The organism is Psychrobacillus faecigallinarum (genome assembly GCF_014836595.1).
Taxonomy (GTDB): Bacteria; Bacillota; Bacilli; order Bacillales_A; family Planococcaceae; genus Psychrobacillus; species Psychrobacillus faecigallinarum.
In genome coordinates, this window is the sequence record NZ_JACSQO010000002.1 from 519,043 (window position 1) to 576,713 (window position 57,671).

General features: G+C 34.7%; 63 protein-coding genes, 1 pseudogene and 1 other annotated feature (2 of these 65 only partly in view). Of the genes and pseudogenes, 49 read left to right on the forward strand and 15 right to left on the reverse strand.

Translation table 11 applies throughout. From position 1 onward, the window contains the following. The 9 genes from H9650_RS07280 to H9650_RS07320 form a co-directional block, all read left to right on the forward strand. Nucleotides 1-866, forward strand: the 3' portion of a protein-coding gene (locus H9650_RS07280) for a polyprenyl synthetase family protein (RefSeq protein ID WP_191696883.1). Its footprint begins 16 nt before the window's first position; 866 of the gene's 882 nt are visible here — the last part of the coding sequence; its start codon lies off the left edge, out of view; it ends in the stop codon at nucleotides 864-866. An 89-nt stretch (nucleotides 867-955) separates the two neighbouring features. Beyond that, nucleotides 956-2,851: a 1-deoxy-D-xylulose-5-phosphate synthase gene (dxs, locus tag H9650_RS07285; protein WP_191696933.1), complete on the forward strand. Its 1,896-nt coding sequence runs from the start codon at nucleotides 956-958 to the stop codon at nucleotides 2,849-2,851. Further along, nucleotides 2,848-3,666 carry a TlyA family RNA methyltransferase gene (locus H9650_RS07290; RefSeq protein WP_144536040.1) on the forward strand — a complete coding sequence of 273 codons (819 nt, stop codon included), beginning with the start codon at nucleotides 2,848-2,850 and terminating at the stop codon, nucleotides 3,664-3,666. The genes dxs and H9650_RS07290 overlap by 4 nt, the downstream gene beginning before the upstream one ends. A 98-nt stretch (nucleotides 3,667-3,764) precedes the next feature. Next, a complete protein-coding gene (gene ahrC / locus H9650_RS07295) occupies nucleotides 3,765-4,214 on the forward strand; it encodes a transcriptional regulator AhrC/ArgR (RefSeq protein WP_144536042.1) in 450 nt (149 codons plus the stop codon). An 80-nt stretch (nucleotides 4,215-4,294) separates the two neighbouring features. Then, nucleotides 4,295-5,998 (forward strand): DNA repair protein RecN, encoded by a 1,704-nt coding sequence (gene recN, locus H9650_RS07300; RefSeq protein ID WP_191696884.1) that lies wholly within the window; start codon nucleotides 4,295-4,297, stop codon nucleotides 5,996-5,998. A gap of 95 nt (nucleotides 5,999-6,093) precedes the next feature. After that, nucleotides 6,094-7,050 carry a SpoIVB peptidase S55 domain-containing protein gene (locus H9650_RS07305; RefSeq protein ID WP_144536044.1) on the forward strand — a complete coding sequence of 319 codons (957 nt, stop codon included), beginning with the start codon at nucleotides 6,094-6,096 and terminating at the stop codon, nucleotides 7,048-7,050. A 263-nt stretch (nucleotides 7,051-7,313) separates the two neighbouring features. Continuing rightward, complete coding sequence (gene spo0A / locus H9650_RS07310) at nucleotides 7,314-8,105, forward strand: sporulation transcription factor Spo0A (protein WP_144536046.1); 792 nt, start codon at nucleotides 7,314-7,316, stop codon at nucleotides 8,103-8,105. Between the two features lie 520 nt (nucleotides 8,106-8,625). Continuing rightward, nucleotides 8,626-10,197, forward strand: a complete 1,572-nt coding sequence (locus H9650_RS07315; RefSeq protein ID WP_191696885.1) for a DUF342 domain-containing protein — start codon at nucleotides 8,626-8,628, stop codon at nucleotides 10,195-10,197. Continuing rightward, nucleotides 10,190-10,909, forward strand: coding sequence for a glycerophosphodiester phosphodiesterase (locus H9650_RS07320; RefSeq protein ID WP_191696886.1), 720 nt, complete (start codon nucleotides 10,190-10,192; stop codon nucleotides 10,907-10,909). Before H9650_RS07315 ends, H9650_RS07320 begins: the two co-directional genes overlap by 8 nt. Nucleotides 10,910-11,041: 132 nt before the next feature. Here the strand turns inward: H9650_RS07320 and H9650_RS07325 are convergent, their stop codons facing one another. Beyond that, nucleotides 11,042-11,290 carry a DUF2627 domain-containing protein gene (locus tag H9650_RS07325; RefSeq protein WP_144536052.1) on the reverse strand — a complete coding sequence of 83 codons (249 nt, stop codon included), beginning with the start codon at nucleotides 11,288-11,290 and terminating at the stop codon, nucleotides 11,042-11,044. 128 nt (nucleotides 11,291-11,418) lie between these two features. On the opposite strand from H9650_RS07325, the gene H9650_RS07330 reads away from it, so the two are divergent. The 9 genes from H9650_RS07330 to H9650_RS07370 all read left to right on the forward strand — a co-directional run bounded on the left by H9650_RS07330 (nucleotide 11,419) and on the right by H9650_RS07370 (nucleotide 22,216). After that, nucleotides 11,419-13,437: a sigma 54-interacting transcriptional regulator gene (locus tag H9650_RS07330; RefSeq protein WP_191696887.1), complete on the forward strand. Its 2,019-nt coding sequence runs from the start codon at nucleotides 11,419-11,421 to the stop codon at nucleotides 13,435-13,437. An 85-nt stretch (nucleotides 13,438-13,522) separates the two neighbouring features. Continuing rightward, nucleotides 13,523-14,617, forward strand: a complete 1,095-nt coding sequence (gene bcd, locus H9650_RS07335; RefSeq protein ID WP_144536056.1) for a branched-chain amino acid dehydrogenase — start codon at nucleotides 13,523-13,525, stop codon at nucleotides 14,615-14,617. An 85-nt stretch (nucleotides 14,618-14,702) separates the two neighbouring features. Beyond that, entirely contained in the window at nucleotides 14,703-16,133 is a 1,431-nt protein-coding gene (gene lpdA / locus H9650_RS07340) for a dihydrolipoyl dehydrogenase (protein ID WP_191696888.1), read from the forward strand. A gap of 18 nt (nucleotides 16,134-16,151) precedes the next feature. Beyond that, a complete protein-coding gene (locus tag H9650_RS07345) occupies nucleotides 16,152-17,162 on the forward strand; it encodes a thiamine pyrophosphate-dependent dehydrogenase E1 component subunit alpha (protein WP_144536060.1) in 1,011 nt (336 codons plus the stop codon). Next, nucleotides 17,162-18,145, forward strand: coding sequence for an alpha-ketoacid dehydrogenase subunit beta (locus tag H9650_RS07350; protein ID WP_144536062.1), 984 nt, complete (start codon nucleotides 17,162-17,164; stop codon nucleotides 18,143-18,145). The genes H9650_RS07345 and H9650_RS07350 overlap by 1 nt, the downstream gene beginning before the upstream one ends. A 51-nt stretch (nucleotides 18,146-18,196) precedes the next feature. Then, on the forward strand, nucleotides 18,197-19,516 hold the full coding sequence (locus tag H9650_RS07355; protein ID WP_191696889.1) for a dihydrolipoamide acetyltransferase family protein: 1,320 nt from the start codon (nucleotides 18,197-18,199) through the stop codon (nucleotides 19,514-19,516). 153 nt (nucleotides 19,517-19,669) lie between these two features. Next, entirely contained in the window at nucleotides 19,670-20,662 is a 993-nt protein-coding gene (locus H9650_RS07360; RefSeq protein WP_154310675.1) for an LLM class flavin-dependent oxidoreductase, read from the forward strand. Nucleotides 20,663-20,944: 282 nt separating this feature from the next. Beyond that, nucleotides 20,945-21,316: a YolD-like family protein gene (locus H9650_RS07365; protein WP_186318055.1), complete on the forward strand. Its 372-nt coding sequence runs from the start codon at nucleotides 20,945-20,947 to the stop codon at nucleotides 21,314-21,316. Nucleotides 21,317-21,532: 216 nt separating this feature from the next. Continuing rightward, the gene (locus H9650_RS07370) at nucleotides 21,533-22,216 is read left to right on the forward strand and encodes a VC0807 family protein (RefSeq protein WP_225215955.1); all 684 of its coding nucleotides are present in this window, start codon (nucleotides 21,533-21,535) and stop codon (nucleotides 22,214-22,216) included. Nucleotides 22,217-22,262: 46 nt separating this feature from the next. On the opposite strand, the gene H9650_RS07375 is transcribed toward H9650_RS07370, so the two are convergent. Further along, nucleotides 22,263-23,144 (reverse strand): LysR family transcriptional regulator, encoded by an 882-nt coding sequence (locus tag H9650_RS07375; RefSeq protein WP_191696890.1) that lies wholly within the window; start codon nucleotides 23,142-23,144, stop codon nucleotides 22,263-22,265. A gap of 104 nt (nucleotides 23,145-23,248) precedes the next feature. Between H9650_RS07375 and H9650_RS07380 the strand changes: the two genes are divergently transcribed. Continuing rightward, entirely contained in the window at nucleotides 23,249-24,319 is a 1,071-nt protein-coding gene (locus tag H9650_RS07380; RefSeq protein ID WP_191696891.1) for a citrate/2-methylcitrate synthase, read from the forward strand. Between the two features lie 303 nt (nucleotides 24,320-24,622). On the opposite strand, the gene H9650_RS07385 is transcribed toward H9650_RS07380, so the two are convergent. After that, nucleotides 24,623-24,952, reverse strand: a complete 330-nt coding sequence (locus H9650_RS07385) for a hypothetical protein (RefSeq protein WP_151109526.1) — start codon at nucleotides 24,950-24,952, stop codon at nucleotides 24,623-24,625. 530 nt (nucleotides 24,953-25,482) lie between these two features. On the opposite strand from H9650_RS07385, the gene H9650_RS07390 reads away from it, so the two are divergent. The 7 genes from H9650_RS07390 (at nucleotide 25,483) to H9650_RS07420 (ending at nucleotide 33,950) form a co-directional block, all read left to right on the forward strand. Continuing rightward, entirely contained in the window at nucleotides 25,483-26,223 is a 741-nt protein-coding gene (locus H9650_RS07390) for an SDR family oxidoreductase (protein WP_191696892.1), read from the forward strand. Nucleotides 26,224-26,678: 455 nt separating this feature from the next. Beyond that, nucleotides 26,679-27,617 carry a DUF2268 domain-containing protein gene (locus H9650_RS07395; RefSeq protein WP_191696893.1) on the forward strand — a complete coding sequence of 313 codons (939 nt, stop codon included), beginning with the start codon at nucleotides 26,679-26,681 and terminating at the stop codon, nucleotides 27,615-27,617. A gap of 180 nt (nucleotides 27,618-27,797) precedes the next feature. Beyond that, a complete protein-coding gene (locus H9650_RS07400; RefSeq protein ID WP_191696894.1) occupies nucleotides 27,798-28,658 on the forward strand; it encodes a serine/threonine protein kinase in 861 nt (286 codons plus the stop codon). Between the two features lie 420 nt (nucleotides 28,659-29,078). After that, a complete protein-coding gene (locus tag H9650_RS07405) occupies nucleotides 29,079-30,431 on the forward strand; it encodes an amidohydrolase family protein (protein ID WP_144536078.1) in 1,353 nt (450 codons plus the stop codon). A gap of 145 nt (nucleotides 30,432-30,576) precedes the next feature. Further along, nucleotides 30,577-30,839 (forward strand) — a binding site (T-box leader). Nucleotides 30,840-30,927: 88 nt separating this feature from the next. Further along, nucleotides 30,928-32,568, forward strand: a complete 1,641-nt coding sequence (gene metG / locus H9650_RS07410; RefSeq protein ID WP_151109530.1) for a methionine--tRNA ligase — start codon at nucleotides 30,928-30,930, stop codon at nucleotides 32,566-32,568. A gap of 91 nt (nucleotides 32,569-32,659) precedes the next feature. Further along, complete coding sequence (locus tag H9650_RS07415; RefSeq protein WP_151109532.1) at nucleotides 32,660-33,133, forward strand: DinB family protein; 474 nt, start codon at nucleotides 32,660-32,662, stop codon at nucleotides 33,131-33,133. A 370-nt stretch (nucleotides 33,134-33,503) separates the two neighbouring features. Next, nucleotides 33,504-33,950 carry a GNAT family N-acetyltransferase gene (locus H9650_RS07420; protein WP_151109534.1) on the forward strand — a complete coding sequence of 149 codons (447 nt, stop codon included), beginning with the start codon at nucleotides 33,504-33,506 and terminating at the stop codon, nucleotides 33,948-33,950. Between the two features lie 65 nt (nucleotides 33,951-34,015). On the opposite strand, the gene H9650_RS07425 is transcribed toward H9650_RS07420, so the two are convergent. Together H9650_RS07425 and H9650_RS07430 are read right to left on the reverse strand one after the other, a co-directional pair. After that, on the reverse strand, nucleotides 34,016-35,218 hold the full coding sequence (locus H9650_RS07425) for a hypothetical protein (protein WP_151109536.1): 1,203 nt from the start codon (nucleotides 35,216-35,218) through the stop codon (nucleotides 34,016-34,018). 69 nt (nucleotides 35,219-35,287) lie between these two features. Further along, nucleotides 35,288-36,010: a YiiX/YebB-like N1pC/P60 family cysteine hydrolase gene (locus H9650_RS07430; protein ID WP_151109538.1), complete on the reverse strand. Its 723-nt coding sequence runs from the start codon at nucleotides 36,008-36,010 to the stop codon at nucleotides 35,288-35,290. A 253-nt stretch (nucleotides 36,011-36,263) separates the two neighbouring features. On the opposite strand from H9650_RS07430, the gene H9650_RS07435 reads away from it, so the two are divergent. Both H9650_RS07435 and H9650_RS07440 read left to right on the forward strand, forming a co-directional pair. Beyond that, nucleotides 36,264-37,097: a DUF2785 domain-containing protein gene (locus H9650_RS07435; protein ID WP_191696895.1), complete on the forward strand. Its 834-nt coding sequence runs from the start codon at nucleotides 36,264-36,266 to the stop codon at nucleotides 37,095-37,097. A gap of 163 nt (nucleotides 37,098-37,260) precedes the next feature. After that, nucleotides 37,261-37,755: an NUDIX domain-containing protein gene (locus H9650_RS07440; RefSeq protein WP_191696896.1), complete on the forward strand. Its 495-nt coding sequence runs from the start codon at nucleotides 37,261-37,263 to the stop codon at nucleotides 37,753-37,755. A 105-nt stretch (nucleotides 37,756-37,860) separates the two neighbouring features. On the opposite strand, the gene H9650_RS07445 is transcribed toward H9650_RS07440, so the two are convergent. Further along, nucleotides 37,861-38,160, reverse strand: coding sequence for a hypothetical protein (locus tag H9650_RS07445; protein ID WP_144536092.1), 300 nt, complete (start codon nucleotides 38,158-38,160; stop codon nucleotides 37,861-37,863). 198 nt (nucleotides 38,161-38,358) lie between these two features. Here H9650_RS07445 and H9650_RS07450 point away from each other — a divergent pair, with 198 nt between their 5' ends. Then, entirely contained in the window at nucleotides 38,359-39,594 is a 1,236-nt protein-coding gene (locus tag H9650_RS07450; protein ID WP_151109543.1) for a sensor histidine kinase, read from the forward strand. A gap of 274 nt (nucleotides 39,595-39,868) precedes the next feature. Here the strand turns inward: H9650_RS07450 and H9650_RS07455 are convergent, their stop codons facing one another. From H9650_RS07455 to H9650_RS07465, 3 genes are all read right to left on the reverse strand, one after another. Continuing rightward, a complete protein-coding gene (locus H9650_RS07455) occupies nucleotides 39,869-40,249 on the reverse strand; it encodes a VOC family protein (RefSeq protein WP_191696897.1) in 381 nt (126 codons plus the stop codon). Nucleotides 40,250-40,582: 333 nt separating this feature from the next. Next, nucleotides 40,583-40,978, reverse strand: a complete 396-nt coding sequence (locus H9650_RS07460; RefSeq protein ID WP_225215956.1) for a hypothetical protein — start codon at nucleotides 40,976-40,978, stop codon at nucleotides 40,583-40,585. Nucleotides 40,979-40,986: 8 nt separating this feature from the next. After that, nucleotides 40,987-41,790, reverse strand: a complete 804-nt coding sequence (locus H9650_RS07465) for a HipA domain-containing protein (protein ID WP_191696898.1) — start codon at nucleotides 41,788-41,790, stop codon at nucleotides 40,987-40,989. 248 nt (nucleotides 41,791-42,038) lie between these two features. On the opposite strand from H9650_RS07465, the gene H9650_RS07470 reads away from it, so the two are divergent. The 3 genes from H9650_RS07470 (at nucleotide 42,039) to H9650_RS07480 (ending at nucleotide 44,363) form a co-directional block, all read left to right on the forward strand. Continuing rightward, the gene (locus tag H9650_RS07470) at nucleotides 42,039-42,908 is read left to right on the forward strand and encodes a GNAT family N-acetyltransferase (RefSeq protein WP_191696899.1); all 870 of its coding nucleotides are present in this window, start codon (nucleotides 42,039-42,041) and stop codon (nucleotides 42,906-42,908) included. A 206-nt stretch (nucleotides 42,909-43,114) separates the two neighbouring features. Then, nucleotides 43,115-43,534, forward strand: coding sequence for a hypothetical protein (locus tag H9650_RS07475; RefSeq protein ID WP_191696900.1), 420 nt, complete (start codon nucleotides 43,115-43,117; stop codon nucleotides 43,532-43,534). Between the two features lie 235 nt (nucleotides 43,535-43,769). Beyond that, nucleotides 43,770-44,363, forward strand: a complete 594-nt coding sequence (locus H9650_RS07480; RefSeq protein ID WP_191696901.1) for a hypothetical protein — start codon at nucleotides 43,770-43,772, stop codon at nucleotides 44,361-44,363. 210 nt (nucleotides 44,364-44,573) lie between these two features. Here H9650_RS07480 and H9650_RS07485 read toward each other — a convergent pair. Next, nucleotides 44,574-44,969: pseudogene (locus tag H9650_RS07485) on the reverse strand (tyrosine-type recombinase/integrase); the annotation flags it as partial. Between the two features lie 541 nt (nucleotides 44,970-45,510). On the opposite strand from H9650_RS07485, the gene H9650_RS07490 reads away from it, so the two are divergent. The 5 genes from H9650_RS07490 (at nucleotide 45,511) to H9650_RS07510 (ending at nucleotide 48,271) form a co-directional block, all read left to right on the forward strand. Next, nucleotides 45,511-46,005: a hypothetical protein gene (locus tag H9650_RS07490; protein ID WP_191696902.1), complete on the forward strand. Its 495-nt coding sequence runs from the start codon at nucleotides 45,511-45,513 to the stop codon at nucleotides 46,003-46,005. A gap of 486 nt (nucleotides 46,006-46,491) precedes the next feature. Then, nucleotides 46,492-46,962, forward strand: coding sequence for a hypothetical protein (locus tag H9650_RS07495; RefSeq protein WP_225215957.1), 471 nt, complete (start codon nucleotides 46,492-46,494; stop codon nucleotides 46,960-46,962). A 133-nt stretch (nucleotides 46,963-47,095) separates the two neighbouring features. Further along, nucleotides 47,096-47,341 carry a cold-shock protein gene (locus tag H9650_RS07500; RefSeq protein WP_151109561.1) on the forward strand — a complete coding sequence of 82 codons (246 nt, stop codon included), beginning with the start codon at nucleotides 47,096-47,098 and terminating at the stop codon, nucleotides 47,339-47,341. 61 nt (nucleotides 47,342-47,402) lie between these two features. Continuing rightward, nucleotides 47,403-47,903 (forward strand): hypothetical protein, encoded by a 501-nt coding sequence (locus tag H9650_RS07505; protein WP_191696903.1) that lies wholly within the window; start codon nucleotides 47,403-47,405, stop codon nucleotides 47,901-47,903. A gap of 92 nt (nucleotides 47,904-47,995) precedes the next feature. Then, on the forward strand, nucleotides 47,996-48,271 hold the full coding sequence (locus H9650_RS07510; protein WP_151109569.1) for a hypothetical protein: 276 nt from the start codon (nucleotides 47,996-47,998) through the stop codon (nucleotides 48,269-48,271). 76 nt (nucleotides 48,272-48,347) lie between these two features. Here the strand turns inward: H9650_RS07510 and xerA are convergent, their stop codons facing one another. Next, entirely contained in the window at nucleotides 48,348-49,187 is an 840-nt protein-coding gene (gene xerA / locus H9650_RS07515) for a site-specific tyrosine recombinase/integron integrase (protein WP_191696904.1), read from the reverse strand. A gap of 165 nt (nucleotides 49,188-49,352) precedes the next feature. Between xerA and H9650_RS07520 the strand changes: the two genes are divergently transcribed. From H9650_RS07520 to H9650_RS07545, 7 genes are all read left to right on the forward strand, one after another. Then, on the forward strand, nucleotides 49,353-49,925 hold the full coding sequence (locus H9650_RS07520) for a hypothetical protein (RefSeq protein WP_191696905.1): 573 nt from the start codon (nucleotides 49,353-49,355) through the stop codon (nucleotides 49,923-49,925). A gap of 137 nt (nucleotides 49,926-50,062) precedes the next feature. Then, entirely contained in the window at nucleotides 50,063-50,623 is a 561-nt protein-coding gene (locus tag H9650_RS07525) for an alpha/beta fold hydrolase (protein WP_225215958.1), read from the forward strand. Continuing rightward, nucleotides 50,587-50,919, forward strand: coding sequence for an alpha/beta fold hydrolase (locus H9650_RS20420; protein ID WP_225215959.1), 333 nt, complete (start codon nucleotides 50,587-50,589; stop codon nucleotides 50,917-50,919). The genes H9650_RS07525 and H9650_RS20420 overlap by 37 nt, the downstream gene beginning before the upstream one ends. 118 nt (nucleotides 50,920-51,037) lie before the next feature. After that, nucleotides 51,038-51,352, forward strand: coding sequence for a hypothetical protein (locus tag H9650_RS07530; RefSeq protein ID WP_191696906.1), 315 nt, complete (start codon nucleotides 51,038-51,040; stop codon nucleotides 51,350-51,352). A 178-nt stretch (nucleotides 51,353-51,530) separates the two neighbouring features. Beyond that, nucleotides 51,531-51,713, forward strand: coding sequence for a hypothetical protein (locus H9650_RS07535; RefSeq protein ID WP_191696907.1), 183 nt, complete (start codon nucleotides 51,531-51,533; stop codon nucleotides 51,711-51,713). Nucleotides 51,714-51,809: 96 nt separating this feature from the next. Then, complete coding sequence (locus tag H9650_RS07540; RefSeq protein ID WP_191696908.1) at nucleotides 51,810-52,121, forward strand: hypothetical protein; 312 nt, start codon at nucleotides 51,810-51,812, stop codon at nucleotides 52,119-52,121. 119 nt (nucleotides 52,122-52,240) lie between these two features. Then, entirely contained in the window at nucleotides 52,241-52,555 is a 315-nt protein-coding gene (locus tag H9650_RS07545) for a hypothetical protein (RefSeq protein WP_191696909.1), read from the forward strand. Between the two features lie 100 nt (nucleotides 52,556-52,655). Here the strand turns inward: H9650_RS07545 and H9650_RS07550 are convergent, their stop codons facing one another. Further along, nucleotides 52,656-52,892 (reverse strand): hypothetical protein, encoded by a 237-nt coding sequence (locus H9650_RS07550; RefSeq protein ID WP_191696910.1) that lies wholly within the window; start codon nucleotides 52,890-52,892, stop codon nucleotides 52,656-52,658. 172 nt (nucleotides 52,893-53,064) lie between these two features. Between H9650_RS07550 and H9650_RS07555 the strand changes: the two genes are divergently transcribed. Further along, entirely contained in the window at nucleotides 53,065-53,949 is an 885-nt protein-coding gene (locus tag H9650_RS07555; protein ID WP_191696911.1) for an alpha/beta fold hydrolase, read from the forward strand. Between the two features lie 467 nt (nucleotides 53,950-54,416). Here H9650_RS07555 and H9650_RS07560 read toward each other — a convergent pair whose 3' ends face one another. Both H9650_RS07560 and H9650_RS07565 read right to left on the reverse strand, forming a co-directional pair. Further along, on the reverse strand, nucleotides 54,417-54,743 hold the full coding sequence (locus tag H9650_RS07560) for a hypothetical protein (protein WP_191696912.1): 327 nt from the start codon (nucleotides 54,741-54,743) through the stop codon (nucleotides 54,417-54,419). A gap of 494 nt (nucleotides 54,744-55,237) precedes the next feature. After that, nucleotides 55,238-55,393: a hypothetical protein gene (locus H9650_RS07565; protein ID WP_191696913.1), complete on the reverse strand. Its 156-nt coding sequence runs from the start codon at nucleotides 55,391-55,393 to the stop codon at nucleotides 55,238-55,240. Nucleotides 55,394-55,421: 28 nt separating this feature from the next. Here H9650_RS07565 and H9650_RS07570 point away from each other — a divergent pair, with 28 nt between their 5' ends. Both H9650_RS07570 and H9650_RS07575 read left to right on the forward strand, forming a co-directional pair. Next, nucleotides 55,422-55,589 carry a histidine phosphatase family protein gene (locus tag H9650_RS07570; protein WP_255475377.1) on the forward strand — a complete coding sequence of 56 codons (168 nt, stop codon included), beginning with the start codon at nucleotides 55,422-55,424 and terminating at the stop codon, nucleotides 55,587-55,589. A gap of 13 nt (nucleotides 55,590-55,602) precedes the next feature. Then, the gene (locus H9650_RS07575) at nucleotides 55,603-56,382 is read left to right on the forward strand and encodes a class I SAM-dependent methyltransferase (protein WP_191696915.1); all 780 of its coding nucleotides are present in this window, start codon (nucleotides 55,603-55,605) and stop codon (nucleotides 56,380-56,382) included. A gap of 7 nt (nucleotides 56,383-56,389) precedes the next feature. Here H9650_RS07575 and H9650_RS07580 read toward each other — a convergent pair whose 3' ends face one another. Further along, nucleotides 56,390-56,890 (reverse strand): GNAT family N-acetyltransferase, encoded by a 501-nt coding sequence (locus H9650_RS07580; protein WP_318245395.1) that lies wholly within the window; start codon nucleotides 56,888-56,890, stop codon nucleotides 56,390-56,392. Nucleotides 56,891-57,052: 162 nt separating this feature from the next. Here H9650_RS07580 and H9650_RS07585 point away from each other — a divergent pair, with 162 nt between their 5' ends. Together H9650_RS07585 and H9650_RS07590 are read left to right on the forward strand one after the other, a co-directional pair. Further along, nucleotides 57,053-57,466 carry a MarR family winged helix-turn-helix transcriptional regulator gene (locus H9650_RS07585; RefSeq protein WP_151109581.1) on the forward strand — a complete coding sequence of 138 codons (414 nt, stop codon included), beginning with the start codon at nucleotides 57,053-57,055 and terminating at the stop codon, nucleotides 57,464-57,466. Continuing rightward, nucleotides 57,466-57,671 carry the beginning of an MFS transporter gene (locus H9650_RS07590; protein ID WP_191696916.1) on the forward strand. 991 nt of this gene lie beyond the right edge of the window, so only the first 206 of its 1,197 coding nucleotides appear in the window; it begins with the start codon at nucleotides 57,466-57,468; the stop codon falls past the right edge of the window. Before H9650_RS07585 ends, H9650_RS07590 begins: the two co-directional genes overlap by 1 nt.

Sequence of the window (57,671 nt, forward strand, 5' to 3'; positions counted from 1 at the left end):
CATTTATCCAAGCCAACCAACCGCTTATTGAACAACAGCTGGAATCGATGATTAATGAAATTCAAGCACCTTCTCAACTAAAAGAAGCAATGCTATATTCCCTTAAAGCTGGTGGAAAGAGAATACGTCCCTTATATACGCTAGCGGTATTAAAGGAACTAAACGTTAAAAACGAAGATGCCATAAAAGTTGCTAGCACAATAGAGATGATTCATACTTATTCTTTAATACATGATGATTTACCTAGCATGGATAATGACGATCTTCGTAGAGGAAAGCCAACTAACCATAAAGTTTTTGGAGAGGCTTTGGCGATTCTTGCTGGAGATGCTTTAGTAACATTGGCTTTTGGTATTATTGCGAGACTAAAAAATCTGGATGCTGAACAAAAAGTCTTCTTAATCGACCGTCTTAGCTTTGCTTCAGGAGCTGAAGGGATGGTTGGTGGCCAAGTATTAGATATTCTTGGTGAGGGTAAAACTTTATCCTTAGAGGAATTAGAAGAGGTCCATATTAACAAAACCGGTGCACTCTTGTTATTCAGTATTATAGCAGGAGGAATTATTGCAAAAGCTAACGAGGAAGTCATGGATGCTTTGCGTCAATATGCTTTCCACATTGGTCTGGCATTTCAAATTCAAGATGATATTCTTGATATTGAGGGTACATCCGAGCAATTAGGAAAAACTGCAGGAAAAGATATATTAAGTGAAAAGAATACGTATCCTTCTATACTGACAATGGCTGGTGCCAAAGAACAACTAAAAAGACAGTATGATTTAGCAACTGAGGCACTTAACCAAGTAAATCTTAACGATGGACTTTTAATAGAACTTGCTAATTACATAACAAAAAGGTCAAAATAAATAGCGTATAATTTTGTTTTATGAGTAAATATTGATATGATTATACCTAGCTGTATTTAAGGAAATCTAAAAGAAGGTGTGTGATGGCAATGGATTTAACTTCAATTTCTGGTCCATCCTTTTTAAAAAGTTTAGACAATGAACAATTAAAGGACTTAAGTGAAGATATTCGTTCGTTTTTAATAGAAAAATTATCAGTAACAGGTGGACATATTGGACCGAATTTAGGTGTAGTAGAGCTAACGGTTGCACTGCACAAGGCGTTTAATAGTCCAGATGACAAATTTCTTTGGGATGTTGGACACCAAGCTTATGTTCACAAGATTCTTACGGGTCGTGCAGATCAATTCGATACTCTTCGCCAATTCAAGGGTCTTTGTGGATTTCCAAAAATGATTGAAAGTGAGCACGATGTTTGGGAGGCAGGGCATAGTTCAACCTCGCTATCTGCAGCAATGGGAATGGCTAAGGCTAGGGATATACAGAAAAAGAAAAACTATGTTATTCCTATTATTGGAGATGGTGCTCTAACTGGTGGTATGGCATTAGAGGCATTGAACCATATTGGACACGAAAAAACCGATATGATTGTCATTTTGAATGACAACGAAATGTCTATTGCACCTAATGTGGGAGCTTTGCATAATGTCCTTGGAAAATTACGTACTCATGGCACATATAACAAAGCTAAGGATGAAATTGAGTCACTTCTGAAAAAAATTCCAGCAGTTGGCGGCAAATTAGCTGGCACAGCTGAACGTCTTAAAGACACTATGAAATACCTACTTGTATCAGGCGCATTTTTTGAAGAATTAGGTTTTACTTATCTAGGACCAATTGATGGCCACAGCTTTGAAGACTTAGAAGAAAACCTGAAGAATGCCAAAAAGATGAAAGGTCCTGTTCTTATCCATGTTATCACTAAAAAGGGTAAAGGTTTTAAACCTGCTGAACAAGACAAAATTGGAACATGGCATGGTACAGGTCCCTATAAAATGGAGACTGGAGATTTCGTTAAGTCTTCTTCAAAAGCACCTTCCTGGAGTGCGCTAGTAGCTGAGACAGCAAGGAAACTAGCTCGTGATGATCGCCGTATTGTTGCTATCACACCTGCAATGCCAGTAGGTTCCAAATTGGAAGGGTTTGCATCAGAGTTTCCAGATAGAATGTTCGATGTAGGTATTGCAGAACAACATGCCACTACAATGGCAGCAGGAATGGCAGCGGAAGGTATGAAACCTTTATTAGTTATTTATTCAACATTCCTTCAACGTGCATATGATCAGGTGCTTCATGATATTTGTCGTCAAAACTTAAATGTGGTAATCGGAATAGATCGTGCTGGATTAGTTGGGGCAGATGGAGAAACACATCAAGGAGTATTTGATATTTCCTTCCTTAGACATATGCCTAATATGGTTATCATGATGCCAAAAGATGAAAATGAAGGACAACATATGGTCAAAACAGCATTTGACTACTCTGATGGCCCAATTGCTCTTCGTTATCCGCGTGGTAATGGTCTTGGTGTTATGATGGACGAAGAATTAAATCCAATTCCAATCGGCACTTGGGAAGTCTTAAAAGAAGGCAGTCAAGCAGTGATTCTTACTTTTGGTACAACTATTTCAATGGCACTACAAGCAGCGGACGAATTAAGTAAACTAAATATCTCTGTAGAAGTTGTAAATGCTCGATTTATTAAACCTTTAGACGAAGAAATGCTTAAAGATATTCAAAAACGCAACATCCCTATTATTACTGTGGAAGAAAGTGCATTACAAGGTGGATTTGGCAGTGCTGTCCTAGAGTTTTATAATGAACAAAACCTACAAGCAAATGTTAAGCGCATCGGTATTCCGGATATCTTCATTGAACATGGTGAAGTAAATCAGTTGCTGCAAGAGATTAATATTACAACTGAAAGCATTGTGGAACTTGTAAAAACTTCCGTAAATGAAAGCCCAAGGTATATCTCCTTATGAGCAAGATTCCAAAGGAGAGAGTAGACATACTCTTAGTAGAACAAGGTTTGTTTGAAACAAGAGAAAAAGCTAAACGTGCTATTATGGCAGGTCTCATCTACAAGAACGAAGAGAGAATAGACAAACCGGGAGAGAAGATTGAAACCACTTCTATTTTAACTGTTAAGGGTCAGGTGCTGAAATATGTCAGCCGTGGCGGTTTGAAACTCGAAAAAGCAATAGAGCAGTTTGACATAGAGATTGAGAATAAGATCATGCTCGATATTGGCTCTTCAACTGGGGGATTTACAGATTGTGGACTCCAAAATGGCGTTTCACATGCGTATGCACTGGATGTCGGTAGTAATCAATTGGCATGGAAAATAAGGCAGGATTCACGTGTAACTGTAATGGAAAAGACAAACTTCCGTTACTCCACACCTGCTGATTTTCAAGAAGGATTACCATCCTTTGCCTCTATAGATGTTTCTTTTATCTCGCTTAAGCTTATCTTTCCAACATTAAAAACGATCTTGCTTCCTGGTGGAGACGTTATTGCATTAGTTAAGCCGCAGTTTGAGGCTGGAAAAGATCGAGTAGGCAAAAAAGGTGTAGTTAGAGAAAAAGTTGTTCATATAGAAGTCTTGAAGGAGATAGCAGATTTTGCTGAAAGCCAAAACTTCCAATTAAAAAATGCTTCCTTTTCGCCTATAACCGGGGGAGAGGGAAATATAGAATTTCTATTTCATCTGGTTAGTGTAAACGAGGGAGAAGTTACCTCACATGACATAGACTTTGAAAAACTAGTTAATGAGGCACATAATTCGTTAAAATAACCCGCGACTCATCATGAGTCGCGTTTTTTCTTGTTACTTTTGCAATGAAATGCTAAGGTATAATTAAAATAGAATATTTATACAGCAAGGAGATAATTATGAACAAAGGACAACGGCATATTCGTATAAGAGATATTATCGCGAATTATGAAATCGAGACTCAAGACGACTTAGTAGATCATCTTAAGAACGCAGGTGTTAACGTAACTCAAGCGACTGTCTCTAGAGATATTAAGGAATTACATTTAGTGAAAGTTCCATTGCCAAATGGAAACTACAAGTATAGCCTCCCGGCAGACCAAAGATTCAATCCTATGCAAAAACTGCATAGAGCGTTAACAGATGCCTTTGTTAGCATTGATGGAGCTAGCCATTTCTTAGTGATGAAGACACTGCCAGGAAATGCTCACGCAATAGGTTCTTTAATTGATTATTTGGATTGGGAAGAAATATTGGGCACAATTTGTGGCGATGATACGTGTCTGATCCTTTGCAGAGCCGAAAGTGATTGTGAGGCAGTTAAAAGCCGATTGCTTGAAATGTTATAGGAATATCACTTAAATGTATAAGTGAAATCTACTTCACTTATACATTCAAGCTGTTCTATCTTTAAATAGAGGTGATAGGTTTGTTAAAAGAACTTTCCATTAAAAATTTTGCGATAATAGATGAACTTACTGTAAGCTTTGAAGAAGGTTTAACTGTGCTAACTGGTGAAACTGGAGCTGGAAAATCAATCATTATTGATGCGGTTCATCTGCTTTGCGGAGGTAGAGGATCACAGGAATTTATTCGACATGGCGCAAAAAAGGCAGAGCTAGAGGGACTATTTATCATTTCAGATCCAAAGCATAGCGTTTTTAAGAAAATGCTAGATGTTGGTATTGATAAAGATGAGGAAACAATCATTTTGAGAAGAGATATAAATGAGTCTGGAAAAAGTGTCTGTAGAGTAAATGGGAAACTTGTAACAATTGGTATTTTAAGAGAAATTGGTGCCAGTTTAATAGATATCCATGGTCAGCATGAAAGCCAAGAGCTAATGGATGACAAGGCACATATTCACTTGCTTGACCAATTTGCTGGAGACGACCTGAAGGCAGTAAAAGAAGCGTATAGGGAATTATTTAGTAAATACAAAAAATGGAAAAAAGAATTGGCTACATTGACGGAAAATGAGCAGCAAATTGCCCATAAAATTGACCTGTACACATTTCAAGTAGAAGAAATTGATGAAGCTCAATTAAAAAGAGGAGAAGAAGAATCTCTTCAGAATGAAAAGAAAAAGCTATTAAACTTTCATAAAATGTTTGATAAAATCAGCAGCTCATATGATGCCATTTTAGGAGAATCTAAAGGATTAGACTATATAGGTTCTGCTATGTCTGATTTACAAGATATTTCGGATGTAGACGAGAATATGAAGGATTTAAGCGAAAGCGTTTCTTCGGCATTTTATATATTGCAGGACGCAGCACATCAACTTAAAAATGATTTAGATGAAATGGAGTATGACAGCAATCAACTTCAAATTGTAGAAGATCGATTGGCTTTAATACAGACTTTAAAAAGAAAATATGGAGCCTCGATTGAAGAAATTCTTGAATACAAAGAACAGATTCAACATAGCTTGGACCAATTAGTCAATCGAGATGAACAAATTCAAAAAATGGCAGAAAAAATACGTCAAATTGAAATAGATCTTCAGCTAGAGGCTAACGAGTTAACCGATAAACGGAAGGCCGCATCTTCCTTGTTGAGTAACGCTATTATGGAGCAGCTTCAGGAGCTTTATATGGAAAAAGCAACTTTTGCTGTTATGTTCCATGATCATCCTAATCCTATCTATAATGAAGATGGTATAGACGATTTATCCTTTTATATATCTACAAACGTTGGTGAACCGTTAAAGGCTTTAACTAAAATTGCTTCAGGTGGCGAATTATCTAGAATGATGCTTGCTTTAAAAAGTATTTTTTCGAAGCATCAAGGCATTACCTCTATTATTTTTGATGAGGTAGATACTGGTGTGAGCGGCCGAGTTGCCCAAGCGATTGCTGAAAAAATTGCGGGCATTGCGACAAATTCACAAGTTTTGTGTATATCTCATCTTTCCCAAGTTGCAGCGATGGCTGACCAGCATTTATTGATTAGAAAAGAAGTTTCTGGAAATCGTACCTATACGTTGCTGGAAGAAATAACGGATGACCAACGGGCCGAGGAATTAAGCAGAATGATGTCAGGCACGGAAATCACAACTACTACTTTAAAGCACTCCAAAGAATTACTAAAAATTGCAAATGAACGAAAAAAAGTGTTAAGAAACTCTTGAGGACCCATTACTTTTGGGTCTTCTTTTTTTATCAATTATTTACCTCACATAGAGTTCTTAGCGAAGGACATAGTAAAGTGTATGGGAGGTGAAATATGAAAAAAAGCTATCGAATTTGGTCGCTTTTGCCAATTATTTTCTTGACTTTATTCTTTCTAAGCACCACTGCATTTGCTTCTAAAGTTTCCGTTGTCCCGCTTGGGCAATCTATTCAGATCGACCTCCAATACGGATCTGTATTTCTTAGTCATGATGTCTTGATAACAGATGATTATTGGCTAAAATCTGGTGATACAATTCATCAAATAAACGACCAAACGATATCGAGTATTGATGACTTAAAAAGACAATTGAAAGACAAGAAACAAATTATTATTCAGTATGAGCGCAACAAAACAATGTATACGAAAGATATGAGTGCTGATCAAATGATTAAACTCTTTCCTTTCTTGCGTGATGCAACTGAAGGAATTGGAACTTTAACCTATTTCGATCCGTCAACCAATGAATTTGGCGCATTAGGGCACCAAATTGTCGATCATACATCTGGTGTTACGCCAAAATTTTCAGAGGGCTCTATTTATTTGTCCTCTATTGAGCAAATTAAAAAAAGCATTCCTGGCAAACCTGGATATAAAATTACTTCACACGGAAACAATAGTCCTCCCATTGGAGGAGTAAATGAAAATAACGTTTATGGAGTTTTCGGTAAGTTAGAAAACAAAGCATTAGCCAATATTCCAATGCATCAGGTAGCAGTAGCAGAAAAAGAAGAAATTACGACTGGCAAAGCTATCATGCGTACTTCAATCGATGGTGAAAAAGTACAAGACTTTACAATTAACATCTCTTCTGTCGATGGACATTTATTTCAATTCACTGTGACCGATCAACAGCTTATCAAAAAGACAGGTGGAATTCTCCAAGGAATGAGCGGTAGCCCAATCATCCAGGCAGACAAAATTATTGGTGTCGTAACTCATATGTATGTCGACAAACCCAAAAACGGTGCAGCTTTAGCAATAACTGAGATGATGAAAAAAAATCCATGAAGTATAGATGAAAAGGCTACATCCTATTTTGGATGTAGCCTTTTTTGTGTCTTAAGGTGGATATAAGGTCTTGCGTTTTTACGATACATAGGTTTAAAATGTTAATGAATAAAATTCGACAAAGCATAAGAAAAGATTTACAATTTGTCGTAATACCACGTAATCATAATAGGAAAGAATCATTTTTATTTTATAAAAAGGAAGTGGGAAAAAGATAGCGAATAATATCTATGTAAAAAATTACAAAAGGTGGATGAACTTATATGGAGAAAATAAAAATTGCAATAGTCGACGATAACAAAGATTTAATACGCACAATGGATTCTTATTTTGAGCAGCATCCTGAAATAGAGGTTATCGGTACTGCTTATAATGGAAAATTATGTTTGGAATTGTTAGAATCAATCAAACCAGACGTTTTGCTGTTGGATATTATCATGCCGCATCTTGATGGAATTGCTGTTTTAGACTCTTTACAGAAAAATAACAAGCTGAAGGATTTACAAGTCATCATGTTAACTGCATTTGGTCAGGAAGATGTGATGAAACAGGCTGTAGATCTTGGGGCCTCTTATTTCATGCTGAAGCCTTTTGAATTTGACCGTTTAGTGACACAAATTATTCAGGTTGCTGGAAGAAAGGGCTCTATTCAGGAAGCACCTGCAAAGTCCAATCCTGAAAAAGAAGCATTACAAAATAAGCGCATGATTGATAATACTATTACTAATGTTATTAAAGAAATGGGAGTACCTGCGCATATTAAAGGTTATTCTTATCTTCGTGAAGCAATTCAAATGGTATATGCTGATATTGAACTGTTAGGCTCCATTACGAAAGTATTATATCCAGAAATAGCAAAAAAATTTCAAACAACTCCTTCTCGTGTTGAGCGTGCCATTCGTCATGCAATTGAAGTAGCATGGAATCGTGGAAACTATGAAACTATCTCGAAAATGTTCGGCTACACAGTTCATCACTTAAAGTCTAAACCTACAAATAGTGAATTCATCGCGATGATCGCAGACAAAATTCGTATGGAAAATATGGCTAGTTGAAAGTGAAAGAATCAAGTTTCCAGATATAAAATAATAGTGAACGGTGCAACGAATTTTTAACACCATTCCAATGAACTTTAATTTTGACGTAGCAACTAAATATCGTTGCCCGACCTACTATTAAGAGTGGGTCTTTTTTTATTTTTAGAATGGTAATTAACTTAGTATAGTTATTCAGTAGATTTAGAAATTAAGAAAAAGTAAAATCATTATATTATTTTTTTCTTATAGATATTTGTTTGAAGTATTATGGTAAAATATATTTATACTGAAAATTGGCAGAAAATTCATGGTATTGCTCCAGGTTTTATCATACATTAGATCAGTAAAACTTTATTACTTATCTAATGGGTGAAAAGATCTGAAAAAATATTTTTTAATGTAGTATCAATGTCATGTTGGAACATGTATTGTTTAATAGATTAATAAATATCCCTCCTCAAAAATGAATTTTTAAAGTAGTTTTGCAAGTTTTCAAGGTTGAAGAAGATAATATATCTTTAGAAGGGTTGAGAAGAAATTGGTTATTGAAGATAATGATAATTTAACCATAACTGAAAAGAATGGACAGGTCTTTTTGTTTACAAAAAAAGATGGTTTTAGTTTAAAAAAGTTCGAAGAATATATTAGAAAATACCCACGCTTCAAAATCACAAGTTTTACAGCTTTAAAAAAAGCACTCTCGACTAAATCTACAGAACCTCAAGAAATAGGAAATTGGCTAGATTTAATTGAAATAGACATTAGTGCAGATTATATGGAAGTACTTTTGACTATAAACGAATCACCTACATACATTCAGGATAATATCATAGAAGTACAGACCCACATACATAAGCTACTCGAAGAACATAACATTAAATTTGGCAAAAAAACATTAGATATATTATCTTTAAAAACTGGGAAGCCTTTTATAATTGCACAAGGAAAGTCTCCTCAAAAAGGAGAAAATGCGCATGTTAGTTATTTAGAGCAAGCCGAAAAAAAGCCTGTGATAAACGAAGATGGTAAGGCAGATTATTTTGATATGAATTTTATCAAAGAGATAGAAGAGGGATCATGGCTAGGAGAAAAAGTTCCTGCTAAAGAAGGTATAGACGGTATAAATGTCTATGGGGAATATGTGCCGGCAAGTCCTGGAGATGACGTCCAACTTAAATACGATGCAAAATCTGCATATGAAATTGAAGAGGATGGTAAAATCGTACTTCGCTCTAAAACAAAGGGTGTCATTGGTGAAGTAAATGGAGTGTTATCCGTACTAAAACATTTAATTGTAGATGGGGATGTTGGAATAGAAACAGGAAATTTAAAGTTTGATGGTTCTATTCAAGTTAAAGGTACTGTGATGGCTGGGTACTCCGTTATTGCTTCAGGTGATATTTCAATCGAAGGTAAAGAAGGAGTTAATTCCGCCGAGCTAATAAAATCAGCTGAAGGAGATGTCTTTATTAAAGGAGGCATTTTTGGTCGTGGAATAACCAAGGTAGAGGCACATAATAATATATATATTAAACATGCCAACGAATGTACACTACAGGCAAAAGAACAGGTGCATATCGGCTTTTATGCACTTGGTGCAACTATTTTTGCTCATGAAATTATATTAGATGATCGAAAAGGGAAAATTATTGGAGGAAAGGCTGTAGCAGTCAATTCAATTACAACAGCATTTAGCGGAAATAGCATGGAAAGAAAAACAGAACTTGTCGTGCAAGGTATAGACCGCAAAATCTTAACCGAAAATGCTAAAACTTTGGCAGAAAAGATGGTAAAGCTACAAGAGGAAGCAACTAAATTAAACTATCAAATCTATCAGCTTGGCGAATTGAAAGACAATATGACTACTCAGCAGAACGGGATATATGAGAAAACTAAACAAAAATACAATCTTTTACAGCAGGATGTGAAAGAAACAGATAGAGAAATACAACGTATTTTAAAATTGCTAAGAAGTAACGTAGAATACTATGTTAATGTTACAAAAGAGGCAAATCCGGGTACCATTATACAAATTGGAAATAAATCTTCCTTCTTAACAACTACTACAAAAGGAAAATTTAAGTTAGAAAATGGGGAGTTAAATGTCTAATCTACCGGTATACGCGCATCGTGGTGGCGCTACAAAGTATGTCGAAAATTCACTTAGGTCTTTTGAGTATGCAAAGAAAATAGGCGTGGACGGAATTGAAATGGATTTGCAACTTTCAGCGGATGGAGTGGCTTTTGTTACCCATGATTTGGACTTTTTTAGATTAGCAGGTATAAACAGAAGAATAACTGATATGGCTGCTGAGGAGATTCTTCAGCTAAAACTAGGGAAAACGTTTCTACGTAGATTTTTATATTCAAGAGTACTTAGTTTTGACGACTTTCTATCTTTTTTTGAACAAACAAATTTGAAGCTAAACGTGGAATTTAAGGAATCTTTTCTTGGAAAAACAGAAAAAATTGAAGAAGTAGTGTACAAGACAAAAAATATTAAGGATGTTCATTTTTCTTCTTTTGAAGAAAGCATTCTAGAAACTATACAAAGAATGCCTATAAAAACAAAAACTGCTTTTATCGGAAAGAAAAATTCCAGTTGGGATGAAATTTTAGCTAATCGCTCATATGATGCCATACACCTTAACAAAAAATTCTTTGGTACTGAACTAATGGATAGGATATGGGAGGCAGGATTTCCTATGCGATTTTATAATATAAAAGGAACGGAGAAATATTTGAAAAATCCGCCCAAATCGGTTATTGGGTGGATTACTGATTTTCCACTGAAACTAATTGAGCAACAAAATCGTTTATAAAATTACATCTTTTACAAAATAAAATTTCCACCTCAATGAAAAATTTCTTACTATGTATTCTAAATAACAAAAAGACTATAGACATGTTCAAATTTCTTTGAGTTTGTCTATAGTATAAAGACACAGGCTTTTCTAGTCTGTGTCTTTTTTCTTTTGAAATCGTGGTGCAACTTTTCCGTTTTTTCTATCTCTATTTAATAAAAAACCTGCAAAGAAGCCTAGACCTAGAACTGTAAAGATTAATCCGCAAATAAACTGAACGGCTAGTCCTCCAATAGGAAGTATTTGTAATCCAAAAAATGTATCTCTCATTAATTTGATTCCAAAAGCTGCCAATATTCCCGGTATTAATAACACGATTAAAGCTAATAAACGAGCCACTTTCTTCACTCCTGTTCCTTCTATTTTAATTTTACATTCAAGTTTATGATTGTCAATGATTGAAACTTACGTTATGATATAGAAGAAATGCAATAAGTTGCAGAAAAAAAGTGGGGGTGTGCATATTTTTGCAAAACATACTCATTGTAGGTGCAGGTAACGGTGGATATGCACTTCTCAAGTTAATAGAGCAGGCGGATTACCTTCAGGTTACCGCTATTGTAGATATTAACGATGAGGCTCCTGGAATAATCTACGCTAAACAACATAACATACCAATTTATAATGAGTGGAGGAGTTTGTTAAGCAAGGATATTCAAATCATTATTGATGTGACTGGTCAGAAGGAAGTGTTCTATGAATTACTTCAGAATAGACCTGCCACCGCTGTATTGATACCTGGTGAGATAGCCAACTTAATCGTTACATTGTTGGAAGAAAAAAATAGCTATATTCAAATTATCAACCAAAGAAAGGCCTTACAGGATCTCATTTTTAACTCCATAGAAGAAGGGATGATTGGCATTAACAGCCAAGGCATCGTCAACTTTTTTAATAAGAGCGCTGAAAGAATGACCTTAATTCCTGTAGAAGAGGCCATGGGTAAACATGTGGTTGATGTTATCTCCTTAAGTGAATTACCAAGAATATACGAAACAGGTAAGGTCGAACTGAACAAAGAACTTACTCTTGAAAGCGGTACCAAAATAGTTACCTCTAGGTATCCTATGGTCAATAATGAGGGTAAACGTATCGGAGCCTTCGCAGTATTTCAGGATATTTCGGAAGTAGTTCGTCTTGCCGAAGAAATTACAAATTTAACAGAAATACAAAAAATGCTTGAAGCAATCATTTATTCAAGTGAAGATGCCATATCTGTAGTAGACGAAGATGGCAAGGGAATTCTTATTAACCCTGCCTATACCCGAATCACGGGGTTTAGTGAAGAGGAAGTTATTGGGAAACCTGCTACTGCCGATATATCTGAAGGTGAAAGTATTCATCTAAAGGTACTTCAAACTAAAAAGCCTATTAGAGGTGTAAATCTTCGAGTCGGTAAGGAAGAGAAGGACGTCATTGTTAACGTAGCACCTATTTTAGTAAACAATCAGTTAAAAGGTAGTGTCGGTGTAATTCATGACATGACTGAAATGCGAGGTCTTATGAAGGAATTGGATCGAGCCAGGACTATTATTCGAACGCTTGAATCATCTTATTCCTTTGAAGACATAGTTGGTATTTCTGATGAAATCAACTTAGCAATAGAACAAGCAAAGCTGGCAGCGAATGTTCCAATAACCGTTCTTTTAAGGGGAGAGGTCGGTGCAGGAAAGGATTTGTTTGCGCATGCTATTCACGGAGAGAGCAGTCGCTCTATGTATCCTTTTGTACGAGTTAACTGTAGCTCACTAGAAGAGCACCTTTTAGAAAGAGAATTGTTTGGTTACCAAGAAGAAGGTATTACGTATCCAGGTAAACTGGAGGAAGCATTCAAGGGAACTATTTTCTTAGACGAGGTTGGGGAACTGACTAAGAAAACTCAGGCGAAGCTCTTACAGGTATTAAGAGAAAATGTTTTTGTACCTGTCGGGGGTACCGCACCTAAGCATGTGGATGTCCGAATTATTGCAGCAAGTAGTCTTAATTTGGAAAAAGCAATGAGAGAGGGTACATTTAGAGAGGACTTCTATTTTCAACTAAATCGAATGCCTATCTATATTCCTTCTTTACGCCAAAGAAAAAAAGATATTCCGCTACTTGCGGAACGATTGTTAGTTAAACTGAACCAAGAGTTTGGTCGCAATATCGAGGGATTTACCAATCAGGCACTCGAAATCTTATGTCTTTATGATTGGCCAGGTAATGTGCGAGAATTAGAGAATATTATAAGTCGCTCTATGATCTTTCTCCAACCGAATGATCGTTCAGTAGACGAACGGCATTTACCAAAATTAATGCTTCAGTTATCAACGGAAGAAGATGAAGATTCGATTGCTCCTTTATCGGAGCAAATGGATGAAATGGAGAAAAGAGTACTTGCCCAAGCACTTAATATATGTGAGGGCAATAAATCTAAAACAGCTAAAAGACTTAATATTTCATTACGTTCTCTGTATTATAAGCTGGAAAAATATAATCTCGTTTAATGGGGAAAATGTTCAAGTAAATAGGGGTATTTACTATAAATGATCTTAAACATGCATCAATTTAACTACTAGGAGGAACTTACAAATGGAAATCTTCAAATATATGGAAACTTATGATTACGAGCAATTAGTATTTTGCCAAGACAAAACTTCAGGACTTAAGGCGATTATCGCAATTCATGACACTACATTAGGGCCAGCACTTGGTGGGACTCGTATGTGGAATTATGCTTCAGAAGAAGAAGCAATTGAAGATGCTCTTCGTCTTGCTAAAGGGATGACATACAAAAATGCTGCTGCTGGACTCAACCTTGGTGGAGGAAAAACAGTAATTATCGGTGATCCATTAAAAGATAAAAACGAAGAAATGTTCCGTGCATTTGGACGTTTTATCCAAGGATTAAATGGTCGTTACATTACAGCAGAAGATGTGGGTACAACAGTAGCGGATATGGACCTTATACATGAGGAGACAAATTATGTAACTGGTATTTCAGAAGCATTTGGTTCTTCAGGTAACCCTTCACCAGTAACAGCTTATGGTGTATACGTAGGAATGAAAGCTGCTGCTAAAGAAGCATTTGGTTCTGATTCTTTAGAGGGGAAAACAGTTGCAGTGCAAGGTGTTGGGAACGTAGCTTATACTCTATGTGAATTCCTACATAAAGAAGGAGCAAAATTAGTAGTTGCTGATATTAACCAAAAATCAGTGGATCGTGCAGTCGAAGCATTTGGAGCTGTTCAAGTAGGGGTAGATGAGATCTACTCACAAGACGTAGATATTTTTGCACCATGTGCACTTGGAGCAATTGTAAACGATAATACTATTCCACAATTTAAAGCTAAGGTTATTGCAGGATCTGCAAACAACCAACTGAAAGATACAACACATGGTGACTTAATCCATGAAATGGGTATCGTTTATGCACCAGACTACGTGATCAATTCTGGAGGAGTTATTAACGTTGCAGACGAATTATATGGATATAACCATGATCGTGCGATGAAACGTGTGGCAGGTATCTACGATAAAATCGAACGTATCTTTGAAATTTCTAAACGTGACGGTATACCAACTTATGTAGCTGCTGATCGTTTAGCAGAAGAGCGTATTGCTCGTGTAAGTAAATCTCGCAGCCAATTTTTACAAAACGGAAAACATATTTTAAATGGCCGTTAATCGATAATTTCATCTTAGTTGTAAATAGGCCGACTTTATAGATTTTTTGTAAAGCGGTCTTCTTATTTGGAAGGAGAGGACTTACTTGGCAAAAGAATATGACGTAGTCATTATTGGAGGAGGGACTGGTGGTTATGTAGCTGCCATTCGCTCGGCACAGTTAGGGTTAAAAACAGCAATCGTTGAGAAGAGTAAATTAGGTGGTACTTGCTTACATAAAGGCTGTATACCAAGTAAAGCCTTACTTCGTAGTGCAGAAGTTTTCTCCACTACCAAAAATCACGCAGCCGATTTTGGCGTAAATACTAGTGAAGTAACACTAGATTTTAGCAGAGTGCAAGCACGTAAGGAATCCATTGTAAACCAATTGTTTCAAGGGGTTCAGGGATTGATGAAAAAAGGGAAAATTGATGTTTATGAAGGAACTGGCAGAATGCTTGGTCCATCTATATTCTCACCTTCACCTGGTGGTACAATCTCTGTGGAGATGAATAACGGTGAAGAAAATGAAATGCTTATTCCTAAAAATGTTGTAATTGCAACAGGATCTCGTCCTCGCTCCTTACCTGGTTTAGTTATAGATGGTTCCTTAGTGATGACTTCAGATGAGGCATTATCAATGACAGAGCTTCCAAAATCTATTCTTATTGTCGGCGGAGGAGTAATCGGTATTGAATGGGCTTCGATGTTAAATGATTTTGGTGTGGAAGTTACTGTGATTGAATATGCAGATAGAATTATACCTACCGAGGATAAAGATATTTCTAAAGAAATGCAAAAACTTTTAAGCAAAAAAGGAATTACATTTGCAACAAACGCAAAAGTGCTTCCTGATACTTTAAATACTGTAGACAATGTTGTCAAAATCTCAGCTGAGGTTAACGGTGAAACACAATCTTTTAGTGCTGAAAAGATGCTTGTATCAGTTGGTAGACAGGCAAATACAGAAGGTATTGGTATCGAGAATACAGATATTGTTATAGAAAATGGATTCATAAAGGTTTCTGAAACATTTCAAACGAAAGAATCACATATATATGCAATTGGTGATGTAATCGGAGGTCTACAATTAGCCCATGTAGCTAGTCATGAAGGGATAACTGCAATAGAGCACATCGCAGGAGAAGACATAATTCCTATAAATTATGATCTTGTATCTCGCTGTATTTATGCAAGTCCGGAAAGTTCGAGTGTAGGAATAACAGAGCAACAAGCAAAGGAACAAGGGTTTGATGTAAAAATAGGCAAGTTCTCTTTCAAAGCAATTGGAAAGGCTCTTGTATACGGTGAATCGGATGGCTTTGTGAAAATTGTTGCCGATAAGAAAACAAATGACATATTAGGCGTTCATATGATTGGACCTCACGTAACGGATATGATTTCAGAGGCTGGTTTGGCAATGGTTCTAGATGCTACTCCTTGGGAAATGTCACATACAATTCATCCACATCCTACCTTGAGTGAAATCATGGGAGAAGCAGCGTTAGCTGTAGATGGTAAAGCTATTCATATGTAAAAAAAGGGGGATTTCTATATGACAAACAATCGTCATGAGGAGCTTGGGTTAACAAATGAAGATGTATTAAAAATGTTTGAGACGATGCTAATGGCACGCCGTATTGATGAGCGTATGTGGTTATTGAACCGTGCGGGTAAAATTCCATTTGTTATCTCTTGTCAAGGACAAGAGGCAGCACAAGTGGGAGCGGCATTTGCTCTAGATAACACAAAGGATTATATTGCACCATATTATCGCGATATGGGAGTAGTACTGCATTTTGGTATGACACCTAAAGATTTAATGCTATCTGCATTTGCTAAAGCAGAGGATCCGAACTCTGGCGGACGTCAAATGCCGGGGCATTTTGGACAAAAGAAGAATCGTATTTTAACTGGTTCCTCTCCAGTTACAACACAGCTTCCCCATGCAGTTGGAGTCGCTCTAGCTGCTAAGATTGAAAAGAAGGACTTTATCACTTTTGTAACGCTAGGCGAAGGTTCATCTAACCAAGGTGATTTCCATGAAGGATTGAACTTTGCAGGGGTGCATCAATTACCTTGTATCACAATGGTAGAAAACAACAAATATGCAATATCTGTTCCTTTTGAGCGCCAAGTTGCTAGCAAAAATGTCGCAGATCGTGCCAGCAGCTATGGAATGCCAGGTGTTACAGTAGATGGAAAAGACCCAATCGAGGTTTATAAAGTAGTGAAAGAAGCAGCTGATCGTGCAAGAAATGGGGAAGGTCCTAGTCTTATTGAGGCAGTGACTTACCGATTAACTGCCCACTCATCAGATGACGATGATAGACAATACCGTACTGCAGAAGACATTGCAGAAGGGAAAGCATTAGATCCTATTATTACATTTGCAAAATATTTAAGAGATTTAGACATTCTGTCAACAGATCTTGAAAAAGAAATAAATGATCGCATTATGAAGGAAGTAAATGAGGCGACTGATTATGCAGAAGCTGCACCATATGCTGCTCCGGAAGATGCATTAAAACATGTCTATGCTGAAAAAGACGGGGGGAACGCATAATGGCAATCATGTCTTATATCGATGCAATAACACTTGCAATGAAGGAAGAAATGACTCGTGATGAGCGCGTTTTCGTTCTTGGTGAAGATGTTGGCCGTAAGGGTGGAGTTTTCAAGGCAACCAACGGACTTTATGATGAGTTTGGAGAATACAGAGTTCTAGATACTCCTCTTGCAGAATCTGCTATTGCGGGAGTAGGGATTGGGGCTGCAATGTACGGTCTTCGTCCTATCGCTGAAATGCAGTTTGCAGACTTTATCATGCCTGCTGTTAACCAAATTATCTCAGAGGCTTCACGTATTCGTTACCGTTCTAATAATGATTGGACTTGTCCTATAGTAATTCGCGCGCCTTTTGGTGGCGGAATTCACGGTGCGCTTTATCATTCTCAATCTGTAGAGGCTATTTTTGCTAACCAACCTGGACTAAAAATCGTTATTCCTTCTACTCCATACGATGCCAAAGGATTATTAAAAGCGGCTATTCGTGATGAAGACCCGGTTATGTTCTTTGAGCACAAGCGTGCTTATCGCCTTATTAAAGGAGAGGTTCCGGACGAAGATTACACGATTGAAATTGGAAAAGCAGATGTAAAGCGTGAAGGGGAAGATATTACAGTTATTACTTATGGTCTGGCTGTTCATTTTGCTCTTCAAGCAGCAGAACGTTTAGAAAAAGATGGCATTTCTGCGCATATTTTAGATTTACGTACCATTTATCCTTTAGACAAAGATGCAATTATCGAGGCTGCTTCCAAAACCGGTAAAGTGTTACTTGTAACAGAGGATAATAAAGAAGGTAGCATAATTAGTGAGGTGGCAGCGATTATTGCCGAAAATTGCTTGTTTGATTTGGATGCTCCGATCATGCGCCTTGCTGGACCTGATGTTCCAGCTATGCCATATGCTCCTACGATGGAAAAATTCTTTATGATTAATCCAGACAAAGTAGAAAAAGCAATGCGTGAGCTAGCTGAATATTAAATTGTTGGAAATATGCTTAGGTGAATTTGATCTATTAAAGGAGGAACCCATATGGCACTAGAACAAATTAAAATGCCTCAGCTTGGGGAAAGTGTAACCGAGGGAACAATCGAAAAATGGTTAGTTAAACCAGGCGATCATGTAAATAAATATGATGCACTTGCAGAGGTCAATACGGACAAAGTTACTGCAGAAGTACCTTCTTCCTTTACAGGAGTCATTAAAGAACTGGTTGCAAATGAAGGAGATACGCTTGCAGTTGGAGAAATCGTCTGTACGATTGAAACAGAAGGCGGCTCTTCCGAGGAAAAAATTGTAGAAGTGAAGGAAGCAGCTCCAGAAGAACCAACTGCAGAAACAGTTAAACCAGCTGAAGTGAATAAACATATCCAATCAGCACCGGCAGAACGGGATAAAGGAATAAAAGCTCGTTACTCTCCTGCAGTTCTTAAACTTTCTCAGGAGCATGACATAGACCTTTCTTTAGTAACGGGTACTGGTAATGAAGGCAGGATTACTCGTAAGGATCTACTAAAAATCATAGATAGTGGAGAGATTCCAAAGGCTGCTCCTGCTGCAAAATCTGCCGTAGAAGAAGCGCCGGCTGTATCTTCTGCTCCTGCGAATTCCCAACCAAAGTCTGCTCCTGTTAATGTTCCAGTCGGAGCAGGAGATATTGAAATTCCTGTTACAGGCGTTCGAAAAGCAATTGCAGCTAATATGCTACGTAGTAAGCATGAAGCGCCTCACGCTTGGACAATGATAGAAGTGGATGTAACTAATCTTGTTCAATACCGTGACTCTATTAAAAATGAGTTTAAACAAAAAGAAGGCTTTAACGTTACATACTTTGCCTTCTTCGTTAAAGCAGTAGCACAAGCATTAAAAGAGTTCCCGATGATGAACTCTATGTGGGCTGGTGACAAAATAGTCCAAAAGAAAGACATCAATATTTCGATTGCGGTTGCAACAGATGATGCATTGTTTGTTCCAGTGATTAAACAAGCAGATGAAAAGACTATTAAAGGGATTGCACGTGAAGTGAATGAGCTTGCAGGAAAAGTTCGCTCTGGTAAGCTTAAATCAGATGAAATGCAAGGTGGTACTTTCACAGTCAACAATACTGGTTCATTTGGTTCTGTTCAATCAATGGGTATCATCAACTACCCACAAGCAGCAATTCTTCAGGTGGAATCTATTGTTAAGCGTCCAGTTATTATGGATGGCGGCATGATTGCTGCAAGAGATATGGTGAACCTATGTCTATCTCTAGACCACCGCGTGCTAGATGGCCTTGTTTGTGGTCGCTTCTTAGCTCGTGTGAAAGAAATATTAGAGAATATTTCGAAGGAAAATACATCTGTATATTAATATTCAGGCGAGAAGTCCCTCAGTAAGGGCTCTCGCCTTTTATTTTTATTTATAAAACTTAAGTCCCTTTCGTTTACTTTTTTAAACTATTTCTATAGCATTTAAAAGGAAAGAGATACACATGAATTTTCTATGAAGGGACGATTATATATTATGAAATTAAGTGTTTTAGATCAAGCACCGATCACGGCTGGAAATACTGCAGCAGATGCATTAAAAAAAGCGGAAGAATTAGCCCTTTTAGCTGACGAATTAGGCTATCACCGTATGTGGATGGCTGAGCATCATGGAACCGGTGCTTTTGCGAGCTCAGCTCCTGAAGTCATTGCAGCCCATCTTGCTGCTAAAACTCAAAAGCTCCGGATTGGTACTGGCGGCGTTATGATGATGCATTACTCAGCTCTTAAGCTTGCAGAGGTCTTTAAGACGTTAAGTGCTTTTTCTCCAGGGAGAATAGACTTCGGCGTGGGGCGTGCTCCTGGCGGGGATAACTATGCGATGCATGCTCTTTCTGAGGGCCGTCCACCAATGGTGAACAATATGTATGAAAAACTAGGAACTGCATTACAGCTTTTAAATGACGAAGTTCCCGAGGACAGTGTGTACAATAAAACGATTGCTACTCCATCTAATATCGTGCTTCCCGAAGCCTGGTTGCTTGGCTCGACAGGGAACAGTGCGATTCAGGCTGGAAAGATGGGCTTAGGATATTCCTTTGCACAATTCTTTCAGGGAGGAATGACTCCTGCTATTTTAAATGCATACCGTACAAACTTTAAGCCTTCAGCATTAATGGAAAAGCCTGAGATTAACGTAACGTATTTAGTGACAGTTGCTGAAACAAAAGAAGAGGCAGAATTTGAAGCACTTCCACAGGATATATCTAGACTTTCTCTGATGAAGGGACAAATTCGCCAACTTATGACACCTGAAGAAGCACAAAACTATCCTTTATCTGAAATGGATCGCATGATGATCCAGGAAAATCGTAAAATCCATTTAGTTGGTTCTGCAAAAGAAGTAGCTACTACTCTTCAAGAAGAACAGGCGCATTATGGGTTTGATGAGGCGATGATTTGTAGTATACCGCATTCTCAGCAAAAGCGTTTAGATGTATATCGATTGTTAGCAAAAGAATTGTTGTAGTGTCTTGAGCTCTTTTATATTAATACTGACTGAGCTTCTTGGTATCTTTAGCGAGTAAGTGAACGATTCGTCGTTCACTTACTCGCTTTTTGAATTGACTTCGTTCGTACTATTACAATTCTCAACTCAAAAAACATACTTTTGCCTTGCTTGCTTTCTAGTATAGATTGTTTGCTAACAGGAAAAAACAAGAATAATACTTTATAACATGAATTGCTTTAAATTGGCGGTTGATAACAGAACAAACGTTCTGTATAATGATAAAAAAGAAAGGTGATGGAGATGGCTAATTTCGAGGAAGACTGGAACGCGTTGGATTTATCTAAAATCCGTGATAGAGGTTCAAAAAAGTGGGTGGCGATGATGTTGCCTGAACACGTGAAGATGTTGAGAGACTATCATGAGGAGATAAAAAAAGTTCCGCGCCCAGATCTAAATGAGTTCGACTATGAAGCAATTCAAGAACAAATTGAACTTGCGATGAAAAGAAATGTAGACATAAAAATTAAACGTTGGAAAGATGGAGAATTTTTATATCATCGAGGGACAATTCAATGGATTGATTTAACTAGGCGCATTATCGAATTAGAAGATCCATTTCAATTTTTTGAAGTGAAATTGGATGAAATTGTGGACGTGACGATATTAGAATAAAAACATTCTGAGAGACCTCCTTATAGAGGTCTTTATTGTTTGGAAGTGCTAAGTCTAAATAGATTCAAACATAAAATAATTATAGACAAGATAACTGATGAATCACTTGGGATATATTCAATGTTAGATTTGCTAAATACCTTAATGATAATGAATTCCTTTTACTATAAAAGAGGATTATAGGTATCCATAGGGAATATATTACAGAAGGGTATGATGAGTGGGATAACAGCAAAGGATGATAAAGGGGCAATGAAGAAATACTATATCTTTTTAGAAATCTTGTTTTATGTAGTAGTACCATACTTAATTTGGACTAATGGTAGAGAAGGTTTAGGTGATTATTGGGCACTTTTGTTATCCACTGCGCCTGGATTTGCCTATACTATAGTACGTTTTATTGTAGATCGAGAATTTAATGTGACTGGCATTTTTATCTTGTTCAGTTTATTGGTAGGAACTGTGATTGATATATTATCAGGATCTGCAGAAAGGATGCTATGGAACCAAGTATATTTAGGGGTTGCTTTTAGCTTCGTCTATTTGCTCTCCATGCTCATTAAAAAGCCTCTCCCATTATTTTTCTTTATAGATGTGGCATTCTTGCAGGGATATGACCGTGAAAGCAGTAGAAAGCAGTTCTATCGTAAAGAATTATTTAAATGGTTTCAGCTATTGACGCTAATGTTTGTCATAAGAGGGCTTACCCTAGCAGGCATTAAGGCATGGCTTTTGGACAGGTATGGTGTGGATAGCTATGGCACAATGTTGATTTACTTGAGAATAACTGGTTGGGTCTTTGCAGCAGTTTTCATATGGTTCTATCTAAATATTTACAAGGAAATCAAAAGATTAACGCAGCCACAGCCTCTGCAAGCGATAACAAAAGAAAATCCTTAAAACATATTAGAGAAAAAGCGTTAGCCCATTAGCTAACGCGTCTAACTTATCCAAAATAATATTTGGAAATTTGTGCGATAAATTCTTCTTCTAGTACGCTCTTTTTTTTAACAATGATAAATGTTGAGACAGTAGGCAGGTCGAACAGATCAAAATGTGGCTGCATCATCTTTCCTTCTATTAATTCTCGTCTAACAATAGAGTGAGGAAGAAAGGATACACCGAGCCCCTCCTGGATAAAGCGTTTAGTTATATGGGCTTGTGTGACTTTCATGGTTCTTAATCCAACTACATGCTTATTTAGCTTCAGTAGTAGCTCATCCCAAAAAACAGGATGATGGTGAGTAAAAAGATAATTTTTCTGAAGTATCTCTTTCACATCTATTGGTGGTCCATTTTCTTCATCAAATCCATCAAAAGGCATTAAAAACAAAATTGGGTCCTCGTAAATAGAGATTGATTCTATATTTTTCTTTTGAGAATCAATCGCAGATATTCCAACGTTTACTTCCCCTGTATCAACCAATTCCTCTATAAGATGGGATTCCTCTACCCTTATATTTATTTCTAAATCCGGATGCCGCTTTAAGAATGTTTTTAAAAAGTAAGGAAGTATGGTTTCCGCCATAAGGGGAGAGATGGCAATAGACCATTTACGGCGATAGCCTTGTGCAAATGATCGTATTTTATTGACGCTTGACTCCGACTGTTGAACTAGCTGCTTAGCCTCTGGAAGAAAAAATTTACCAGCCTCCGAAAGGGTTACACGATTGTTTATTCGATCGAAAAGAGGGGTACCTAAATACTCTTCCAGTAATTTAATATGAACGGTCACACTTGGCTGAGAGACCATTAATTTTTCAGATGCCTTTCGAAAGTTTAAGGTATCTGCAGCTACACAAAATGTTTTTAACCAGTGATATTCCATTATATACACCTACTTGATTAACTTTTTTAATTAAGTTAATTATATATATTTAATTTTTATTATCAATGTTTTTAAATATAATAAAGAAAAAGGAGGAGTTTCATATGTTTCAAAAAGGATTAAAAGATGTAGTTGCTGTTCATACAAAAATCGCATCGGTGGATGGAGATATAGGAGAGCTTAGATACCGTGGGATAAAAGTAGATGAGCTAGTAAATGAAGGGTCATTTGAAGATATCGCCAATTTTTTGTGGACAGGGGAACGAACAAACACTAGTTTTCCATCTTTAAATGAATTTAGAGAACTACCAAATCACATAATTGCAATTATTGATGCTCTTCCAATGGAAGTGTCCTTGATGGATGCAATGAGAACGGCGATATCAGGCTATGCTCATGCAGAATTTAAAGAAAAATCACTAGAAGAGCAGGCGATAATTTTAACAGCAGCACTGCCGGTCATAGTTGCTAGACATTATCGAAACCAAAAAGGATTAGCAATAGTAGAGCCTAAAAAAGAACTTAGCCATACTGCCAATTATTTATGGATGCTAAATGGTGAAGTACCAACAGATGTACAAGTTGAAGCGCTTGAAACCTATTTAAAGCTAACGATGGAGCACGGTTTAAATGCCTCGACCTTTGCTGCTAGAGTAACGATTTCGACAGAGTCAGATCTTACAGCTGCAGTAACTTCAGCGTTAGGAACAATGAAGGGACCGTTGCACGGAGGAGCGCCTTCAGGGGTAATTTCACTACTCAATGAGTTTAAAAATCCTACAATGATCAGAGACATTGTAAGAGATAAAATTATAAATGGCGAAAAGATAATGGGCTTTGGTCACCGAATATATAAGACAGAGGACCCTCGTTCCATTTTACTTCGAGACAAATGCTTAAACCTCCAAGGAAAGGATCCTTGGTTAGATATCGCAACTATAGCAGAAAAAGAAATTATTGATTTACTTGCAGAGCATAAGCCTGGACGCAAGCTATACACAAATGTTGAGTATTATGCTGCTGCAATCATGCGCTCGATAGATATGCCAGCAGAACTATTCACACCTACATTTAGTGTAGCTAGAATGGTAGGCTGGACTGCACATGCTATTGAACAAATAAGAGACAACACCATTTTCCGCCCACAATCCATTTATGTAGGGGAATTAAAGTAATAGAGGTAATAATGCAGAAGCATCCGGCAAATGTTTATTTTCTATATATACTTAAATAAATTGAATTAAGTATTGTAGATTTCCGTTTTGGTGTACTCTTTGCGAGAGGAGCGATAAGCCATCTCTGCCGCTATTGTTGTTACACAAAACATGTTGTTAGCTGCCCACCCACATTGTCTGCGTGACACATAATGGGATTGTTCTCAGGCATCTGGTATTGGTTATATCGCTATATAGTCGAAACTGTTATGTGTTTAGTTTGCTAAATATAAAAAGTCATGTGTTATAAAACACATGACTTTTTTATGATTTTTGTTTATTTTTGATGAATGTGTAAATATTTAAAACAACTCCTATGACAAACATAATAATTGCATTCAATGCAAGAACTAAAACCATAAATCCTCCTGCAAAAGCAATTCCTTCTCTTGTGTCATCTGGATCAAAGTTTTTATTAGCATAATAAATTCCGAAAGCGATAAAACAATAGACTATCACCGGAACTAAAAGGGCCATAACAATTGAAGAAACCCATAAAGGAATTTTCCTTTTTTGGTATAAATACACTGCTAAACCATCACAGATTACAAGAGACAATAATAAAACAATCCAAACAATAGCATCACCGTTCATATTAATTACACCCCTTCTATAAAAGGTTAACCTAATGTGGATATTTTTACAATTAAAGGTAATTTTCTGACATCCGAAGAGTGCTTATACCGAAAAATTGAATAAACTGATGTGGAGAAAACCGAACTTTGGAAAGGACAGTTAGACCGTAATCTAACCTACCCCGCCAACATACCCCTAATTGGTTTCCTGCAACTTTACTAGGAAATCAGTGGATATACATTACTGTAAATACGCAAAGGGGAGTATGGCATAATACAAAGACTTCTAATCAGCAATTAAATAGAAGATAATATTTCGTGTATTTTCAAATTATTCTGTTATATAATGGTATTTATAGATGTTATTGGAGTGGTGAACTTCAATTATTTTAGATTTCAGACCAATACAATTATGCAGAGTCTAAAAAATCTTAATACGGAATGTAGAATAACAGATTTTCATTTACATATATATTGAAATTATTACTTTTTGAATCTCCAATTATATATTTTTATCATCGAGTTTCAAAGTAGAATAGGAGAAAAACTATGAACAATAAAATAGCAATAATCACTGGAGCAAGTCATCCCAGGGATATTGGAACTGCAATTTGTAGAAAATTAGCTTCTAAAGGAATAGATATATTCTTTACTAACTGGCAGGCGGACAATGAGTGGATCAATAGGTTACAGCAAGAGATAGAAAATTTAGGGGTCCGTTGTGTAGGAATGGAAATCGATTTATCACCGAGTGATGCTTACAAAGTGGTGCTAGATTCAGTGGAACTGGAGTTGGGAACGCCTTCTATACTAGTTAACAATGCAGCGCATTCGACAAGAGATGGTTATTTGGAATTAGACGGCAATACAATGGATGCCCATTATGCAGTAAACATGAGAACAACATTTTTGCTGAGTGTCGAATTTGTCCGTCGCTTTAAGAGAGAGAGAGCGAACGGAAGAATTATAAATATGACATCAGGACAGGATTTAGGAGCAATGCCAGGAGAACTTGCTTATGCTGCCACCAAGGGTGCTATAACAGCTTTTACAAAATCATTATCTGCGGAAGTAGCACCCCTCGGAATTACAGTAAATGCAATAAACCCTGGCCCCACCGATTCAACTTGGATGACCGATGAAATAAGAGAACACCTTTTACCGAATTTTCCAATGGGACGAATAGGTCAGCCTAGCGATGTGGCAGAGGTCGTATCCTTTATTGCTAGCGATGAGGCAGCTTGGATTACTGGACAAGTTATTCATTCAGAGGGTGGTTTTAATCGTTGATGAGGAAAATTGGCAAATGAAAAAAATCAAAAGACAATTCCAAGATTGACATACTTTGTGTTTTAACCATTCTTTTAGTTTTTACAATGTTAACTTATTTCCATTGGAACGGTTATCAGTAAGTTACAATGAAGAAAATTCTACTCTGCTAATTGAAGAGAGATTAATAGGCAAGGAAACCTATAAAGTTGATTCTTCTACTAATTTAAAATAGATGATTTTCATCAACCAAGTAAATGGAAGTTAACTTGTATGTTTTACCCTTTTACTGCCACGCCTATTTGGTTAAGGCGATATTCTACAAGAAACAATCCTAAATAAAATGGTTGTAAGCTTTTTTGATAGTGGTAGAAGTATTTATTGCCGAGAATATGTTAGTGCATAATAATCTACTACAAAATATTTCTGCCCATTAATAGTAGTAGCATAGTTACTAATGAATCTGAGGGAAAGCTATGAATAATTTGATGAAGCTTGTTATTTTAATATGTATGTTTGTAATATTTTCTGGATGCACAGAGGAAACAGTAAAACCAAATAATCCAACTCATGAGAACCCGATTTTAATGGAACATAATGGTCAGCAATTTGAAATATATACTTTCTTCGAGGAATATGAGAACTTTGTTGATAAGGCTGAAAAAGAGCCTAGTAATATAGAGGCGTTATTTAATCAAGAGGTTAAGAAGGCATTTGCAATAAATTCTAATCACACTGTTTCTTTGTACGAAGAGATACCAGCTCCAAAGAAACTAGAACAAATAAGAGAATATCTAGAAAAATTAAAAAGTAATAAGCAGGAAATAAATAAATGGATCCAAGAAGCATTAGAGGAATCCTCAGACAGGCTTTCTGGAGTAGATAAGACGATTTACGTATTTCCTTCCTTTGTAGAAGAGGAAGCATCCCTAAAAGACTTGGACTACGTGGCTGGTGGAACATTTGGTAAGGAACATTTTTATCTAAAGATTAACCCGTCCTTCACAGAGCTGGCCTTAAAGTATACGGTTGCTCATGAATACCATCATACGGTTGCTATGGAGAGCGGAGACGCTACCACATTACTAGAGCGATGTATATTGGAGGGGAAGGCAGATACCTTTGCCAAAATCATCTATCCACAAATGGAACCGGTTTGGCAACAGCCACTTTCTGGTTATTATGAGGAGCAGGGCTGGAAAGTTTTCAAAGAAAACTTAGAATCAGAGGAATCAGAAATTTGGGATTTCCTTTTCGTCGGTAATCATTTTAAAGGAATAGCCAAATGGACCAATTACAAAATTGGTTATGAGATAATGCGAAGCTTTTTGGAGAAAAATCATGACGTTTCTACAGAAGAATGGACCAAAATGTCTGCACAAGAAATACTAGCTAAAAGTAAGTATGTAGATTAGTTTATGAAATTCCTCTGTCTAACGTACTCTAACAAACAAAAGAAAAATAAGGGTAATACTTTTTGCTAGACAATTGTTTCATAAGAGGATATTTTTTGAGCTTTTAGAAAATCGGTATTCTTCTTGTTATGCACTCGACTTTTTATAAAGATTGCTGAGAGAGGAGTTACCAAATTTAATATGAGAAATGGGCAAACGGTAATATTAGACGGAGTATCTTTTCCATTAAAAGATATCCATGATTTTCGATGGATACATGATTATGGAGAGGTTTTTTGTGTGTTTGACCGACAGGATTCAGGAAATCTCTCTTTTTTGGTGATAAAAGATGGTTTAAAGAACTTCGTTAAATATGCTGGCGCCGCTCCTGTAAATTACAAGGGAAAACCAGGGGAAGCAATTAATAAACTTAAAAATGCAAAAGTTGTGTACGAAGCATTAGATCATCCACATTTAGTTAAACTAGTAGAACACCGAGAGATGGAAGAAGGATATGCACTTGTGTATGAATGGTTTGATGGCCTAAATATACAAAAGAATATGGCTCATTGTCCAGCTTGTCAGAGGTTTAAGCTGCTGCCTTTAGAAGTACGAATAAAGTCTCTTTCTACTATTTTTGAGTTTCATGTACATGTAGAAAAAAGTAATTATGCAGCAATAGACTTTTATGATGGAAGTATTTTATACGATTTTCAACAGCATAAGACAAAAATATGTGATGTAGATTTGTACCATTCTAAACCATTCTATAATGAAAAAGGTAGGCTTTGGGGTTCGTCAAGGTTTATGTCACCAGAAGAGTTTAAGATGTGTGCAGAAATTGATGCACGTTCGAATGTTTTTAATATGGGTGCCATCGCTTTTTATATTTTAGGTGGTGCTCTTGACCGTTCATATAACCAGTGGGAAGCAGGAAAAGAATTATATAGTGTTGCTAGAAGGGCAGTAGAGATTGAAAAAGACAATCGTTATTCTTCAATTGTAGATTTCTTCACAGAATGGAAGTTAGTTGTAGATAAAGAGTTTTCTTTCAAGGATTAATTATATTTTATGTTTTTAATTTATTTAAAGGAAAATAAATATGTAAGCTAGAATAGTAATAAATAGTTAATTTCAAGCCCAAAATAATATTGTTCTACAAACAAAATATGCTAAGAATATTGCTGTTTTGTTATTAAATTTATTGAAAAAGAATTGATGAATGGCCTATGATAGCCAAATTATATAACAAGAAAAAATTCAGATATTGTTTATAAACACTCATACAAGGGGAAAAGAAAGAGAAGCTTCTTTTTAGGATGTACTATCTGAGATTTTAAGAAGAAGGCATTTTATTATATAGGAACAAATATTCAAATATAATGAAATGCCCATCAATCAGTTTGCCTTTGAAACCAAAGATATAAATCTTTTAATTAGATTAGAAGCTACACATATTCTGGGAGAAAAGGAAAGTGTGCCATGGAGAATTCTGTATTGTTATTAAAAAATGCAAATGTGATCGATGTTGTAACTGGTAAAACAATTTATTCTCATCTTCTTATTCAAAATGGTTTTATTACAAAGATTGTTTCTGCACATAAGCCTATTGGCTATATTCATAAAAAAGCAGTTATTTATGATTTGAAAAGAAGATTTGTTATTCCTGGTTTGATTGATATGCATGTACATATGAAAGGGGACTATGCCCCTATTTTCACTGCCTCTGGTGTTACAACAGTTAGAAACACAGGAGGTAACATCGGAGAGTTAAAAAAAATAATTAACGCATCCAGCGGGGCACCTACCCCAAGAATTATCTCAGCAGATAGAATTATTGATGGACCACCGGGGTTATGGGGAGAGAATAGTCCTTGGAACATAAATATTAATGATGCTTGTAGTGCAAGAGCTGAGGTTAAAAGACAGGTTGAAGCGGGAGCAGATTTTATCAAAGTGTATGGTTGGTTGAAAAAAGAAATGATGAAAATAGTCGTGGAGGAAGCAAAACTTCTTCATAAGGAAGTTAGCTGTGATTTAGTACATTCAATAGAGGTTACTGCCACAGAGGCAGCAAAAATGGGTATTAAATGGAACGAGCATGCTTCAGGTATTATAAAAAATATTTTTCCTAACTGGACTATGCAAGCAGACGAAAATATATGGGAGACAATTGATTGGAAAAATCCTGACATGCAAAAAATTATAGAGGTATGTAAAATACTTGTGGAAAATAAAGTAGTGCTTTGTCCGACAATGGTTTTGTATGATCAAGTAAATTTAATGAGGAATTACTGGTATCCAGAAGAAAAAATAATGAACAAACTAAAAGAGAATGCTGTGTTGATGCAACATTGGAGAAGATTTATAGAAAATACTAGCTCATTAAATTCGTTAGGCATACAACATACTTATAACAAGGCAATTACAAAGGCTTATTTCGAATTAGGTGGGACAGTGGTTGCTGGATCTGATACCCCTGCTGGTATATTTACATTTCCTGGTATGGCATTACACCGAGAGCTAGAATTATTTGTAGAAATTGGTTTATCTGAAATAGATGCATTACGAACTGCCACGATTAAAGCAGCTGAAGCACTAGATAGGCAAGATATAGGGGTTATTCAAGAAGGCACAATCGCGGATATGGTAGTACTTGAAAAAAATCCATTAAAAGACATACGTAATACGAAAGAAATTCATTTTATTATCAAAGGTGGTACCGTATATTCACAGGACGACTTGCTTGATAAGGTTCCAACAGAGGAAAACATAAAAAAATCCGTTGAGGAATTTATGAATAGTTTTCTAGATACAAATTATAAATCTAGCTAATATTAATTAAACTAAAAAGTTTTAGGAAATTGTAAATAAAATTAGTTAGACCTTTCTACGTTTCTACATACTTTAAACTTAAAACTAGAAAAATGGAAAGTAAGTGTTGATTTTTTCAAAGAAAGTCAATATAATTCTCTTAATATGAAAAGCGTTGAAGAGGAAAAGTAAAATAATGATGTTATAAAGAGAGCTTCTGACGGTGGAAATGAGGCAAACTAATTATTTGAACATGATCTCGGAGCTTCGTACTGAACGTTTTGCGACTAGTAGGATACGACAAGAGTTGACACTTGTTATCAATGTCAAAGTATAAAGGCATTCTTGCTATGTACTTATGGAGTCAAGTAGTGTGAGCTATTTGAGCATTAAGGTGGTACCACGGGATATTTAACCCTCGTCCTTATCGATTATTCGATAGGGGGGAGGTTTTTTTTATGGAATGATTTAAACGTTAGATTTTATAAAAGAGTATCTTAAATAAGGAGAGATAAAAATGAGTATTTTAATAGGGGGAGCGTGGCCGTATGCCAATGGTTCGTTACATTTGGGGCACATAGCTGCATTGTTACCAGGAGATATATTAGCTAGGTATTTTAGGTTAAAAGGAGAAGATGTATTATACGTTTCTGGGAGTGATTGTAATGGTACGCCAATTTCCATTCGCGCTAACTCTGAAGGTAGTACAACAAAAGTAATAGCAGATCGCTACCATAATGAGTTTGTTGATACCTTTAAACGTTTGGGCTTTACGTTTGATATGTTTACCAGAACAGATAGCCCCAATCATCACGCTGTCGTACAAGATATTTTTTTAAAGCTATGGAAGAATGGTTATATTTACAAGAAAGAAATAGAACAAACGTATTGTGAAGTGGATAGGCAGTTTTTACCGGATCGATATGTAGAAGGAACTTGTCCGAACTGTGGAAGCAAGGCTAGAGGAGATCAATGTGACAGCTGTTCTTTAATTTTAGACCCTTTAGATTTAACAAACAGAAGCTGTAAACTCTGTGGTAATGAACCGAGTATACGAAAAACAGAACATTTTTATTTTGAACTAGGCAGCTTTCAGGAGCAACTGGAGAACTATGTGAAGGTTTCTAAGAAAAGCAATGCATGGCGAGACAATGCCGTTCAACTGACAGAGCGATATTTGAGTGAGGGCCTTAAAGATCGGGCGGCTTCAAGAGATCTTCCAAACGGAGTAAGTATTCCTATAAAAGGCTATGAAGAAAAGAAAATTTACGTGTGGATTGAAGCTGTTTCTGGATATTATTCAGCGAGTAAGGAGTGGGGATTACAAAATAATAAGGATGTACAAAGCTTTTGGGATGAAGCGACGATATCTTACTACGTTCATGGAAAGGATAACATACCTTTTCATACACTTATCTGGCCAGCGATACTAAAGGGAATCGGTCATAAAGCTCTTCCAACACATATCGTATCTAATGAATATCTAACATTGGAAAAGAAAAAAATATCTACTAGCCAAAACTGGGCAGTTTGGGCTCCTTATATTTTGGAAAAATATCATCCTGATTCTATAAGGTATTTCTTAACAATTAATGCTCCGGAAAATAGAGATACAGATTTTTCCTGGAGAGAATTTATTCATAGTCATAATGGGGAGCTATTAGGTGCATATGGCAACTTTATCAATCGTACATTAAAGTTTATAGAAAAATCATATGCAGGTCAGATACCCGAAGAAGAAATTAATGATTTAATCATAAAACAAACCGAAAGCTTGTATATTAGAATCGGCAAATTAATAGAAGAGGCTCATTTTAAAACAGCCTTAGAAACTATTTTTACCTATATTCGGGATGCTAACAAATACTTTGACGAGCAAAAACCTTGGCTACAAATTAAAGAAGAAAGGGATACAAGTAAAAATACTATAACAACTTGCGTTTATATAATTGGAAATGTCGCTCAATTGTTATTCCCGTTTTTGCCCTTTTCTAGTGAAGAAGTACGGAAGATATTGAGAATGGACAATTTCCAATGGGAGCCAGTTCATGTCAAAGGGAAAACGATAGAGAACATTACTCCTCTATTTGAAAGAATTGACACCTTGGTTATTCAAGATGAATTTGATCAATTGAATAAGAATGTTAACAATGCCTAACAAGCATATATGTTGTTTCAAGTCCTTTTCCTTGAATAAGCAATTATTTTATTTAAAATTAAAAAGGAAACTATGAAGGAGGCGTATATTAATGTATCGTAAAGTAGAGGATTTTATACAGGAATGGACAATGTCGGCGGAAGGAACAGCAAATGTTTTTAAGGCTATGACAGACGATAAGCTAGATCAAGCAATAGTAGAAAATCATAACACACTTGGTTGGTTAGCTTGGCATTTAACAACAGCACCGATTTTCTTAGCAAAGTTTGCTAAGCTTGAATTACCTACAGTGGGTAATCCTAAAGAAATACCAGCATCAGCAAAAGCAATTGTGACAGCTTATGATAATATGGCAAAATCACTTGTAAATGCAGCCTCTTCTTTAACAGACAAAGATTTAGTGGAGGGAGTTCCAGCTTTCGGTACAACGTTAGAGCGTGGGCAAATTTTACGTAAAATCGTTGACCACCAAACTCATCACCGTGGTCAAATGACCGTGTTACTTCGTCAAGCTGGTTTAGAAGTTCCAGGAGTAATGGGACCAACAAAAGAACAACAAATGTAATGTAGAACCACCTTTATTAAAATAAAGGTGGTTTTTTTATGAGCATGGGGTTAATAAAGCAATCTAGGTACGATTACAATAAAGAACTTCATTTTATCTTAACGGCCAGACTTTATTAGTGAAATCGACCTAACTTGTTTACGCAGACGAAAAAGCTACTAAATTTCAAGAGTCTGAAAATTTATAATGGATAGAAAAATTATAATCTAGCTTATGTTATAATCGGAAAGTATAATCAATTTAATTTTTAACAGGGGGGCGTTCAATATGATAAATAAACTAATTAGTTTGGGATTACAAAACAAAAAAGGTGAAAGTCCTATTTAAATTAGTTAAATTTAGCGTTCAACCATCAAAAAGGGGAAACTTTGTGGAAATAAGATTACAAGAATTAAGTTCAGAAAACTGGTATGAATGCTGCCAACTAGAAATTTCTGAGGAACAGAAAGAATATATAGATACAAATGCAATCTCAATCGCACAGTCCAAGTTTGAAGTTACCTTAAAGCCATATGCGATTATTTGTGATGGAGCTATAGTTGGATTTCTAATGTATAATTCGGTTAAAGAAGAGCTTGATGGCTACTGGATATATAGAATAATGATTGATAAGAAATTTCAAGGGAAGGGCATTGGAAGGATTGCTTCAGAACTGATGCTTTTCGAAATGTCTAAACTACCTGATGTGAAAAAAATGGTAGTTGGTTATCACCCGGACAATCTAGGAGCACATAATCTATATTCAAAACTTGGGTTCATCAATAATGGTGATAGGTTTGGAAAAGAGATGGCCGTTGTCAAATATATAAATGAATAAATTAGTAAAAGGAAGAACCAATTTGGTGCTTCCTTTTTGTTTTCTTTAGATGGAGCGGTCTTTAACTATTCTAAAACTTTTAGATCGTAAGAATAAATACTTTTCTTTTGAACACTTGATAATAAATCGTGGAAACCAGTAATATCTAAAGTATTTACACGGCTACCATTGTCTAAATTATATTCCTCTAAATAGTATTTTTCTTTTTTTTCATCGCTATATCTTAGCACATAAAGTGAGTTATCTTTAAAATAAGTTTCCTCGTTGTGTCTGATTTTTGATTTACTAGCATTTTCTATGGAAAATTTCTTTTGAATTTCTTCGTTTTTTGTATCGAATGTATATACATCTCCTAGACCATTGATAAAATACAAAACGTCTTGGTGAATATGAGCAGAGTTTTTAAAATTATAAGGAATAGTGGACACCAAATCCTTCATGTCTTTATATTCTATAAAATCATAAACCTCCTGCTCATAAGTATCCTTTGCAATTCGGTAAAGGGAAGTTTTTTCGTTAAAATCATCAATTACAGATGAAAGTATCAAATAATAATTTTTTTTATCTGAAAGCAAAGGAGCCAATGAATTAAAAAATTCATTCTTTGGTGTGTCTAACATAGTCAAATGATCGACCTCTAATGAACTATCAAAAGTAACTTGCCTTAAATCGAATTGGTTTTTATCAACATCCTGTGTAAGTATATTAACTTTGTCGCCTTCTATCCCAGAGGAAGCAATATAAAAGGGAATGCTATCTGTTTGAAATTTTTCTTTGTTTCCAAAACGGACATCAGAAAGATAGCCGCTTCCGTCTTGAGTGAATCCACTATTATAAATACTAAAAAATATATTTTTGTTCTCGATAAAACCAGTACGCTCACCAGTGTATTGGTCCGTTTTCATTGGAAATTCTTTATAATCCTCCCCAACTATCCGTACCTTGTTTTTTTCCTCTAGAAAAACACTGTTTTCATAAACAGCCGTGCTACCTAACTCCAAGCCTTCCATTTTTAGCGCTTGTGCCTTACCTTTCTGATCGATAAAAACCGCAAAGCTAAATCCTTCTCCGTCAATATCCTGATCAGCGGTAGTAGACAGGTAGATAATAGCTTTTTTATTATGTAAAAAATTTTCCTTCTCCAAATCAGCTATAGATAGAAGCAAATTACTATCTGCGCTTGTAGGGTTGAAAAATAAAGTGTAAGTAAAATAAAAGAAAACCCCTAGGCCAAACATTCCAATAATAGTTATAATATTTCTTTTCATTTATATAACCCTCCTAAAGGTTAAATGACAATAGGCAGCAATGCTATTTGTGCCTATTGCCATTTTGTTTTAAATATTTCTAACTAATTTTGTACTAGGAGCATCTCTAACGTCTCTTGGATATACACCAAGGCCTCCATCATCATCTAAATCTAAATTACCATTAAGTTTATAAGCCGACCAGATAAGTTTAGAGCAGTTTTTAGCTCCATTGTGACCAGTAGAACGATTGGTAGCGAAATTGTATGAATAACTCTGTCCTACCTGTGAGTATGCCCAGTTCGCTGCATTATTTCTATTAGTTGTAGTAGTACTTACTGATTTGACTAATGCGCCTGAACTATCCACTTTACGAGCTGTAGTGGAAATAGTACGTACTCCAGCTGATGGCACGGATTCTACTATAGTTGTGGAAGTGTAATATAAGCCTACGTGCCCATGATCAAGGTATGCAGTTTGTGAAGGCGTGTAGTAGAAGTTACCTTTTGTACTGTTGCCTACGCTTACAGTCCCGCCACTATCACCGCTTGTTTGATTGGATTTTGCTTCTGCCAATCCCTGAGCTTGATCGTTCTTTAACTCTTTGTAGATTTGTTCTAAAATTTGTTGCTCTGCTTCTCCAGTGTTTTTTGCAATTTCTTCTACGCTGGACATTAATTCATTGCTAGAAACGTCTGGCTGGAGTGTCAAAATTTCGTCAAGGTACGAGTAACTGTTGGCAGAGGCACCACTAAAGGAAGTTGAAGCTAATAACATTGCCGTGAATGATAAAGCTGCGAATGATTTTTTCATAATACAACTCCTTTTTCATATTTTTACTTCATCTATAATATTAATTTAATTGTATAATTTTACAATTGGGAAAAATATTAGGTAATAAAAGAGTTGTTAATAATTTTTTAAGTAATAATGATGATATTCTGATAAATGTACAGAAAAGATATATCGTTTAGTGGGAAAAATATTTTCCTCTAGAACAACAAGCAGGAAAAGTATCCCTTTGTCTTGAATTTAATAAAAGAGAATGTTATTAAGGAGAATGATAATGGAGATAAAATCTGTATTAAGAAAATGGCAAAGTAAAAAAGGAGAGATAGATAACTTAGAAGAACTAGTAACAGAAATGCTTAAAAATATAGGAACAATCGATGCTGAGCTAAGAGACAGTTTAATTTACTCTTCATTTTATCTTTTAATAAAGGACAATAAATTATCGAATGAACTCATGGAAAAAGTCCTGATTAGTTGTTTATCGAAGGAGTATTTGTTTAAAGGTATAGGTGAAGTAGAAACCGACACTGTGTTTACAAGGTCGTTTTCGTCATTAGTAATAGCTTTGATAGTAGAAAAGGATAAAACAAAAGGATTTTTGGAAAAACAGCTGTTAGAAGAAGTGTTTGAAAAAACGATTATATACTTACAATCAGAAAAAGATGTAAGAGGTTATGTAGAAGGGAAAGGATGGGCGCATAGTATTGCCCATGGAGCAGATCTGTTAGAAACTCTTATTAGCCACCCATCCTTCAATTTGTTAAATAGTGAGAAATGCCTTACAACAATAACTGCATGTATTTGGAAGGATTATGTTTTCCAGGACGATGAGGATGAGCGGCTACTCTTTGCAGTAGAGGCACTTTTAGAAAAAGGATTATCGGAGGAGATACTTATAGATTGGGTGCACAACTTTGAAAAATTATTAGACCCAACAGTAAGTCGTGAAGAGAATTCTTTAACCTTTTATAAATATAGGTCTAATGTCATGAACTTCTTAAAGTCACTGTATTTTCGTTTATCGTATCGTGGAGAAAGTATAAATACACAGCTTCAAATTAAAAAATCCTTAAAAAACTTACATAACGCTATGTATAAAAGGGAGTAATGTTTCTAATCTCAAGCGTAGGATGAAGTGGATGCTTCAGTATTTATTTTTTATGTACTAATATATTTTAGTAATTAGAACAAAAGTAATTATATACATACATTATACATAAAAATGTCCTCAATTAAATGAAGGATTCTTTGTTAGAAAAAAGGAGCCCGTAATGACTAATGAAATAACAGTAGTGTGGGGAGGGCATCCAGTCAAGCTAATATGGCAGCCTTCAAAGGTAGTCCTGAAAGAAGATATTGTGACTAGTGTTCACGGTTGTTGTTTTCATGCAGGAAAAGTGTTATTAGTTCGAGTGAAAAATAGAGGATTTAATATGCCAGGCGGACATGTAGAAGCTAATGAAACTCCTGAAGAAACTCTCCATAGAGAAATTTACGAAGAAGGCTATGTCAAAGGAGATGCAACTTATATTGGAGCGATTGAGGTTAACCACAAAGACAATCCTTTTTATATAGTAAATGGTAAATACCCTCTCATCGGCTATCAATTATTCTATCGTTTAGATATTGAAGATTGCTTTCCCTTTTTAAGAGAGAATGAAGCAACTACACGTATTTGGGTCGAACCAGAGGAAGTACCATACGTAATTGATGATCATGAACTAATTATAACTATATTAAGAGAAGCAGAAATCATTAATAATTAATAGAACGAATGAAATGAATTTACAATAAAAATGATTTTTAATAGTAATTAGTTTATAAAGAAAAATAAAACGCTCCAAACCATTAAGGTTTGGAGCGTTTGGTTATTATTTAGCTTCAGTTGAACTATCTGGAACAGCCTCTGTTTCAGTGCCTTCTGTTTCACTATTTTCTGCGCCAGTGGTGTCGTCCGTTCCATCAGTACCTGTTGTACTATCTTGGTCGTCCTGCGTATCTACTTCTCCTTCATTTTCTGAATCCAAACCAGAATCGTTTTGTCCGTCATCTTCAAGAGTTGGGTCTTCTACTTCAATATCATTGATATCTGCATCATCATCATCTCCACAAGCTCCTAACAATAATGCTGAACTTAAAACTATTGGTAAAGCGAATATTCTTTTCTTCATCTTAAATTCCTCCATTCAAATTGTTCTTTTATTTACTTAATGTGTTAGGCCTACTTTATGTCTACCTCATTATAATAACTTTAAACTTTTTTCTTCAAGAATCTTATTATTAGAAAAAATGTAATATAAAAACATGGATAATATATATGATATAATTTAGTCTTATGAGAATTTTTGATGCTGAAAGGAGGCATTCGGTTGCTACAAACTTTTCTGATTAATATATTATTTATTACTTTACCTGTTCTACTTTTTGTCGTCTTTTTAGATAACAAAAAGAGAAAAGAATATATATACTTTTTCATACTATCTTCATCAATATCAATGATTTTATGCATGATTTATCCAATTAGATTAGAATTAGGTTTTACAGTTGATTTAAGATACATACCGTTTTTCACTTTGGCTCTTTACGGTGGCTATAAGAAATTGTTTCCACTTTATATTATTTTAAATATAGTACGTTTTTTTGTAGGGGGAGAAGGAGTTATACAATCCTTTATTTTCTCAACTGTAGCTTTTGCTATTGTTCCACTAATGCACAAAAGGTTTATTAATTATTCCCCTAAGAAGAGAATATTCACTGGTATTTTAATGGTATTAATCAACGATTTGACTTATTTAATTTCTCTTACTACTTTTTTTGACAAACTAACTACTGAATATTGGACTGTTGCTGCTTATATTATTGTTACATATGTCATAGTTATGTTGTTTAACTTGAGTATGGTCGAGAAAATTTTATCTAATATTAAACAGCGAGATAATTTTCTTCGAGCGGAGAGGTTGCATGTGATGAGCGAATTATCTGCGAGTGTCTCTCATGAAATAAGAAATCCTCTAACTGTAACAAATGGCTTTTTACAATTATTAAGCGTCTCAAAAGATATTACTCCAAATGATAAAGTTTATATTGATTATTCTTTGAAGGAGTTAAATAGAGCTGAAAACATACTAAATGATTTTTTAGCATTTGCTAAGCCTCAATCGGTTCATATGGTTCAATCTACATTAGAAGAGGAATTAGTATACGTTAAAAATGTTATGATGCCTTATGCTAAATTCCATGAAGTCGAAATCTTGCTATTATTTCAGAACACAGTGAAGATTAAATTTGATCAAAATCAAATGAAACAGTGCATAATTAATCTACTAAAAAATGGTGTAGAATCAATGAAAGGCAAGGGGGGACTTCTTCTTGTACGGGCCGAACAGCAAGGAAAAAATCTAATCATTACGATAGAGGATGAAGGAATAGGCATGACTTCCGAAGAAATAAGCCAGTTGGGGAAACCTTATTATTCTAATAAAAAAGAGGGTACAGGATTAGGTATGCTAATGGTATATGGGACAATTTCCACATTAAAAGGAAATGTAGAAGTAAAAAGTCAAAAAGGAAAAGGGACTATATTTACTATAACTATACCAGTTTAAAAAAGAGTTAAAAGTAACTGGTTCTATTAAAAATACGTTTTTGAAATTATAATAATATGTTTAATAAAAGCACCGCAATTGATACAACCTTTAATAAGGTATGTGTCAGTTGTGGTGTTTTTTTATGTAGTCAATCGACTTTAGATAGAATAATGTAACTCGTTGTTCGTAGAAAGATCGTAGCAATAGTCACAATAGACGAAAGGTAAAACTATCATCCTTAAAGAAAGGTTAAATCATTTTAAATATAATAAAAGTAAATAAAACAGAGTGATCAGTTAGGGGGTGAAGAGATTCTTAAATAATATCCATCTGGATCGACCAAACGAAAATCTTTCAGGCCCCATTCTTGTTGTTTTAGTTGGGATTCTAATTCAATTTTCATCTCACTTACACGTTGATGAAAACTTTGAATATCAGGAACAATAATGATTATCTCTACACCAACTCCTTTTCGGGAGGTGCTAATATTACTGAAATAATGGTCCTTTGAAAGAATATTTTGTTGCGTTAAAAGTATATTGAGATTTTTGGATCTAAATCTAGCACTAGTTTCATTTTGAGAATATAAATCTAATTGAATTACGTTTTTATAAAAGTCAACAGACCTTTTCAAATTTTGTACGAACAATTCTAAACGCATATAAACATCCATTTTCAAACCTCCATAGATAAAAAATAGTTACATCAAAGTGATAACGAGTGAATATAATTCGTGTTTCCAATGTTAATAATACTAAATTTAATTGTTTTATTATTCATTCAAAGGGCTGAATATATTCTACATTTTAAATTTAGGGGGTTTTAAGTTACTTCACATTCCGTAAATAATGTGTAATAACCAAAATCGGAGTTTAGTAGAACACGAAAAAATATTAATAAGTTGGTGATTTAATGTTATTAACATATTTGTAATGATACTATATACTCGATTGTAGATGATTAGTCAACAAAAAGACCGCTGCTCATTGAAGCAGCGGCTTTTAAATTAGATAATTATTTGGGTATTTTCACCGGATGAATCAGGATAATAAAGGTCTTTACGGAGGCAAACATCCTTATGTGTTAAGGTTTCGCCTTTAAAACGAAGCCAAATCTCATCATCTGCCATTACACCATGTGTTTTCCGAACAATGCCCCAACGATTATACGCTTGCAAACCAAGACTCTTGAGTAACTCATCGGCATTGGCACGTGTTGGTGGAAACGTACGCCATTTAAGCCACTTCTCCAGTTCTTCTAGCGTAATATGACCTTCCATAATCGGTGAAAATTGTTTATTAAAGTCTACTATATAGTTCACGACATAAGGTGTGCCACCATTTGCGGGTTTTAAATCAACTGTAGCAATTACATCGTCCATCCACATGACCTCGAACTTCATATAATCAATCAATTTGATTCACTTCCTTCAATGAAAAGATGTTTGAAGATAGGGTCGTTTAACTGTGATAGTAACACTTGTTGTGCTCGACCAAAATCAATTGAATTTATTTTTAGTGTTTCTAATAATTTAGCTTTATAGATGAATGCTGAACCGGTATAGAGTGCGAGCTGTTTAGTAAAGCTTGAGTTAAATGGTTTTGCTTTCACTTTTCTTTTTAAAATTGATAATGGTTTACCTAGTGGATAGTCCTTTTCATCGGATAGCAAACTTAGTCCATTATCAAAAATCGGTGCGAGTCTCCATACTTTGGTAACAGGATTGTATAAGAATAAAATGTTATTCGTATGACGATCTTCGTTTAAAATGAGTGCATCAAACGCTACTAATTGAGCAATATCTTCTCGTACATTCAGTCCGGTAAAGTCCTGCACTTGTTGCATAATTTGCTCAAACTTTTCTTGTGTAGAAAGAGATTTATCGTTAAGGACATGGTCGGTCGTCGTAAAGTTTGCCTCAAATAAACGCTCAAGCGTGACTTCTTGTAGCTTACCTCTGAAATCCTGCGAATAACAGCCCATGGAAATTTCACCATTTGGTAAAATAATTTTACAAGGATAGTAGTTTACATAATCTTTTTCTTGTAATGTAGAGCATGCTAACACAAGTGATGCTAATACTTCGGCTTGTCCCTCGTAGCCACGAGTATTTTGTTTAACCCACTTATCTCCGACACACCATTTTGATTGGTCACCTTTACTTGAAGTACTAATAATACGAATATTATCTGCTGGTATATGAATTTCTTCCATGCATCTCACGTCCAATTTACTTGAGTTTCTTATATTATATAGTTAAAAATAAGGTTTTTCATCATTTAACCCATTTGTTTTATTTTAAAACTTCTCCACAAGTTTCTCTCTCCTCAGCCCAGTTGCAATTAGTTCTCCAATAAGTTTGATAAAACCTTTTTTCTTCTTAAACTAACGGTGCAGTTTAGTTGAATAAGGCTAGATAGGAAATTATGATAAGAATAGAAATAAAACTAGGGGTATTTCTAATGCATACAGACAATAAAACAGTATTAGAATTAGTGGAATTTGATAAATATGATGTCTTAGGTTTAATAGAACTTTCTGCCTCAGTTGGTTGGGATTATGATGAGCATGAAATTAGAACTGTTATGTCATCTGGTAAAATATACGGACATAAAAATGCTGATGGGAAAATTGTTTCGAGTGCTGCAATAATACCTTATGATACTGATTTAGCTTCAATTGGTATGGTTATTGTTAATGAAAAATATAGAGGTTTAGCCTTAGGAAAAAAGGCTACTCAAAAATGTATAGACAGTGTTTCTCAAAATACTTCAATAATGTTAATTTCAACTGAAGATGGGAAACCCTTATATGAAAAATTGGGTTTTAATACTGTCGACCATGTACATAAGTTTTTAAGTGATAACTATATTCCAACTAACTTGTTTAATAATCGAGAAATTACCTTAGAGAAATACAGTGAGAATGATATTAATGAAATTATTGAATTAGATTCGGCTGCATTTGGTGATAAGAGAAGAAAATTACTTCTTAACAGGATAAATCAATCAAAACAATGTTTAGTTGTTAGAAATCTAAAGGGGAAGATTATTGGATTCGGATTATCCATATTAGGACCAATAAATCTATTAATAGGACCTATTGTAGCACCAGATTCACAAACAGCTGCTTTAATAATCGATGGGTTAATTCTTAATCATCAAGGAAAGTTAAGGATTGACGTGCCATCCAATAATGACAAGTTAATGTTATTCTTGGAGAAAAGTGGATTTGTAAAAGTTAGTAATCCTCCGATAATGATAAAGAACTCTATTAATATGCCATATAGGAATAAAGAGTTATTTGCTATTACTGCACAAGTCTTTGGTTAAGTTAGCAATATCTTTATTGAACTAACGGATGCTTTACTTGAAGAGCATTGAGCTGCATAGACAGCTCTTATTCTTATTGAACTAAAGGTGCAGGTATAGTTCAATAAGAAATGGTAAAATAGAGTTAATAAAAGCTGTTTTGATAGGGAGACAATATAGATAAAAATGAATTCTTTCAAGACCTTGAAGAAATTGTGGTTGACCCTTTGTTTATTGGAAATAGTAAAGAGGACATAGACCAAGAAATATCAAACAACACTTGGTCAATTTCTGTTAGTAACGAAATGAATATTAAGTTGAGTGTTAAGGATTTTAAAGATTTTTTTAGAGAGGTTATTTCCAACAGAAGTAAACAAATTAAAATGTCTAATAAGGGTATGCTTTTTTATGTATGGTTCGATTGGCAAGCTGCACAATTAAGATTTAATTTAATATCGGATTATGATTCTAAGCTACCGTTCAGTTGTGAAATTGAAACTATTGATAACCTCGAACCTGTCATTGAAGAATTTCTTAGTTTTCCTTATCACGATGGCTTTCCCGTTGAAGATATTCGTGAGGAAGATGAAGGGGTAGAAGAAAACAATAACCCCTTAAAAATTTTCCTATGCAAAATAAATGGATAATTCTTATTCAGCTAACGAGTTGCTTTAGCAAATCTTGGCCATCGTTTCGATGGTCTATTTTTATGTCCAAAACATTAAGTTGATCCCAGATATGCTTTGTGAAATGTTACACTGAAACTAACGAAGCAGGTTAGTTGAAGAGTGTTGTTTAACTTGTATTCAACAATCGAGCCAGATGGTTATATAACCATCTGAATAAACAAGCGGATTAGTCTGAAGATAAAGGGGGATTTATATGAATACAAAACGTAAACGGAAGGTCTGGAGGATAGGTTCAGGAGTATTTATTGTACTTGTTATAGCTTTCATATCATGGTATTATCCATTATCGCTTTTTAGCATCCATCAAAGCTTTACATATCATCCTGGTTCGGGAACTCATAATGGCAAAACCTACGAAGAAGAGATTGGCGAGTTTAAAGCTGCCTATGAGAAGGATCTAAAAAAGGATTTAGGAAGTGATAATTACAATCCTACCGTAAATCGAACTCAATTTATTCTTCCGATTTTTGAACAAGAATGGCTGATCGGCACGGACTCCAAAACAATTGACAAAGATAAACTGGATAGAATGCTTTTCGAAGTACAACAGGCAAGAAATACCCTGTTAGACCTTGTTTCTGAAGGAGATTATTCCAGAGAAGAAAGGATATACCTGGTTGACAGCATAAATAATTTCTTGAACTTGGAAGAGCGGATTAGATTTATAAGAAACGGAAAATTTTTTTCGAGAAGTGATTTGCAAAGGATGTTAGGTAATTTACAAGGAGATTTCTGGGCAGGTTTTGATTACTATACCACCGTTTTTTATGATGTATCTCATAAATAAAAGTTTGAAGCTATCGGGCGCGATTGTTTAATAAGCGTCTCAGTTCTTCTTAAACTAAAGGGTGCTTTAATTGAATAAGGAACACTTAATAATCGAGAAAATCATGACGAAAGAAAGCAACCATTTTGAACAATCTCTTTCAAAATGGTTGCTTTTATTTTTTGCTGTATGAGGTTAGTAGAATAACTTGTAAAATTGAATCTCTTCTTATTATATATACTCTCCAAACAACTCCGGTTTCCAACTATGAACAGGATGGTTTTCTTTTGCGAATACTTTTTCTAAATAAATTTCCGTTGTTTCTAACCGTTCATGTCCTAGCGATTTCATAATGTCATATATCTCTACTTTATTTAGTCGTGAAATAATGGCAAAAGCGTGTCGAAAGTAATGTGGTGTCAGTTCTACTACTTCATCCTTCAGGTTAAGATACAACTTTGCATTTTCTTTTTTTACATATTGCGCTAGGTAGGAGGGGGTATAGGCTTTACCTGTGTTTGTAGTAAATAAAGGAGCATTCGATTCTGCTTTTTCTATAGGTGGTAATCCTCTAGAGCGGCGAAATGCTTTAATGCTATTAAGCACTTTCTCTTTCACTGGTACTTGCCTACGCTTGTTCCTTTACCTATGATTTCTAGATAATGTCCTCCCAAGATAGTATCTCTTTTCAAGTCATTTACCTGCAACTTACAAAATTCTTCATTTCTAATTCCCGTAGTAGACAATACATGCACAATTGCAAACTTCACGTGATGTTCTATTTTTTGAAGGAAGACAGCTTAAAGATTACTTCTTTGGGACCCAGGTTTCGGTTTGGACGTTCATCTTTCCGAACAGTTGCTTTTCTAAAGCCTTCATATATAGGTTCATTAATATATTTATCATTATAAAGAATGGTTAAGAAAGCTTTTATTATTGCACTCTTTAGCTTAATAGTAGCAGGAGAGTAAGAGCCTTTTATTAAAACATGAGGGCTCTTGGTGATTAACCATTCCTGGTATCGTCTCAGATGTCTTGATTAAAGTGATTTTAATTAGTCAACCTTCGATAACTTGGGCAATATCTTAAGCAGGAACTATTGATTGGTTGTCGAAACAGTAATAATCAGGAAATTTAAAGAAAAAGACTTAGTGAAAGGAATGAGTTTATGAAAAATTACCTGTTTAGCATTATAGTCGTAGCACTTCTTGGAATATCTGCGTTGGCCATATTGTTAGTCAACAAGGACACTTCTGAAAAAGAAGCCGAAGAAACAAATGAAGTTAAAATTGATGATGAATTTCTAAAGAACTGGAATAAAATTAATATTACATTGAAAGAGAAATCCCGAAATAACCATTATTTTGAAAATGAGGATTTGAACAATGGTGATATTTTCTTATTAAATGGAGAAAGCCAGGGGTTGAAATTAAAAGAAGGAGATAATGTATTGGTGGATTTAACCATAATCCCCGATGGCTTAAGTCATACTGGGGTTGGATACATATTAAATGAGAAATATACAGAGATTTTTTCAGCCCCCGTTTCTGATAAACTGACAACCTCTTTTGATGTGAAGGTGGATGGGGAATATATAATTTGTATTGTCGGTGGTAACGCAAACTTTATAACAATTACGAATGGTCTTATTTCAATTGATTAAATTTGAATAATATCTTTTTTAACTAGCGAGGTGCTTTACTTCAAGAAGGAGTAAAGTCTTTATTCTTATTTAACTAACGGCGCAGTTTAGTTTAATAAGAGGTAAATTTGACCGAGTGTCGAAATAGTAATTATAGTTGAATTGTAGAAGGGGTAGAATATGTCAAGATATATTAGTAAATTTTTCTTAACATTACTAGCTAGTGTAATTTTATTTTTTCTATTGAGTGGTTTGTTTGATAGCGGTGACCATATCGAAATTTGGATTTTTACTTTCGGTACAATAATTATTATAGTGCTATCATTTTTAATTGCACTTATGTATTATTTAATAGATTTAATTAAGAGTAAATCTTAGTTTGTCTACGTTGTGTTTTACTTCGGAAGGGGTAAAGCCTTTTTTCTTATTGAACTAACGAAGCAGTTTAGTTCAATAAGAAAAACTGATAAAATAACAATAAATCAGTATAAAAAGGTGTTGTTATATTTGGAACAAGTTAGAATTTATAGAATTTCTTGGGTACCTATATTGGGGTTTATGTCTTTTGGAATATTATTTTGTATATTGACTATTTTAGGTTTAAAAGAGGGTGGACTTTCTTACACATTAATTATTGGATTCATTTTTCCATTTCTTCTTATTGGGTACGCTATATACCTATTAAAAAAAAGAAGAGAGGGAATGGGATTTTATTGGGATGATGAAGGAATTGTAATTGATTTGAACGGTAATAAAGTTTATTGGGATGAAATAGATAGTATTGAATATTATAAAGGTAAAACTGGAACCTCTACAGTTATTTATCCACACTATACAAATCACGAAAAGATAAGAATTCGTCGTAAAAAATGGATGCCCACAACTTGCCATTCAAATGATTGGATTTTAATAGAAAGTCCAAATGAATATCACGAAAACTTAATAAAAATATGGGAAGAAAAAAGTAATAAAAAATAATAAAAGGCAAACTTGATTAATTCTTATTAAGCTAACGAGATGCTTTACTTCAAGAAGGAGTAAAGCCTTTTTTCTTAGTTAACTAGCGCGGCAGTTTAGTTGAGTAAAAAAATGAATTGGAGGTCGAACAGATATGAAACGAGAGGGAATTGTTAAATGGTTTAAAGAAGAAAAGGGTTATGGTCGTATTATGCTTGACGGTGAGGATGGAAATCATGTTTTTGTTCATTTCAGTTCGATTTTACCTGATAAAGAAAGATTTCCGAATGGGTTCATATTCCTTAAACAAGGTCAAAAAGTATCCTTTGATTTAATTGAAAACCCAAATTCTACCGACCAAGAGCAAGTTGCAGAAAATGTATTCATCATCTCTGACTAAAAAAATCTTATTCAACTAATGGGTAGCTTTACTTCAATAAGGAAATTAAAGGAGTGATTTTTTGGAAAACCAATATGTATGTCGTTTTGATATAGATTTTAGACTTGGCGATATTGAAATTAAATTAAATGGGGATGGTCAAGAAGTCCGTTTTAAATTTATGATTGCATTCTTTTCATTTCCTTCTTTATTATTTTTTCTGTTACAGCTATGGAATGGAAAAATGAACGAAACTGAAATAAGCAGTTTCGGTTTTGCGGTGAGATATTATTTTACTGTAGAGGATGAAGATTTACTTATTGAACATTCAACTTACCATGAACTTATTGAACATTCAACTTACTACGAAGGCGAATACATTACTCGCAATTATAAATTTAATTTTGAGAATTTTGTTAAAGCAATAGATAAAGGTTTTTCAGAATACCTTCAAGAACAACGCAGTAAAGGAATTCCTATAGGAGTAGAAGAAGATTCTCACCCCTTATCGAAGCAAGTAATTAAAGAATATGAAGAATTCTCGACCATCATTAATGAGAAGAAAGGTAAATACTTCAACTAACGGGTGCTTTACTTCAAGAAGGAGTAAAGCCTTTTTTTCTTATTGAATTAAAGCAGCAGGTTAGTTAAACAAGAATATAGGGAGGTATAGAGTTGAATTACATCATAATTTTACTTTCTTTACTTATCTCGACGATGGTGTCTGTTTGGATAATAAAAAAGAAAAACAACAAAAGGATTAGCATGTTTTCAGCGTTTATAACAAATTTATTGTTTTTATCAGGAACAACATGGGTCCTATATAGTATAGATGATGAAGCAAAAATATTTGGTTTTGGGCATACTGATCTTCCTGTCTTGATATTTGCGATTCCCATAATAACTTGGGTTAACTTTTTAATTCTTCAATTTGTAAAAAATCAAGGATAAAAGGAGTTTTTCTTCTTCAACTAACGGGTGCGTTAGTCAAATAGAGCAACGTCATTATGACGTTGCTCCTTTATAATTAAAAGTATTTCTGATAATACTCTTTCCTTAGCCTTCCGCTTAATTGAGCGTAGATCCTAGTTGTTTCACTTTTCTCATGTCCCATAAGACTTTGTATGACTTCAATAGGAGCTCCATTATTCATCAAATGAGTTGCGTAGCTGTGTCTAAGTTGATGTGGATGAATCTCTTTATTAATTTCCGCACGATTGGAGATCCGCTTGATGATGTATCTCATTTGGGCGACACTCATTTTATGTGGCTGTCTTGCAGTTACAAAGATTGCTGGATTATGGTCATTACGGCTTTCTATATAGCGTTTAAGCCAAATATCACAACGTGTATTAAAATAAACTTCCCTTTCCTTATCACCCTTTCCTCTCACGATCGCGGATTGATTGGACCAATTAATATGGTTCTTTTCTAAGGAAACTATTTCGCCAATTCGACAACCGGTAGAAAACATGAATTCAAAAATTGCTTTTTCTATTGGGGAATGACAGGATTCACGAAGGTGTTCAATCTCCCGTTCGGTTAAATACTTAGGTATCCGCTTCCCTATTTTGGGTTCTTTAATCTTGGAAGTGGGATTCTTACTAAGAAAGCCTTCTTCATGAGACCAACGAAAAAATGATTTCATAAAGCGGATACGATGTGCAAGACTGGCTGGTTTTAAATGCTTACAGGATATAGCAAGATATTCCTTTAGTTGATTTGTATCCAGCAATGCCATCTCTACATCTTTAAAATAATCAATTAGTAATGAAGACTGTAATTGGTAGGCTTTCAACGTTTGTGGCGAAAAGCCCTCTATTCGCTTATCCGCTTCAAACGAAGCCCATGCTTTTGACAGTAACAATTCCATTCCCCCTAAAATAGTACTATTAAAAGGATTATTGCCAACTTAATAGAATTATAGACATAGGGCGTGTATTTTTATTAAAGCAGCAGGTTAGTTGAACAAATTAACACAAGATATATTGAAACGAAAACTATGAAATTATGTCTAATTACAAAAGGAGTGATGATACTGAAAAAACTTAGCTTAATTTTGTCTTTGATATTTTTATCAATAGGATTATTGGGCTGCCAACAAAATGGTAAAGAGAAGGAGTCCAACAACGAAATTTCTAAAAATGTAACCAGCTCTCCTACTAAAAATATGCCAAAAGATATGCCTAGTGATTTTAATTTTTCTATTCAGTCCGGCGTTCAAAAAAAGAATGAAATTAATACTTTTGAAGGAACGGTGACCAAGGATTTAATAGCAGATGGTACTGCAACAACAGAGGTTATCTTAACAGAAGAAGAAATGAAAGCTATTTATGAGAAAATGCAAGAAATTAATATAGCCGAAACGAAGGAATTTACACCTAAACCTATAAACGGAGCGGCTTGTATGCAAGAACCGCACGGAGAAGATGAGTGGAAAATTATTATTAATGGTGAAACGATAAGTCACTTATTTTCAGAGGAATACTGCGAACCAACGAACGATGCAAAACAGCTAATTGAGTTGAGAAATTATGTCTTTAATATAATTAAAAGCAAGAGTGAATATAAATCACTCCCAGAGTCCAAAGGTGGGTACGAATAATTATTGAACGGGTGCTTTACTTCAAGAAGGAGTAAAGCCTTTTTTCTTATTGAAATAAAGAAGCAGGTAGTTAAAAAAGAATTGTATTTTAGTTTTGAAGAATTATAAAGAAAATATCATTGGGAGGGAGAAGAAAAATGACTAATTCAGATAAGAAGACTGTCAATTTAATTAATGTTGATTTTCAAGGATTACATGTTAATACAATAGGTGATGGAGAAGCTATTGTTTTCCTGCACGGTGGACCTGGAAGCGAACAACGTTTTTTCCTACCACATGTTTTACCCTTATCTCGTAAGTTTAAATTAGTCTTTTATGATCAAAGAGGTTGTGGGAAATCAGAACCATCCATAGATAATCAATATTCGATGAAGGATGAAGTAAATGCATTGGAATTATTACGGAAAGAATTAAGACTAGAGAAAATAAATCTATTCGGAGAGTCCTGGGGTTCAATGCTGGCTCTACTATATGCAACTACTTATCCAGAAAAGGTAAATAAGATTTTTCTAACTGCTGCAATAGGTGTTACTGCTGAAGGATTTAAAATCTTTGGAGAAGAATTAGAAAAAAGGTTGTCGAAAAAAGATAAAGTAAATCTCTCTAATTTAGAGGTTAGACTCAAAAGAGGGGATTCAACAATCGAAGATATTTTATTGGTTTGGATAAATATTATGTTTATTCAGAGGGATCATTAAAGAGGAAAGCAAAAACATCTATAAATCCAACAGTAAATGATGCAATTGGAAAGGACATCCTAGATAACTATGACTTAACCAATAGATTAGATGCTATCAATAATATCCCTATCTTAATTGCACAAGGAAGCCACGACATATTAACTCCTAATTTAGCAGAAAAATTACTGTTAGAACATATTCCTCATGCAAAGTTAATTGAAATAGAGAAGTGTGGTCATTGGACCGTTTTGGAAAAACCAAATGAAATCAATAAAATTGCTCATGATTTTTTTAACACTAGCTTGTTAAGCTAACGGGTGCTTTACTTCAAGAAGGAGTAAAGCCTTTTTTTCTTATTGAACTAAAGCAGCAGATTAGTTGAAGAAGGTAATTATAGATAAATGGCGAATAAATAAATTTGGAGGTGATTTTTTGAAGAAGGTAATTATAGGATTATGTATATTTGTAACCACTGGACTTATCCTCTTTATAATACAAGATGAATTTATAGGGAACGAGAATGCAAATAGTATTGATGAAATGTTTTCTGGTCAAATTTTTGATGATGCAAAAGAGAAATTTACTGTGCATGCTATAGGGTTAAGTCCAGAAGAAAAAATCTTTACAGTTAGAATTGAAAAAACACAATACAAAGAACAAGCAGAGGAATACTTTAGAGACATTTTAGATTCTCGTGATATGAAAAGTTATGGACTTGAGGTATTTGCTGATGATTTAACTTTATAATAAAGAGATTTGTGAAAATATACTTAAAGTAACGGGTACTTTAGCAAAATATGGCCATCAGTTTGATGGTCTATTTCTATGTCCCATTAAGTTGATCCCAGATTTGCATTGTGAAATGTTACACTTAAACTAACGCAGCAGTTTAGTTGAATAAGAAAAATGGGAGGAAGTGAATAATGTGTATCGCTTTGCAGAATTAGGAATTGTTATTAATCCAATACTTGCGATAATTATCTGCATAAATTTAGTTACTATTATTAATAAAGTAAAAAATAATGAAGATACTTCTACTAATACTATTATTGTTAGTTTATCTTTAGCCTATATTGTTTTTACTATTTCAATTCTTGCTAGCTTTTAATTAGCTCTTATTGAAATAACGGGTGCTTTACTTCAATGAGGGTAAAGCCTTTTTCTTATTGAACTAACGGTGCAGGTTAGCACAAGAAGGCATTTTTTGAAAGATGTCGAAGTAGTTAATGTAGGGAGTATGGCAAAAACGGAGTTGATTCAATTGAGACTATTCAGCTTGATACAATTATTAACGGCTATGATTACGTTTGGTATTTATTTTTATTTTATTGAACCTGTGATTACAGAGAATGTATGGTTCAAAATTTTGATATTTGCACTAGTTTTCTTAACTCTAAGTTATTTTTCCAAAAGGTTTGAAGGACATTTTAAATTTTTAGATAAACGGATTGATAATCAACTTAGTGTATGGATTGTAATTGGTTTAATTTTCATTCCATTATTCATTATTTTTTGAACTATGGGTGCTTTAGTAAAGATTTTAGAGCTGCTTAGGCAACCTTTTCCATATTGTACTATTGGGTAGGTTAGTGAAATAAAGGGTTAAACTAATTAGATAAAAATTAGGAGAGTGCTATGAGAGTCTTTTTAGAGTCAGCACTAATTTTAGTTATGTTCGTATTGGTTAGTAGCATATGGGTTATTTTTTTTGGAAGTATATATTTAGAGATTGGCATTGATATTGAAAGATATGGTTGGACACCTTATGTCTCTATTCTGATTCTGTTTTTGGTGCTATATAGAAATAAATTGCAATTTAGAGGAAGGAATAAAGGAAAAGATAGAGAAAAACTACCGAAATTAATTTCTAAAATACTTATTTTCACTGCAATTAGTCTGTTATTCTTACCTCCAGTACTGAGTTTCTTCTTCAACTCCCATGAAAATTAAAACCTTCGATTTAGAGAAAAAGGCAATACGAAATCTGACGCAGCTCAATTATTTTTTAAAAAAGTGCAGCGCCAAAATGAGAATCAAATTGTGGGTTGGATTAGGAGGCATTTGGTTCAGTGATTGTAACGTTGTAACCTAAGTTTTCAAGTCTTCGAACAGAATATCGTACAATCGATTGTTCTTTTTGCTTATCAAAATAATCTTCACCTAAGTCTACATACATTTCTTTGCGTGTTAGGAGATAGTAGCTGATTCTTAAAATGGCATGAGCGACTGATATTCCTGCACGCTTTTTACCTTTTCTTGATGCAGTACGCCTATACAGGGCTCCCAAATAGGTTTTAGATCCTCTGACAGAATGAGCTGAATCTGGCTAACCTTATATTACGAACGAGGTGCTATAGCAAACAGGTTTGTCAGTAGGCAGCCTCTATTCTTATTCAACTAACGCGGCAGTTTAGTTGAATAAGGATATTGAAAAAGTGTGGTTAAAAAGGGGTGTAGCATTGGAAAAATTAGAAAACGCTGAATTAGATTTAGAATATAAAGTTTTTGGTACGGGGGAGAAGATTCTCCTTTTAGAAATAGGAATAGGAAGTTCAATTTATAACTGGTTTCCCTTTGTTAAAAACATAATGAAAGACTTTACTATAATTATGTATCACAGGGCTGGTTATGGTAGTAGTAGAATTTCAATAAATCCAAGGACAACTAAAAATATATGTCACGAGTTAAACAAATTTATTGAATCATTAGGTATAAAGGAAAAGGTAACTATAATGGGACATTCTTTTGGAGGACTATGTGCGTTACATTATGTAATGCTTTTCCCAGACAAAGTTAATGGACTAATTTTATTGGATTCAACTTCACCAAACTTTAATCGTTTATATAATCTTGATATACCAGTAATGAATTCTCTGATATCGATAGACCAAATGGTACAAAGTAATTTGGACAATTCATATAAATCAAAAGAGGAACTTAGAAATCTTTATAATCAGTCAATTGATGATTGTCACGGCATACTTACCAAGAGTGAAGTGATTAGATTTGAGGAATTTATCACCAGTCCTAATATGTTTAAAACTGTTGCAGAAGAGTTCCAAAACTGGGAATCAAATAGTGAAAGTATAAAAGAACTTGGTGAATTCCCTAACATTCCACTAACAGTTATTGCAAGAGACATAGAGGCTTCGGTCAATGCCTTTGTTCAATACAATATCCCAAAAGAAGAGGCAGTAAAATATGAAAAAGTTTGGAGAGAACTGCAAATAGGATTATCTCAATTATCTACTAAAGGAAAACTTATCATAGCAGACCGCAGTGACCATGGTATTCATCTCGATAGACCTGATATAGTAATTCAGGGTTTAAAAAGATTTTTATAGAAATTACTGAAATCGTTGATAGATTGTGTATGATTGTACTTAAACTAACTGGTGTTTTAGTTAAAAAGTGGTTGATTATATCGGTAGCTTTTTCTTATTGAACTAACGTAAGCATGTTAGTTCAATAATGACAAGCAGTTAAAAAGGAGGGAGAATATATTATTTTTGAATTAATAGGATTGCTTTTAATGCCTATCTTGTGCGTTATATTTTGTTTGAATTTGGTTTCTATATTAAAAAAGGTAAAACACGATGAAAAAACTACGGTCAATACCTTTTGGCTTACATTATCGTTTACTCTTATTATGTGGAGCATTGCAGTTCTAGCGGGAAGCAGCTATTAAGCTAACGGGTGCTTTAGTTGAAGAATAATCTACCAAATTGCAGGCAATTCTTGAGCAAGAAATAAAGGGTGATACATATCGATAATGATAAGTATCACCCTTTATTTGTGTGACTTCCTATGATTAGATCCCTTTTTTATTAATCTTCTTAAAGTAATGGATAAACATTAAGTTATAAACAACTTCCACTATTATTGAAATAGTTAAATCCATTAAATTTGTTTCCTCGAGAGATTGATTAGGTAGTAAATCGTAAATGAGAAAATATCCAATTCCATTTAAAGCTATAACAAGTAATATGTATCTTAGTAAAATTGGGATCGCTAAACTAATATACGGAAGAAAAAACTCTATTTTATTTCCTTTTTTATAGATTCGAAATAATACAAATAAACCAATCCCATTGATCATAATAAAGCAAATGAAATCAATAATATCCATTTGATTCATAGTAGAAAAATCGTAAACTATTGGTAATGATATAATAGATATAGCTGCTATAATCCAAAAGATACTTCGATAATTTTTCCTCTGTTTTTCAGGAATCTTCCCTTAAAGCTTTAATAAGTGCATTTATATTCCAAATATACATAATAGACTCCTTTATTGTACTAAAAATAAATTATAGAGAAATAGTACTTTTATAGCAATGAACAAATTTGGAAAAAGAGGGTAATGTGGAGGTTGGGGTTAAAACAGTTAGCTTTCAACACGAAGGAGATAAATTAGAAAAGGATATAAATGAATTTTACTATAAAGCAACAATTCCAGTTATAAAACAGTCTTTTAATTTGAATTTGGATCATACTCTAATCTATGTTTCTTCAACTCCCATGAAAATTAAAATCTTCATTTTAGAGAAAAAGGCAATACGAAATCTGACGCAGCTCAATTATTTTTTAAAAAAGTGCAGCGCCTAAATAAGAATCAAATTGTGGGTTGGATTAGGAGGCATTTGGTTCAGTGATTGTAACGTTGTAACCTAAGTTTTCAAGTCTTCGAACAGAATATCGTACAATTGATTGTTCTTTTGGCTTATCAAAATAATCTTCACCTAAGTCTACATACGTTTCTTTGCGAGCAGGATTAAAGGATATCATCCAAAGCTACCCAAATAAAAAAAAAATTTTGGTTGCTCACGGAGCTGTCATTAATGCTATATTAGCGCTCCTTTCAGATAGTAAAATTGGTTCAGGGAAGACAAAATTGTTAAATGCCTGTATAAGTAATCTAGAATATAAACAAGATCGTTGGAAAGTAAAGGATTATAATCAAACTACCCACTTAACAAAATAGGAGGATGTAAAATATGACATTACTTAATCCAACTTTATTTGCTGAATGGATCGCACCACATTCGTTAGAATGGTACGACCAGCTTGGGAAGTTTCAAGGGACTTATCTATACCCTTGGAATTCCACTATTATTAAGCCTAATGGAGAAACAATCTTTGATGAAGAGGTTATAAACTTGGTTTCACACAAAAAGGTTTTGGACGTCGGGTGTGGGCATGGTGAATTCGCGATCCATTGTAGCTCTATTGCAAAAGAAGTAGTAGGATTTGATGTAACTAATCATTTTATCGGTTATGGGAAAATGAATAAGCCAAAAAATGTTTCTTTTGTGTTAGGAAGCACTAAACAAGGTTTACCTTTTAAAGAAAATGAGTTTGATTGTGCTTACATTCGAAAGGGACCAACTTCAGGTTATCCTGCTCTAAAGCATATTGTAAAAAAAGGCGGAATTATACTTGGGCTACACCCTGGAAATCACGAAGAGAATGAACTATCTGAATTATTTCCAAATCTTTTTACTGCCAATTTACCACTGGATTCTACTGAAGAAACCATTAAAAGTAGATTAATAGAGGCCAATTATTATGAATGGGAGATAGAAATTATTAGCAGTAATGAGTTAATCCATAGCCCAATGGATATTATAAGAAAAAGGTGCTTTGGACAGCACCCAACTGTGATGGAAAAAATTGTAAAAGAAGATTTAATAGAGATTACGGAAATCTTTGAAGCAAACAAAACAAATGGCTTGTCTGTAACTAATTCCTATTCCATTGTACGAGCAATTGTTTAATAGAAGATCATTCCTGTCCAACTTTACTACTTCTTCTTTCTAAAAAGTAATTATCTCTCCATTTATTATTCAGTCTACCAATACGTTCACGGTGACCTACCACTCTAAACCCATTTTTCTTGTGTAGTTCTATACTAGCTTTGTTTTCTGGAAAAATACTTGCCTGCAGCATCCAATAGCCTTGTTCTTCTGACTTAGTGATCAGTGTTTGAAGCAGCTTATTTCCAATTCCCATTCCAGTGGCTTTGGGATGAACATAGATCCCCACTTCACCAACCCCTGCATAAACTGCTCTGTTTGAAACGGGGCAAAGTCTACACCAACCTAACACTAATTCACCATGGTAAATGATAAAGGTACAAAACTGATCTGCTTTTGAAACCCATATCTCATAGGATGAAGGAGCAGACGTTTCGAATGTTGCGTTACCTGTAGCAATGCCAGCCTCATAAATATATTTGATTTGCTCCCAGTCTTTTTCACTAGATAATCTGCATATATATTCCACGGTTATATTCCCCCTTGTAAAGAATATAAATACTTTACTTGTACTTTACAAGTAAAATTTAAAACGAAAATATATAATAGTTGTCTTTACAAATCAAACGAAAACAATTAACATTAGTTAGTCTAACTAACTAATGTAACTAATCCATAAGGGAGTAATTTTATGCAACCATTTTTCACGACATTAAAACTAATTTCTCGGCCATACAGTAGTAAGATGCAGGATTTACTACTGCCATTTGGCTTAACCGAAGTTCAGTGGGGACTCATACGTATTCTTTACGAAGAAGGACCTTCAACCTTCACTGATATAGCTACTTATTGGCGAGTTGAAAAACCTTCGGTGACTCCAATTGCTCAAAAACTAATTGAGCAAGAGTTAATTTACATAGGAATAGGTCATGACAAAAGACAAAAAGTAATGCATTTAACTAATAACGGGGTAGAAAAGTATAAAGAGACGAAACAAATAGTGGATACCCTACAAAAGAATTTACTGATTGGTATTACTGAACAAGAAAGACAAATTACAGAACAAGTATTGGAAAAATTACTTGTTAATTTAAAGGGAAGATGATGACGGTGACAAAGGAAAAACTATGGACAAAGCAATTTTTAATCGTTTCGTTGATCAATTTTATGATCACTTTAATGTTTTATTTATTAATAGTTACAATTGCGTCCTATGCCCAATCAAAATACGGTGCCTCTACAAGTACAGCTGGTCTAGTATCTAGTATTTTTATAATAGGCTCATTAATAGGAAGGTTAGGAACAGGAAG

Bases quoted from the DNA above. Each gene is read 5' to 3' on its own strand.
- dxs (WP_191696933.1), top strand. From the start codon at position 956: ATGGATTTAACTTCAATTTCTGGTCCATCCTTTTTAAAAAGTTTAGAC.
- H9650_RS07290 (WP_144536040.1), top strand. From the start codon at position 2,848: ATGAGCAAGATTCCAAAGGAGAGAGTAGACATACTCTTAGTAGAACAA.
- ahrC (WP_144536042.1), top strand. From the start codon at position 3,765: ATGAACAAAGGACAACGGCATATTCGTATAAGAGATATTATCGCGAAT.
- H9650_RS07305 (WP_144536044.1), top strand. From the start codon at position 6,094: ATGAAAAAAAGCTATCGAATTTGGTCGCTTTTGCCAATTATTTTCTTG.
- spo0A (WP_144536046.1), top strand. From the start codon at position 7,314: ATGGAGAAAATAAAAATTGCAATAGTCGACGATAACAAAGATTTAATA.
- H9650_RS07320 (WP_191696886.1), top strand. From the start codon at position 10,190: ATGTCTAATCTACCGGTATACGCGCATCGTGGTGGCGCTACAAAGTAT.
- bcd (WP_144536056.1), top strand. From the start codon at position 13,523: ATGGAAATCTTCAAATATATGGAAACTTATGATTACGAGCAATTAGTA.
- H9650_RS07345 (WP_144536060.1), top strand. From the start codon at position 16,152: ATGACAAACAATCGTCATGAGGAGCTTGGGTTAACAAATGAAGATGTA.
- H9650_RS07350 (WP_144536062.1), top strand. From the start codon at position 17,162: ATGGCAATCATGTCTTATATCGATGCAATAACACTTGCAATGAAGGAA.
- H9650_RS07355 (WP_191696889.1), top strand. From the start codon at position 18,197: ATGGCACTAGAACAAATTAAAATGCCTCAGCTTGGGGAAAGTGTAACC.
- H9650_RS07360 (WP_154310675.1), top strand. From the start codon at position 19,670: ATGAAATTAAGTGTTTTAGATCAAGCACCGATCACGGCTGGAAATACT.
- H9650_RS07365 (WP_186318055.1), top strand. From the start codon at position 20,945: ATGGCTAATTTCGAGGAAGACTGGAACGCGTTGGATTTATCTAAAATC.
- H9650_RS07370 (WP_225215955.1), top strand. From the start codon at position 21,533: ATGAGTGGGATAACAGCAAAGGATGATAAAGGGGCAATGAAGAAATAC.
- H9650_RS07375 (WP_191696890.1), bottom strand. From the start codon at position 23,144: ATGGAATATCACTGGTTAAAAACATTTTGTGTAGCTGCAGATACCTTA.
- H9650_RS07380 (WP_191696891.1), top strand. From the start codon at position 23,249: ATGTTTCAAAAAGGATTAAAAGATGTAGTTGCTGTTCATACAAAAATC.
- H9650_RS07385 (WP_151109526.1), bottom strand. From the start codon at position 24,952: ATGAACGGTGATGCTATTGTTTGGATTGTTTTATTATTGTCTCTTGTA.
- H9650_RS07390 (WP_191696892.1), top strand. From the start codon at position 25,483: ATGAACAATAAAATAGCAATAATCACTGGAGCAAGTCATCCCAGGGAT.
- H9650_RS07395 (WP_191696893.1), top strand. From the start codon at position 26,679: ATGAATAATTTGATGAAGCTTGTTATTTTAATATGTATGTTTGTAATA.
- H9650_RS07400 (WP_191696894.1), top strand. From the start codon at position 27,798: ATGAGAAATGGGCAAACGGTAATATTAGACGGAGTATCTTTTCCATTA.
- H9650_RS07405 (WP_144536078.1), top strand. From the start codon at position 29,079: ATGGAGAATTCTGTATTGTTATTAAAAAATGCAAATGTGATCGATGTT.
- metG (WP_151109530.1), top strand. From the start codon at position 30,928: ATGAGTATTTTAATAGGGGGAGCGTGGCCGTATGCCAATGGTTCGTTA.
- H9650_RS07415 (WP_151109532.1), top strand. From the start codon at position 32,660: ATGTATCGTAAAGTAGAGGATTTTATACAGGAATGGACAATGTCGGCG.
- H9650_RS07425 (WP_151109536.1), bottom strand. From the start codon at position 35,218: ATGAAAAGAAATATTATAACTATTATTGGAATGTTTGGCCTAGGGGTT.
- H9650_RS07430 (WP_151109538.1), bottom strand. From the start codon at position 36,010: ATGAAAAAATCATTCGCAGCTTTATCATTCACGGCAATGTTATTAGCT.
- H9650_RS07435 (WP_191696895.1), top strand. From the start codon at position 36,264: ATGGAGATAAAATCTGTATTAAGAAAATGGCAAAGTAAAAAAGGAGAG.
- H9650_RS07440 (WP_191696896.1), top strand. From the start codon at position 37,261: ATGACTAATGAAATAACAGTAGTGTGGGGAGGGCATCCAGTCAAGCTA.
- H9650_RS07445 (WP_144536092.1), bottom strand. From the start codon at position 38,160: ATGAAGAAAAGAATATTCGCTTTACCAATAGTTTTAAGTTCAGCATTA.
- H9650_RS07455 (WP_191696897.1), bottom strand. From the start codon at position 40,249: ATGGATGTTTATATGCGTTTAGAATTGTTCGTACAAAATTTGAAAAGG.
- H9650_RS07460 (WP_225215956.1), bottom strand. From the start codon at position 40,978: ATGAAGTTCGAGGTCATGTGGATGGACGATGTAATTGCTACAGTTGAT.
- H9650_RS07465 (WP_191696898.1), bottom strand. From the start codon at position 41,790: ATGGAAGAAATTCATATACCAGCAGATAATATTCGTATTATTAGTACT.
- H9650_RS07470 (WP_191696899.1), top strand. From the start codon at position 42,039: ATGCATACAGACAATAAAACAGTATTAGAATTAGTGGAATTTGATAAA.
- H9650_RS07480 (WP_191696901.1), top strand. From the start codon at position 43,770: ATGAATACAAAACGTAAACGGAAGGTCTGGAGGATAGGTTCAGGAGTA.
- H9650_RS07490 (WP_191696902.1), top strand. From the start codon at position 45,511: ATGAAAAATTACCTGTTTAGCATTATAGTCGTAGCACTTCTTGGAATA.
- H9650_RS07500 (WP_151109561.1), top strand. From the start codon at position 47,096: ATGAAACGAGAGGGAATTGTTAAATGGTTTAAAGAAGAAAAGGGTTAT.
- H9650_RS07520 (WP_191696905.1), top strand. From the start codon at position 49,353: ATGATACTGAAAAAACTTAGCTTAATTTTGTCTTTGATATTTTTATCA.
- H9650_RS07525 (WP_225215958.1), top strand. From the start codon at position 50,063: ATGACTAATTCAGATAAGAAGACTGTCAATTTAATTAATGTTGATTTT.
- H9650_RS07545 (WP_191696909.1), top strand. From the start codon at position 52,241: ATGAGAGTCTTTTTAGAGTCAGCACTAATTTTAGTTATGTTCGTATTG.
- H9650_RS07560 (WP_191696912.1), bottom strand. From the start codon at position 54,743: ATGAATCAAATGGATATTATTGATTTCATTTGCTTTATTATGATCAAT.
- H9650_RS07565 (WP_191696913.1), bottom strand. From the start codon at position 55,393: ATGATATCCTTTAATCCTGCTCGCAAAGAAACGTATGTAGACTTAGGT.
- H9650_RS07575 (WP_191696915.1), top strand. From the start codon at position 55,603: ATGACATTACTTAATCCAACTTTATTTGCTGAATGGATCGCACCACAT.
- H9650_RS07585 (WP_151109581.1), top strand. From the start codon at position 57,053: ATGCAACCATTTTTCACGACATTAAAACTAATTTCTCGGCCATACAGT.